This is a genomic window from Neobacillus vireti (assembly GCF_036962465.1).
Lineage (GTDB): Bacteria > Bacillota > Bacilli > Bacillales > Cytobacillaceae > Neobacillus > Neobacillus vireti_B.
The window spans coordinates 57,672-113,623 of record NZ_JBALNF010000022.1 but is presented as its reverse complement, the minus strand read 5'-3'; the positions used below and the strand labels follow the sequence as shown (position 1 = coordinate 113,623).

The 55,952-nt window shown below is 39.4% G+C and carries 52 protein-coding genes and 1 pseudogene (1 of these 53 only partly in view); 44 read left to right on the top strand and 9 right to left on the bottom strand.

Annotated features, from left to right (window positions below; all coding sequences use genetic code 11):
• The first annotated feature begins 50 nt into the window (after positions 1 to 50).
• The 4 genes from V7077_RS09850 to V7077_RS09835 are packed head-to-tail and all read left to right on the top strand — an operon-like array spanning position 51 to position 3,686.
• Positions 51 to 386, top strand: coding sequence for a hypothetical protein (locus tag V7077_RS09850; RefSeq protein ID WP_335500900.1), 336 nt, complete (start codon positions 51 to 53; stop codon positions 384 to 386).
• Between the two features lie 49 nt (positions 387 to 435).
• Entirely contained in the window at positions 436 to 1,464 is a 1,029-nt protein-coding gene (locus tag V7077_RS09845; RefSeq protein WP_335500898.1) for a nuclease-related domain-containing protein, read from the top strand.
• 6 nt (positions 1,465 to 1,470) lie between these two features.
• Positions 1,471 to 2,958: a DEAD/DEAH box helicase gene (locus tag V7077_RS09840; protein WP_335500896.1), complete on the top strand. Its 1,488-nt coding sequence runs from the start codon at positions 1,471 to 1,473 to the stop codon at positions 2,956 to 2,958.
• Between the two features lie 11 nt (positions 2,959 to 2,969).
• Complete coding sequence (locus V7077_RS09835; protein WP_335500893.1) at positions 2,970 to 3,686, top strand: ComF family protein; 717 nt, start codon at positions 2,970 to 2,972, stop codon at positions 3,684 to 3,686.
• Between the two features lie 26 nt (positions 3,687 to 3,712).
• Here V7077_RS09835 and V7077_RS09830 read toward each other — a convergent pair whose 3' ends face one another.
• Positions 3,713 to 4,210, bottom strand: a complete 498-nt coding sequence (locus tag V7077_RS09830) for a spore coat protein (protein ID WP_335500890.1) — start codon at positions 4,208 to 4,210, stop codon at positions 3,713 to 3,715.
• Between the two features lie 274 nt (positions 4,211 to 4,484).
• On the opposite strand from V7077_RS09830, the gene hpf reads away from it, so the two are divergent.
• Together hpf and V7077_RS09820 are read left to right on the top strand one after the other, a co-directional pair.
• A complete protein-coding gene (hpf, locus tag V7077_RS09825) occupies positions 4,485 to 5,033 on the top strand; it encodes a ribosome hibernation-promoting factor, HPF/YfiA family (RefSeq protein WP_335500888.1) in 549 nt (182 codons plus the stop codon).
• Between the two features lie 73 nt (positions 5,034 to 5,106).
• The gene (locus V7077_RS09820; RefSeq protein WP_335500887.1) at positions 5,107 to 5,949 is read left to right on the top strand and encodes a DUF1028 domain-containing protein; all 843 of its coding nucleotides are present in this window, start codon (positions 5,107 to 5,109) and stop codon (positions 5,947 to 5,949) included.
• A 527-nt stretch (positions 5,950 to 6,476) separates the two neighbouring features.
• On the opposite strand, the gene secA is transcribed toward V7077_RS09820, so the two are convergent.
• Positions 6,477 to 8,987 carry a preprotein translocase subunit SecA gene (secA, locus tag V7077_RS09815; protein WP_335500885.1) on the bottom strand — a complete coding sequence of 837 codons (2,511 nt, stop codon included), beginning with the start codon at positions 8,985 to 8,987 and terminating at the stop codon, positions 6,477 to 6,479.
• Between the two features lie 524 nt (positions 8,988 to 9,511).
• On the opposite strand from secA, the gene V7077_RS09810 reads away from it, so the two are divergent.
• The 6 genes from V7077_RS09810 to V7077_RS09785 all read left to right on the top strand — a co-directional run bounded on the left by V7077_RS09810 (position 9,512) and on the right by V7077_RS09785 (position 18,117).
• Positions 9,512 to 10,918 carry a NapC/NirT family cytochrome c gene (locus V7077_RS09810; protein WP_335500883.1) on the top strand — a complete coding sequence of 469 codons (1,407 nt, stop codon included), beginning with the start codon at positions 9,512 to 9,514 and terminating at the stop codon, positions 10,916 to 10,918.
• Between the two features lie 30 nt (positions 10,919 to 10,948).
• On the top strand, positions 10,949 to 12,109 hold the full coding sequence (locus V7077_RS09805; protein ID WP_335500881.1) for a NapC/NirT family cytochrome c: 1,161 nt from the start codon (positions 10,949 to 10,951) through the stop codon (positions 12,107 to 12,109).
• Positions 12,110 to 12,143: 34 nt separating this feature from the next.
• On the top strand, positions 12,144 to 12,851 hold the full coding sequence (locus tag V7077_RS09800; protein ID WP_335500879.1) for a tetratricopeptide repeat protein: 708 nt from the start codon (positions 12,144 to 12,146) through the stop codon (positions 12,849 to 12,851).
• 20 nt (positions 12,852 to 12,871) lie between these two features.
• The gene (locus V7077_RS09795; RefSeq protein WP_335500877.1) at positions 12,872 to 13,837 is read left to right on the top strand and encodes a 6-bladed beta-propeller; all 966 of its coding nucleotides are present in this window, start codon (positions 12,872 to 12,874) and stop codon (positions 13,835 to 13,837) included.
• A gap of 146 nt (positions 13,838 to 13,983) precedes the next feature.
• Positions 13,984 to 15,810, top strand: coding sequence for a cytochrome c3 family protein (locus tag V7077_RS09790; protein ID WP_335500875.1), 1,827 nt, complete (start codon positions 13,984 to 13,986; stop codon positions 15,808 to 15,810).
• A gap of 315 nt (positions 15,811 to 16,125) precedes the next feature.
• Positions 16,126 to 18,117 (top strand): hypothetical protein, encoded by a 1,992-nt coding sequence (locus V7077_RS09785; protein WP_335500873.1) that lies wholly within the window; start codon positions 16,126 to 16,128, stop codon positions 18,115 to 18,117.
• A gap of 380 nt (positions 18,118 to 18,497) precedes the next feature.
• Here V7077_RS09785 and V7077_RS09780 read toward each other — a convergent pair whose 3' ends face one another.
• Positions 18,498 to 19,487 (bottom strand): lytic transglycosylase domain-containing protein, encoded by a 990-nt coding sequence (locus tag V7077_RS09780; RefSeq protein ID WP_335500871.1) that lies wholly within the window; start codon positions 19,485 to 19,487, stop codon positions 18,498 to 18,500.
• A gap of 361 nt (positions 19,488 to 19,848) precedes the next feature.
• Here V7077_RS09780 and V7077_RS09775 point away from each other — a divergent pair, with 361 nt between their 5' ends.
• On the top strand, positions 19,849 to 21,156 hold the full coding sequence (locus tag V7077_RS09775) for a cytochrome c3 family protein (RefSeq protein ID WP_335500936.1): 1,308 nt from the start codon (positions 19,849 to 19,851) through the stop codon (positions 21,154 to 21,156).
• Between the two features lie 413 nt (positions 21,157 to 21,569).
• Here V7077_RS09775 and V7077_RS09770 read toward each other — a convergent pair whose 3' ends face one another.
• Positions 21,570 to 23,510 carry an SEC-C metal-binding domain-containing protein gene (locus V7077_RS09770; RefSeq protein WP_335500869.1) on the bottom strand — a complete coding sequence of 647 codons (1,941 nt, stop codon included), beginning with the start codon at positions 23,508 to 23,510 and terminating at the stop codon, positions 21,570 to 21,572.
• Positions 23,511 to 23,809: 299 nt separating this feature from the next.
• On the opposite strand from V7077_RS09770, the gene prfB reads away from it, so the two are divergent.
• The 8 genes from prfB (at position 23,810) to V7077_RS09730 (ending at position 32,763) form a co-directional block, all read left to right on the top strand.
• Positions 23,810 to 24,911 (top strand): peptide chain release factor 2 gene (gene prfB / locus V7077_RS09765; protein ID WP_335500867.1). Its coding sequence is split into 2 segments (ribosomal slippage): positions 23,810 to 23,881 and positions 23,883 to 24,911, totalling 1,101 coding nucleotides; the frame shifts between segments, so codons are not numbered across the junction.
• A gap of 193 nt (positions 24,912 to 25,104) precedes the next feature.
• Positions 25,105 to 25,971 (top strand): YitT family protein, encoded by an 867-nt coding sequence (locus V7077_RS09760; RefSeq protein ID WP_335500865.1) that lies wholly within the window; start codon positions 25,105 to 25,107, stop codon positions 25,969 to 25,971.
• A gap of 55 nt (positions 25,972 to 26,026) precedes the next feature.
• The gene (gene cccB / locus V7077_RS09755) at positions 26,027 to 26,380 is read left to right on the top strand and encodes a cytochrome c551 (RefSeq protein ID WP_335500863.1); all 354 of its coding nucleotides are present in this window, start codon (positions 26,027 to 26,029) and stop codon (positions 26,378 to 26,380) included.
• A gap of 253 nt (positions 26,381 to 26,633) precedes the next feature.
• Positions 26,634 to 27,320 carry a cell division ATP-binding protein FtsE gene (ftsE, locus tag V7077_RS09750; RefSeq protein ID WP_335500861.1) on the top strand — a complete coding sequence of 229 codons (687 nt, stop codon included), beginning with the start codon at positions 26,634 to 26,636 and terminating at the stop codon, positions 27,318 to 27,320.
• Entirely contained in the window at positions 27,310 to 28,203 is an 894-nt protein-coding gene (gene ftsX, locus V7077_RS09745) for a permease-like cell division protein FtsX (RefSeq protein ID WP_335500859.1), read from the top strand. The genes ftsE and ftsX overlap by 11 nt, the downstream gene beginning before the upstream one ends.
• Positions 28,204 to 28,305: 102 nt before the next feature.
• Complete coding sequence (locus V7077_RS09740) at positions 28,306 to 29,619, top strand: murein hydrolase activator EnvC family protein (RefSeq protein WP_335500857.1); 1,314 nt, start codon at positions 28,306 to 28,308, stop codon at positions 29,617 to 29,619.
• Between the two features lie 178 nt (positions 29,620 to 29,797).
• On the top strand, positions 29,798 to 31,252 hold the full coding sequence (locus V7077_RS09735; RefSeq protein ID WP_335500855.1) for a S41 family peptidase: 1,455 nt from the start codon (positions 29,798 to 29,800) through the stop codon (positions 31,250 to 31,252).
• Positions 31,253 to 31,569: 317 nt separating this feature from the next.
• The gene (locus V7077_RS09730; protein ID WP_335500852.1) at positions 31,570 to 32,763 is read left to right on the top strand and encodes a PDZ domain-containing protein; all 1,194 of its coding nucleotides are present in this window, start codon (positions 31,570 to 31,572) and stop codon (positions 32,761 to 32,763) included.
• Positions 32,764 to 33,214: 451 nt separating this feature from the next.
• On the opposite strand, the gene V7077_RS09725 is transcribed toward V7077_RS09730, so the two are convergent.
• Together V7077_RS09725 and V7077_RS09720 are read right to left on the bottom strand one after the other, a co-directional pair.
• Positions 33,215 to 33,853, bottom strand: coding sequence for an HD domain-containing protein (locus tag V7077_RS09725; protein ID WP_335500850.1), 639 nt, complete (start codon positions 33,851 to 33,853; stop codon positions 33,215 to 33,217).
• 348 nt (positions 33,854 to 34,201) lie between these two features.
• Positions 34,202 to 35,386: an MFS transporter gene (locus V7077_RS09720; protein WP_335500848.1), complete on the bottom strand. Its 1,185-nt coding sequence runs from the start codon at positions 35,384 to 35,386 to the stop codon at positions 34,202 to 34,204.
• A gap of 114 nt (positions 35,387 to 35,500) precedes the next feature.
• On the opposite strand from V7077_RS09720, the gene V7077_RS09715 reads away from it, so the two are divergent.
• Positions 35,501 to 35,803 (top strand): ArsR/SmtB family transcription factor, encoded by a 303-nt coding sequence (locus V7077_RS09715; RefSeq protein ID WP_335500846.1) that lies wholly within the window; start codon positions 35,501 to 35,503, stop codon positions 35,801 to 35,803.
• 188 nt (positions 35,804 to 35,991) lie between these two features.
• Here the strand turns inward: V7077_RS09715 and V7077_RS09710 are convergent, their stop codons facing one another.
• Entirely contained in the window at positions 35,992 to 36,483 is a 492-nt protein-coding gene (locus V7077_RS09710) for an RrF2 family transcriptional regulator (protein ID WP_335500844.1), read from the bottom strand.
• Positions 36,484 to 36,686: 203 nt separating this feature from the next.
• Between V7077_RS09710 and V7077_RS09705 the strand changes: the two genes are divergently transcribed.
• From V7077_RS09705 to V7077_RS09665, 9 genes and pseudogenes are all read left to right on the top strand, one after another.
• Positions 36,687 to 37,340 (top strand): FMN-dependent NADH-azoreductase, encoded by a 654-nt coding sequence (locus tag V7077_RS09705; protein WP_335500842.1) that lies wholly within the window; start codon positions 36,687 to 36,689, stop codon positions 37,338 to 37,340.
• A gap of 31 nt (positions 37,341 to 37,371) precedes the next feature.
• The gene (locus V7077_RS09700) at positions 37,372 to 37,815 is read left to right on the top strand and encodes a carboxymuconolactone decarboxylase family protein (protein WP_335500840.1); all 444 of its coding nucleotides are present in this window, start codon (positions 37,372 to 37,374) and stop codon (positions 37,813 to 37,815) included.
• A gap of 124 nt (positions 37,816 to 37,939) precedes the next feature.
• Positions 37,940 to 38,044, top strand: a pseudogene (locus V7077_RS09695) (3-ketoacyl-ACP reductase); the annotation flags it as partial.
• Between the two features lie 489 nt (positions 38,045 to 38,533).
• Positions 38,534 to 39,124, top strand: coding sequence for a hypothetical protein (locus tag V7077_RS09690; protein ID WP_335500838.1), 591 nt, complete (start codon positions 38,534 to 38,536; stop codon positions 39,122 to 39,124).
• A gap of 376 nt (positions 39,125 to 39,500) precedes the next feature.
• A complete protein-coding gene (locus V7077_RS09685; RefSeq protein ID WP_335500837.1) occupies positions 39,501 to 40,079 on the top strand; it encodes a TetR/AcrR family transcriptional regulator in 579 nt (192 codons plus the stop codon).
• A gap of 69 nt (positions 40,080 to 40,148) precedes the next feature.
• Positions 40,149 to 41,327 (top strand): MFS transporter, encoded by a 1,179-nt coding sequence (locus tag V7077_RS09680; RefSeq protein ID WP_335500836.1) that lies wholly within the window; start codon positions 40,149 to 40,151, stop codon positions 41,325 to 41,327.
• Positions 41,328 to 41,503: 176 nt separating this feature from the next.
• Positions 41,504 to 42,064, top strand: a complete 561-nt coding sequence (locus V7077_RS09675) for a VanZ family protein (RefSeq protein WP_335500834.1) — start codon at positions 41,504 to 41,506, stop codon at positions 42,062 to 42,064.
• Between the two features lie 125 nt (positions 42,065 to 42,189).
• Positions 42,190 to 42,630, top strand: a complete 441-nt coding sequence (locus V7077_RS09670; protein ID WP_335500832.1) for a carboxymuconolactone decarboxylase family protein — start codon at positions 42,190 to 42,192, stop codon at positions 42,628 to 42,630.
• A gap of 178 nt (positions 42,631 to 42,808) precedes the next feature.
• Positions 42,809 to 43,405, top strand: coding sequence for a DUF6518 family protein (locus tag V7077_RS09665; RefSeq protein ID WP_335500830.1), 597 nt, complete (start codon positions 42,809 to 42,811; stop codon positions 43,403 to 43,405).
• 279 nt (positions 43,406 to 43,684) lie between these two features.
• On the opposite strand, the gene V7077_RS09660 is transcribed toward V7077_RS09665, so the two are convergent.
• Together V7077_RS09660 and V7077_RS09655 are read right to left on the bottom strand one after the other, a co-directional pair.
• Complete coding sequence (locus V7077_RS09660; RefSeq protein ID WP_335500828.1) at positions 43,685 to 43,831, bottom strand: GapR family DNA-binding domain-containing protein; 147 nt, start codon at positions 43,829 to 43,831, stop codon at positions 43,685 to 43,687.
• Between the two features lie 33 nt (positions 43,832 to 43,864).
• Positions 43,865 to 44,185, bottom strand: coding sequence for a cupin domain-containing protein (locus V7077_RS09655; protein WP_335500826.1), 321 nt, complete (start codon positions 44,183 to 44,185; stop codon positions 43,865 to 43,867).
• 331 nt (positions 44,186 to 44,516) lie between these two features.
• Here V7077_RS09655 and V7077_RS09650 point away from each other — a divergent pair, with 331 nt between their 5' ends.
• The 13 genes from V7077_RS09650 to V7077_RS09590 form a co-directional block, all read left to right on the top strand.
• Positions 44,517 to 45,113: an NADPH-dependent FMN reductase gene (locus V7077_RS09650; RefSeq protein ID WP_335500823.1), complete on the top strand. Its 597-nt coding sequence runs from the start codon at positions 44,517 to 44,519 to the stop codon at positions 45,111 to 45,113.
• 339 nt (positions 45,114 to 45,452) lie between these two features.
• On the top strand, positions 45,453 to 46,025 hold the full coding sequence (locus V7077_RS09645) for a putative ABC transporter permease (protein WP_335500821.1): 573 nt from the start codon (positions 45,453 to 45,455) through the stop codon (positions 46,023 to 46,025).
• Between the two features lie 196 nt (positions 46,026 to 46,221).
• Positions 46,222 to 46,995: a cytochrome c oxidase assembly protein gene (locus tag V7077_RS09640; RefSeq protein WP_335500819.1), complete on the top strand. Its 774-nt coding sequence runs from the start codon at positions 46,222 to 46,224 to the stop codon at positions 46,993 to 46,995.
• A 195-nt stretch (positions 46,996 to 47,190) separates the two neighbouring features.
• On the top strand, positions 47,191 to 47,892 hold the full coding sequence (locus V7077_RS09635) for a response regulator transcription factor (protein WP_335500817.1): 702 nt from the start codon (positions 47,191 to 47,193) through the stop codon (positions 47,890 to 47,892).
• A 4-nt stretch (positions 47,893 to 47,896) separates the two neighbouring features.
• Positions 47,897 to 49,258: a sensor histidine kinase gene (locus V7077_RS09630; protein ID WP_335500815.1), complete on the top strand. Its 1,362-nt coding sequence runs from the start codon at positions 47,897 to 47,899 to the stop codon at positions 49,256 to 49,258.
• 13 nt (positions 49,259 to 49,271) lie between these two features.
• Positions 49,272 to 49,964 (top strand): polysaccharide deacetylase family protein, encoded by a 693-nt coding sequence (locus tag V7077_RS09625; RefSeq protein WP_335500813.1) that lies wholly within the window; start codon positions 49,272 to 49,274, stop codon positions 49,962 to 49,964.
• Positions 49,965 to 49,976: 12 nt separating this feature from the next.
• Positions 49,977 to 50,570 carry a DedA family protein gene (locus V7077_RS09620; protein WP_335500811.1) on the top strand — a complete coding sequence of 198 codons (594 nt, stop codon included), beginning with the start codon at positions 49,977 to 49,979 and terminating at the stop codon, positions 50,568 to 50,570.
• A gap of 148 nt (positions 50,571 to 50,718) precedes the next feature.
• Positions 50,719 to 51,900, top strand: coding sequence for an MGDG synthase family glycosyltransferase (locus V7077_RS09615; RefSeq protein WP_335500808.1), 1,182 nt, complete (start codon positions 50,719 to 50,721; stop codon positions 51,898 to 51,900).
• Between the two features lie 22 nt (positions 51,901 to 51,922).
• Positions 51,923 to 52,525, top strand: a complete 603-nt coding sequence (locus tag V7077_RS09610) for an undecaprenyl-diphosphatase (RefSeq protein ID WP_335500807.1) — start codon at positions 51,923 to 51,925, stop codon at positions 52,523 to 52,525.
• Between the two features lie 51 nt (positions 52,526 to 52,576).
• Positions 52,577 to 54,256 carry a DUF6044 family protein gene (locus tag V7077_RS09605; RefSeq protein WP_335500806.1) on the top strand — a complete coding sequence of 560 codons (1,680 nt, stop codon included), beginning with the start codon at positions 52,577 to 52,579 and terminating at the stop codon, positions 54,254 to 54,256.
• Between the two features lie 15 nt (positions 54,257 to 54,271).
• Entirely contained in the window at positions 54,272 to 55,264 is a 993-nt protein-coding gene (locus tag V7077_RS09600; RefSeq protein ID WP_335500805.1) for a glycosyltransferase family 2 protein, read from the top strand.
• A 146-nt stretch (positions 55,265 to 55,410) separates the two neighbouring features.
• Positions 55,411 to 55,779, top strand: coding sequence for an ArsR/SmtB family transcription factor (locus tag V7077_RS09595; protein ID WP_335500935.1), 369 nt, complete (start codon positions 55,411 to 55,413; stop codon positions 55,777 to 55,779).
• Positions 55,772 to 55,952: the 5' end (the start) of a heavy metal translocating P-type ATPase gene (locus tag V7077_RS09590; protein ID WP_335500803.1), read on the top strand. Its footprint extends 1,889 nt past the window's final position; the window shows 181 of its 2,070 coding nt (coding positions 1-181); the start codon lies at positions 55,772 to 55,774; its stop codon lies off the right edge, out of view. Before V7077_RS09595 ends, V7077_RS09590 begins: the two co-directional genes overlap by 8 nt.

The window sequence follows — 55,952 nt, the reverse complement described above, 5'->3', positions numbered from 1 at the left end:
ATTTTAAAAATAGGTAATTGAAAAGAAGGGTTTACGGAAATAATGGAGATTTGTACGGAAAAAAGAGAGAAGTGTACGGAATTATAAAGAAAGTACACGGAAATAAATCGGAAACACGCAGAAATCCGTACCAAGTATGCGGAAATCCAGCTGGAGGGCAACGAGGTAACCGAGCTATTTTAAAAATGGTAATTGAAAAAGATGAGGTTTACGGAAATAATGGGGATTTGCACAGAAAAAGGGGAGAAGTGTACGGAATTATTAAAGAAGTGCGCGGAAATAAATCCAAAACCCACGGAATCTCAGACCAAATCCCCGGGAATCGCAACATGAGACACTCGATCACAGAGGAGGGAACCCTTAAAAAATTTTTCAAAAACAAGTAGGAATCTATCAAATTATGTAGAATTATAAAGAAAAAAGGAGTGATGTATATTGGTTATAAAAGAACTAACACTTCCTCAAAGACTTACACTAACCGTAACCCTAAAAAAATATCTAAATCGGAACCATCCAATGTATCCAGTAATAGAGAAAGACCTAGCCAAAAGATGGGCAGGCTACTGGGGCGAATGGGCGTTAGCGAACTACATGAATGAACTGCCGCAAGAAAAGTACCAAATCCTCCACGACCTTCAACTAAAACTCCACGATATCTATTTTCAAATTGATACCTTGCTATTCTCTCAAACCCATATCCTGATCATCGAAGCCAAAAGTATCATCGGAACATTGTATTTTGATAATGTCTTTAACCAGCTCATCCGAAAAAACCCGGACGGAACAGAAGAATCCTTTGAGGACCCTCGAATCCAATGCCGGAGACTGCAATCCCTTCTTAAAAGATGGCTAACACTTCATCATCTCCATTCCCTCCCAATCGATTACCTTATTTTTTTCAAAAGCACCAACAAAACCATATTAAAAACCAGCGGTACCGAAACAGACCTTACAAGAATTTGTAAAGGAAGAGACCTTTTTAGTAAAATTGAAGAATCCGAAAAACAATTCCAACAAGTTAAAATCCAAGCCTCAAAAAGAAATGAAATTGCCCAATTCCTGTTAAGCCAACATACCCCAAGACAAATAGATATTTTACAAGAGTATGGTCTCACCGTGGCAGACTTGCTCCAAGGTGTTCCATGCCCAAATTGTACCCACCTTCCAATGGATTACCAAACAGGGAAATGGATCTGTCCGAAATGCAGCTCAAGCTCCAAAGAAGCCCATATCGAAGCACTCATTGATTATTTCCTCTTGATTAAACCATCCATCACAAACCGTGAATGCCAGACTATTTTTCAACTCCCAACCCCGGACATCTCAAGAAATATATTACTCTCCCTTAACCTTCCAACATCAGGTCATACCAAAAAACGCTTGTATCATCAATGGCAGGACAATAAAGTTTACGCAATGGCAGCAGACAAAATCATCGCCCAACATCAAATTAATAGAAGGTGACTACACATGCGGTTTTTCCAAAAAGACAACCTACTAATTCCAAGCAAAGCAAAAGAGGATACCCTGCCCATCACACAAATCCCAACTATTCCAAACCCACCGATTAACCACGCATTCACTTACAATCCAGAACTGCAACAGTGGCTTACCGGTAAACAGCTCCTTCTCGATGACCTCCTATTCCCGCTCACTGACATTCAATCACATTATCAACATGGATACCTTACCTACCGAAAAGGAATCGAAAAGAACGGTAAACAATCAATCTGTGCCCGCTGTGGCAACAAGGACCCGCAATGGTTTGCCGCCTTTCCATGTGCTAGATGCAAAGAGACCTGTCTATATTGCCGCAACTGTCTGATGATGGGGAGAATCAGCGAATGCACACCGCTCATTGGCTGGAACGGCCCGGCCCCTGATTTTCAGCTCCCAGCCCAAATCATGGCCTGGCAAGGAACACTTTCTGAGGGGCAGAAAACAGCATCCGACCATGTTGTTGAGGCTATCCGTCAAAACCAAGAGCATCTCATCTGGGCCGTCTGCGGGGCAGGCAAAACCGAGGTCCTGTTTGCTGGAATCGAATCCGCACTAGCTGCGAAAAAAAGAATCTGTATTGCCACGCCAAGAACGGATGTCGTCTTAGAATTAACCCCTAGATTAAAAGCGGCTTTTCCCGATATCCCCGTTGCCTCTCTATACGGCGGGAGTGAGGACCGCCATCTTTATGCCCCCCTAACCATCGCGACCACCCATCAGCTCCTTCGTTTTTACCATGCCTTTGATGCCCTTATATTAGATGAAGTCGATGCTTTTCCGTATACAGTGGAAGATTCGCTTAAGTACGCTGCTGTTCAGGCCCGGAAACCAACTTCCGCGATGATTTACCTTACCGCGACTCCTAATTCCAAATGGCAAAGAGAATGCCGGACAGGCAAAAGGGCGTATACGACCATTCCGGCCCGATTTCACCGTAAACCGCTCCCTGTCCCGGAATTCATTTGGTGCGGCAACTGGCAAAAACAGCTTGAGAAAGGGAAGCTGCCACCCAATGTAGTTAAGTGGATCAAAACCAGAATCCTAGCAGAAAAACAAACTTTAGTCTTTTTTCCACATATCCCGTTGATGGAAAAAGCACTGGCCATCTTACGGAAAATTCATCCTGCAATCGAAGCGGTCCATGCCGAAGACCTGGACCGAAAAGGGAAGGTGCAAAAAATGCGCAACAAAGAAGTTCTAATGCTCCTCACCACCACCATCCTTGAGCGAGGGGTTACTTTTCCCAATATCGATGTAGCCGTAGTGGGAGCGGAGGATTCTATTTTCACCGAAAGTGCCCTCGTTCAAATTGCCGGCCGCGCAGGGCGAAGCAAGGATCAACCAACTGGAATTGTCACCTTTTTTCATTATGGAAAAACCGAAGACATGCTAAAAGCGAAAAGACAGATTATTACGATGAACCGAGAAGGGCGTAACAAAGGATTACTTGATAAATAGGGGGCTGTAAAATGAAGCTATTCCAGCAAGACCGTTGTCTGTATTGCCATAAAGAGATTACCCCACTTGTGAGTTGGGAAACACTCCTCTCGCCAGAAAAGGAACCCCTTCTATGCCCGACTTGTCAAGGCAGGCTGGAGAACATTACAGGGGAAACCTGCCGGATTTGCAGTCGGCCATTCCACCATTTAAATGAACAATTCCGTGACGGGGACTTGTGCCATGATTGCACACGCTGGGAGGAGGATCCTGACTGGCAGGGCTTTCTTGAAAAGAATCACTCACTTTATCTATACAACGATTTTTTAAAAGACTTGATTGCCATGTACAAATTTCGTGGTGATTATGTATTAGCCAAGATCTTTGCGGAACTTTTTAAAAAAGAAATTACTAAAATGACCCCAGATTTACTTGTTCCTATTCCGTTAAGTGAAGAGCGGCTGTATGAACGAGGCTTTAATCAGGCAACGGCAGTCCTAACCTTTGCAGGCTTTCAATCAGATGATATCCTTACACGAATCCATTCTGAAAAACAATCGAAAAAATCAAGGGAGGAGCGGATCCATATCCAGCAGGTCTTTAAAGTCGAGCCTGATGGTGAAATATATGGAAAAAGGGTTTTATTAATCGATGATATTTACACAACCGGCTCGACGCTAAGACATGCAGCAAAATTACTAAAAGAGGCGGGGGCCGCGAGCGTCCAATCATTGACGATCGCAAGATAGACTCCGGGCCTAGCGCCGTTTTGAAATCAGAAACGCATCTTAAGTGCCTTTTGGGCATTCTCAATATCATGACCGAGAAGAAGACCTAAATCATAGGAAGGATAGTAGCCATGTTTGTGCATATAGTTATAGACTCTCTCGTGACCTTGAATCGCTCCCATCAGCTGATTCGTAAAAGTTCTTCGTAAAGCGGGGGTGGCTGTTTCCGTAATCGCAACAGAAAGATTTCGCACCATTGTTTTTGAAAGTGCCAATAGATCACCGGCAAAGAAGCCTATATCTTCGCGGACTTCTTCATCTTCACGGGCTTGATAGCCTTGAGCGGAAGGATAATATTTCAGTAATTCGTTAAGGTTTTTTTCAAGATCCTGAATACATAAACGGTATAATTCTTTAAGATTGGAGTCAGTCACTTTATTGATCGACATTTTCAGTTTCATTAATCCTAAGGATTGAAAGGCTACCATCTCATGTAATTCCAGGGTCTCGTGCCAGGCCAGCTTTTTCCTATTTTCCTGTTCCATAACTCGTATCCTCCATTCATGTTCACATCAATGTAACGTATTCCCTAGGCTTATTAGTGGCAAATTGTCCTCCGAAATAATAAAATAAATATATGAATAACCATTCATTTTAGTAAAAATATCCCAGTAAAGTCAACGGTTGTTATCCCTATAGGCACTATTTCCCTATTGTTTTTGTCAAAAATTCGACAAAATTATTGTACTGTTTTAGCAGGAATCTCATAGGGTAAAATAGAATTGTATTTACATAGCCTTAACAAAAGGAGGAGTCCACATGAAATACAACGTACGTGGCGAAAACATTGAGGTTACTCCAGCAATTAGAGAGTATGTTGAAAAGAAAATTTCTAAATTAGAGCGTTATTTTACTGAGGCACCTGATGCAAAGGTAAACGTGAATCTTAGATTCAATCAAGATAAATCTTCAAAAGTAGAGGTCACTATTCCACTACCGCAATTAGTATTACGCGCTGAAGAAACAAACGTTGATATGTATGCAGCGATTGACTTGATTACTGACAAACTTGAGCGTCAAATCCGCAAGCACAAAACAAAAGTAAACCGTAAATTCCGTGAAAAAGGGGAACCTTCATTCACTTTTGTAACAACTGAAAGCCCTGAAGTTCACGATTATGATGAAGAAGATTTAGAATTAGTCCGTACTAAACGTTTTGATTTAAAACCAATGGACAGCGAAGAAGCGATTCTGCAAATGAACATGCTGGGTCACAGCTTCTATGTATTCACCAATTCTGATACTAATCGCACAAATGTTGTTTATAAGCGTAAAGATGGCCGTTATGGCTTAATTGAAGCACAGTAAACTTGATAACAGGAACGCTGCTCCTTTTTTGGAGCAGTGTTTTTTTATAAAACCGCAATGTGGAGGTTACGTCATGACATTTTCAATCGTTGGCTATGACCCAATTGAAAAAGAATGGGGAATTGCAGTACAGTCTAAGTTTTTAGGGGTAGGTTCAGTCGTTCCTTGGGCAAAAGCAGGTGTCGGTGCGGTTGCCACACAGTCATATGCCAATACGTCATATGGTCCAAAAGGACTTGAATTAATGGCTCAGGGAAAAACAGCGCAAGAGGTGCTTGAGCTATTAATTGCCGACGACCCTGAGCGAGAGATGCGCCAGTTCGGCATAATTGATGCGGCTGGAAACGCGGCCAGCTTTACTGGTAAGGAATGCTATGATTGGGCAGGCGGGCTCACAGGGGCCCATTTTGCCGCACAAGGAAATATTTTAGTGGACGAAAAGACTGTGAAGGCGATGGCGCGTGTGTTTGAAGAGACCGAAGGAACACTGGCAGCAAGATTGCTTGCGGCATTGGATGCGGGCCAAGAAGCCGGCGGGGACAGCAGAGGCATGCAGTCGGCTGCGCTATTCGTGGTAAAGGAAGCTGGCGGATACGGCGGCTTTAATGACCGCTATGTGGACCTCCGCGTGGATGACCATCGAGCCCCCATTAAGGAATTAATCCGCCTTTATCAGCTTCAGCAATTATATTTTGCTCCATCTAAACCAGAGAGGATTGTTACGGTGGAAGGGAAGGTAAAAGCAGAGTTAATGGTACAGTTGGAAAGATGGGGATATTTAACTGGTGATATTGTTGGGATAGAGGAAGTTTATCGTGCGCTAACCAACTTTATTCATACAGAAAACTTTGAAATGAGAGTACAGCAAACAGGATTAATCGATTTAGAGATCTTAGAATTTATGAAAAGGAACTAAAAAAAGAGTTGTCCCCATGTGGATAACTCTTTTTTTGTGTAATTATCCACAATTTTCTGAAAGTTATGCACACTAATCACAGGTGTTATATTAAAATTTGTGTATAAAGTCGATTGTTTATCCTGAGAGAAGGGGAATTCTATGGAAATTTCTCATATAGAACAAAGTTTAGGATTTCATTTGTTTATTGTCTAAAAGGATTAAGCCTATTAGACAAAATCGCTTAGTTTTTATAAAAAACTGTTCAATATAGAGCCCCTATAAGACAAAACTCTTGTGATTTATGACAAATTGTCCAATAGAGGCACTCTAATAGACAGAAACCTCGTGTTGCCATAGAATTTTGTCCAATAGATGCGCAGCTATCGGACAAAACTCTCGAGAATTCTAGAAAACTGTCCAATAGATGCATTCATTAAAAACCGGATAAAAAAATGGCCAGCGAAAAATCGCTGACCGAAAATACAAAATCTTTAAGAATTATCCAGCTCCAATGCCCTAGCAGCTAGTGTGCTGTCCTCTTTTTATTATTTCCCAGCCCCACAGCAGTTTTTATACTTCTTACCACTGCCGCAGATACATGGAGCATTACGGCCGACATCCAGCTGCTTCACTTTTGGCTTCTGCTTGACTGGTTCGCCGTCTTCCTTCGGATTCACCGCTTGGCCTTTCGCCACCTCTTGACGCTCAAGATTATTGCGAATTTCTGCCTTCATGATATACATGGCGGTTTCATCCTCGATGGATTGAATCATCGCCTCAAACATTGCGAACCCTTCATGCTGATATTCACGAAGCGGATCGATTTGTCCATAAGCGCGCAAGTGGATTCCTTGACGAAGCTGATCCATGGCATCAATATGGTCTGTCCACTTAGAGTCAACCGCTCTTAATGTGACAACCTTCTCGAATTCACGCATCTGCTCAGGGAACAGAATTTGTTCTTTCTCCTCGTAGCGCTCCTTGACTTTTGCAAAAATCGCCTCAACGATTTCTTCCGGCTCTTTGCCTTTTAAATCATCTACCGTGATATCACCTTCATGAAGAAGGGTGGCCTGAACATATTCGACAATCGCTTGCAGATCCCATGCTTCCTCATCCTCATGACGAGGGGCATGAACATCGACATTCCGCTCAATCGAGTTTAGAATCATCTTCTGAACGATGTCGCGCAGGTTTTCAGATTCCAATACCTCATCACGCTGAGAGTAAATAATCTCACGCTGCTGACGGAGGACATCGTCATATTGCAAGAGCTGTTTACGGGCATCAAAGTTATTGCCCTCCACTCGTTTTTGCGCCGATTCAACGGCACGGGAAACCATTTTACTCTGGATTGGCTGGCTGTCGTCCATACCAAGTCTTTGCATCATCGCTTTCATATTGTCAGAACCAAAGCGGCGCATCAATTCATCTTCCATCGACAAATAGAACTGGGTAACACCAGGATCCCCTTGACGTCCAGAGCGTCCACGAAGCTGGTTATCAATCCGTCGGCTTTCATGACGCTCGGTGCCAATTACCGCGAGACCGCCTAGTTCGATTACGCCCTCACCAAGCTTAATGTCTGTACCACGACCAGCCATGTTCGTCGCAATCGTAACCGAACCCTGATGACCTGCTTCAGCAATGATTTCCGCTTCCCGTTCATGGTTTTTCGCATTCAAGACATTATGTTGAATCCGTTTTTTAGATAAATAATTGGAAATTAATTCGGATGTCTCAATCGCGACCGTACCAACAAGAACTGGTTGTCCCTTTTGATGGCGTTCCGCAATATCTTCCACTACTGCACGGAATTTTCCGTCCATCGTTGCGTAAATTAAATCCGCACGGTCATCACGGGCAATGGGTCTATTTGTTGGAATGACTATAACATTCATATTATAGATATTCCGGAATTCCTCTTCTTCCGTTTTCGCTGTACCGGTCATACCGGCTAATTTTTCATACATACGGAAGTAGTTTTGGAACGTAATCGTTGCCATGGTCATGCTTTCATTTTGAACTTCAAGACCTTCTTTTGCTTCAATGGCCTGGTGCAGACCCTCGCTATAACGGCGGCCCTTCATCAAACGGCCAGTAAATTGGTCAACAATGACAATCTCGCCGTCTTGAACGACATAATCGATATCCAGGTGCATGCTGACATTGGCTTTTAATGCCTGGTTAATATGATGGTTTAAGGTAACATGGGCCATGTCAAAGAGGTTTTCAATTCCGAATGCTTTTTCAGCTTTACTAATTCCTTCTTCGGTGAGCATGACGCCCTTTGTTTTCTCGTCATAGGTGTAATCTACTTCTTTAGTCAGCGTCCGTACAAACGCATTTGCTTGGATATAAAGCACAGCTGATTTCTGGGCTGAACCAGAGATAATCAATGGTGTACGGGCTTCGTCAATTAAGATGGAGTCAACCTCGTCAATGACCGCATAAAAAAGCGGGCGCTGAACTTTTTGCTCTTTATAAAGGACCATATTGTCACGAAGGTAGTCGAAACCAAATTCGTTGTTTGTTCCATACGTAATATCTGCAGCATAGGCAGCCTGCTTTTCTTCACTATCCATACTGTTTAGGTTTAAACCTACAGTGAGTCCTAAAAATTCATACAATTGACCCATTTCAGTGGCGTCACGGCTTGCCAAGTATTCGTTAACGGTGACAACGTGAACACCCTTACCAGAAAGGGCATTTAAGTAAACCGGCATCGTCGCTGTTAATGTTTTACCTTCCCCGGTCTTCATTTCTGAAATGTTACCTTCATGCAGAGAAATACCACCCATTAATTGGACGTGGTATGGATATAATCCAAGCACACGGCGGGCACCTTCACGGACAACGGCAAATGCTTCCACGAGCAAATCATCAAGTGTCTCGCCTTTTTGATAGCGTGCTTTAAACTCTTCTGTTCTTTCGCGAAGCTGATCATCTGTTAATCTTTCGGTTTCGGCTGCAAGCTCATCAATCTTGGCTGCAAGCTTGTCTAACCGCTTCAACTCGCGTTTGTTCAAATCAAATACTTTATTTAAAATCCCCATACCTGATGAACGCTCCTTTATCTGAGACTAATTCACATTAAATATCCATGTCAAAAATGTTCGATAATTTCCCTTTTCATCTTACCATTTACTTTTTATAGTGACAACAATGTTAAAAACAGAGTAAAAAGGGTGATTCTACTATTATATAGTAACTACTCATCGAACTACCACTAAAGCGCAAACAAAAATTCGATTTTTCGACAATATTGACAGACTTAAGGCACTTTTGTGATCTAGGAGACCATGTCATTTTTAAATGAATAATAAATGTATAAAATATAAATTATCTGTATAAAAATTAGTGATTTCAGATGTTTGCACTATCGTAGTAGTGCTAACCAAACCCCTTGAAAACAACATTTATATGTTGTTATTGATTGAAACTCAGCACGAGAAAAGTATGAAGAAATATTCACAAATTGTACATTGGAATATACTCTTACAATGTTAGATACTACCTTTAGAGAGGTTAATATGGAAAATAAATAGAGAAAAAGTCCGAAATGGGAAGGGTGAGTTAAGTGGCCATTTGGGGGAAAAAGAAAAATAAAGAAACAGATCCCGATACTAGAGAAAATAGAAAAAAGGTTGGCCCAATCCGCAGACTCTGGCAAAAGTTCAGAGCCATTGACTGGAAGAACCCAGTTAATAGATGGAAGTTATTATTTGTTTCATTAATTGGCTGTATTGTTTTATTTGGCGGGGGTTATGGAGTTCTTTCCTTTACCAACTCGCCGTCCTTCTGTTCCAGCTGCCATGAAATGCAGCCGGAATATACGTCTTATACAGCAAGTGCCCACAACCAGATTTCCTGTGTTCAGTGTCATATTAAGCCAGGTACGGTAAATATGCTGACACACAAAATGAAGTCGTTGAAAGAAGTGTACTACCACGTTACAGGAGTACCAGAACAGATTGTTCAAACAGAAGAAGAAGCAGTTTCAAGTCAGAACTGTTTACAATGTCACTCGAAAAACCGGCTGGTTACAGCCTCAGGTGATTTAAAGGTAAACCACAAAGGACATATTGAACAAGGGATCCCTTGTATTACCTGTCACTCAGGTGTTGTTCACGCAAAAATGGCTTCTCGCGGTATTAATACAGAAGAGGTTCGCGGTGATTGGACAAAGGCCAGTGCTGAAAAGTTAATGGAAGAAAAATACTTGAGACCGAACATGGGTACCTGTATTGACTGTCACGACAAAGTAAATAATGGCGAAAAGCCTTGGTTAGAAGCTTCTTACAACGTTCCACCGAACCCTGAAGAAGCAGCGAAGAAACTAGAAGAAAGCAAAAAAGAAACAACTAGTGAAACAACCACAACTGCTGCTGCAACTGAAAGTGAAAATACAGCCACAACAAGTGAATCAGAAGCTGCAACGCTTGCAGCACATGATCAAAAAACACAAGATATCATTCTACAAGCAATAGGTAAGCAGCAGAAAGACGTAAAGCTTTCCATGGCCTGTGAAACTTGTCATAAAAAGGTGAAGGTGCCAAAGAGCCATAAAGTCGAAGGGTGGAGTGGAGCCCACGGCAGCACGGCCATTCAAAGCTTAGACAAGTGTGTAAACTGTCACCAAGATTCTAAATGGGCCAGAGCTATTCCAAAAGAAGATATTATCTCTCTCCTTAAGATGAAGACGAAAACACACTATGTACCAAACCTAACAGTTGTAAAAGAACAAACAAGAATCAATAAGTTCTGTAGTGCATGTCATGCGGACCGTCCATCAGGACACGGGAAAAGTGATGCATGGTTAACAGGACACGCGAAGAAGGCCTTAACAGCAGATCAAAAAGCAGAATGCTTTGTCTGCCACGACCGGGAAAAACCAGTGGCAGGTTCAACAACTCCAAAAGCACCAACAGATGTTTATTGCCAATACTGTCACAGAACTGGCTTTAAGTCTGATGTGAAGGACTAAGTAAACTAAACTGAATGGAGGGTCGCTTTTATGGAGGAAGAACACAAACAAGAGACGCCGGCCCCTCCAAAATTTCGCTATAAATTAATCAAAATAGCAACGTTAACTCTGTTGTTTCTAGTCCTTTTGTCCTTTGCGGGGTTCTTTGGACTAGAAACAACCTCAAGCTCAAAGGTTTGCACATCCTGCCATGAGATGAAACCAGAGTACTATACGTGGAAAGCCTCTACGCACAGCGAGGTTGCTTGTACCAGCTGTCATAAGGATGCAGTGTACAAGGATTTAGCGAAAGATAAGGCCCAAGAATTAGTGGCTCAATTAAAAAAACAATCTGAGGGTACTTCAGCAGCACCGATACGTATGCCAAATGAAATACCGAATAGTGCATGTGAATCTTGTCACAATGTTTTTACAAGAGAAGTAACTCCTTCAGGGGATATCATTATTCCCCACGACAAACATGAAAATAAAGGTGTCGAGTGTGTGCAATGTCATAGTGGGGTTGCACATGGAAAAGTAGCTGATCGAAAAATGACCTACACAACCGACTTGGATAAATGGGATAGTCAAGTTGGAACAGCGGCAATGTCAGACATTAAGTTTATCCGGCCCGATATGGATACATGTATTGAATGCCATAAGGCACGGAAAGTGACAACCGAATGCAGTGCCTGTCATAAAACGGGAATGGTTCCAAAAAGTCATAAGAAAGCAAACTTTGCAACCAAAACACATGGACTACAAGCTGCAACTAACTTACAAAAGTGCAATCAATGCCATAAGGATATGTCAACAGTCCCAATTGAGGGATACGAGGATGTTCCAGCAGTAACGAAGTATCTTCATAAGGATACCGGCACCATTCAAAAGAAGAACCAATACGATTATGCGAAGGATAATACCTTCTGTAAAGATTGCCACAGCAAGCGACCTGCCAGTCATTCAAGCAGTTGGATGAAGGACCATGGCAATGAAGCTTCAAAAAATAAGCAAGAATGTTTAGCGTGCCATAATTACCAACAAGCAGGTGGAGTTAGTACAACAATGGTTGCTTGTTCATCTTGTCATCCCGCTTTACACAAGGGATTTGATAAAGAAAGACATCCAATACCACTAGCAGAAAAGCAAAGTGTTACCGAAAAATGTTATACCTGTCATGTAAAAAATAAATGCATAGCCTGTCATAAATAATAAGCGAATACATTGCTAGATTAGGAGGGTTCGTATGGAAGCTCAAGAACATCCACTCAGTCAAGAACAAGAGACACGTACCAAACAGGAACCTGATAAGAAAAAAAAGAAGTCAAAAAATGAAAGATTTAAATGGTGGCAAACTCTTCTCTTATTAACACTAACTTTAGTTATTTCAGTTGGAGCAGGATATTATGTGAGCAGTAAATATTTGTGGTCAAGTTACGATCAAGACCAACTTAAGCAGCAATTACAAAGCGCAAAAGATACTGTTGATCAAAAGCCTAATGACCCCAAATCCTACGTAAGCCTGGGTTATGCTTATTTCTTAAATGGGGACAATGATGAAGCCATTACCCAATACAAGATAGCGCTGGATTTAGATAAAAATGATTTTGATGCTTACTTCAATCTTGGACTTGTCTATAACAAAGAAAATAGACTTAATGACTCAGTGAAAATGGCGCAAAAGGCAACAGAGATCTCACCAAAAGACTACAAAGGATTTTTGTTAAAAGGAATGTCTTACCGTCAACTCAAGATGTATAGCGACTCCATTGAGGCATTAAATGAAGCAAATAAGTTAATGCCAGGAAATACAGATATACTTTATGAAATTGGTCGTGTTGCGGAAGACCAAGGTGATAAAAAGAATGCGGAAGAAATCTACAAAGACGCACTAAATTACGACCCTATGTACAAACCAGCCTTAGAAGGGCTCAAGAGAATCGGCAAAAAATAGCTAACAAGGGGTGAAAACCAGTGAAGAAAAAAACCGTGTACATGTGGATGAGCGGAATAGTTATCTTAGTAATAGCAGCGTTTACCGCTATCTATTTTCTAAATATGGAGTCAACTGTAAAAAAGGCATCAAATGTGATTGACCCTAATTCACCTCCAACCTTTAGTCAACTTTTTTACGGTGATTTTGATAATGCACTAGACAAGCCAATGGATGTTGCTAAAATTGGAGAATTCATCTATGTATCAGATACAAACAATAAAAGAGTTCAAGTTTTTGACAGTTCAGGCTCACCTGTCTTTAAGTTTGGTAAAGAAGGCGAAGGTAAGGGTGAATTTAAATTTCCATACGGGATTGCTGGGGATAAAAAAGGCAATGTCTATGTAGCGGATTTATATAACGGTAAAATCTCAATATTTGATCCTAAAGGCAAATTCATTAAATACTTTGATGATAAAGAAAAACTAATAAAATCGCCTGCTGGATTAAGAATTTTTGATGAAAAGTTATATGTAACAGATGTTCAACAAAACAAAGTATTTGTATTAAACCTATCTGGTAAGAAGCTACAGGAAATTAGTACTGGAGCGACTAAGGATGACACATTTAAAGCACCGAATGCGATTGCCTTAGATAAAAAGACCGATGAACTGTTTATCTGTGATTCAGGAAATCAACGAGTGCTAGCTTATGATAAAAATGGAAAATACCTACGGACTATAAACGGTTCAAAAGATGGTAAAGGTTCTTCGGTATTTGTTAATCCACGTGGAATTGGTGTTGACTCAAGAGGTGTTCTCTATGTAGTCAACAATTTATCTCATACGATTTATGGATTTAATGAAAAAGGTGAGCAAATCTTTACTTTCGGTTCCATGGGAGACCAAAACGAACAGTTCTATCTTCCTAATGGATTATACGTTGATGATAATGACCGGGTTTATATTACCGATACGTTAAATCAACGTGTGGCGTTATACTATTAAGCTATCCTTATTTAAGGAGGTGGTGCCTGGAATTAGGGTAATGAGGTAATTTCATAGTTTACTTTAAAAAGAGAGAAACAGACAAAAAAAGAGAGAAACAGACAGAAAAAGAGAGAAAAAACAGATTCAATGGGAGGTTTTTTGGAATGAGTAAGATTAAATTAAGCTTTTCATTCCTGCTAACATTAATGTTAGTAGCAATGTTTAGCATTGTGGCTTCTGCTGCTGGTAACACTACTGGTACTTATAATCCAGCTTTGGTAGACAAAGACGGTAACACATTAAGTGGTACAGGCGTAGCAGACGGCAAACAAGCCGATGACAAAGGTCTAGACAACAGCTTCAACACTATCGACAAAAGCAACGCTAACAAAACAGGTTCTGGTGTTGGCGGACAAAATGAAAACTTTAGTAATGTTATTAAATCAGATGACATGGTGAAAGGTACAGACGGTTCACACGGAACACAACGTACTCACGGAGAATACATGAACAACACCAACTCTTGTGCTAGCTGTCACCAAACACACACTGGCGCATCTGAAGGCTTATTGTTCAAAGACGGTGAATATGCAACTTGTACTGCATGTCATGATGGTACATTAGGATTCTACAACGTAATGGGCACAGGCTCTAACTCTGCTGGTACTTTCGGCGGAACGCATGATGGCAACATGTCTGCTCACTTAGCGAACGGATCTGTTAAATTAAGTGCAGCACCTGGTGGTAACATGAAAGAAGTTGCTGGCCGTGGTGGCGAGTGGACTGAAGAATTCACTTGTGCTAACTGTCACGCACCACACGGTTCTTACTCTGACCGTTTATTACACGAAGATCCTAACGGCATGGGTAACACTTTAGTAAAAGACGGCGGTAAGAAATTAGAAGGAACTCCAGTTCTTGACAAAACTACTTTGCCTGACATGAAAGTTAAATATGCTGCTGCTGATATCGTAATCAAAGACGCATTAGACCAAGTGTCTTCTACTGCAAACTATATCGTTTACCGTTTCAATATTGGTGATGCTACTGATACTAACGCACCTACAAACGCTGACTATGCTGCAAAAGGTCTTCAAAATGGTGACGTTGTTCTTCAGTTAATGAAGTGGAATGGCACACAATATGTTATCGATACAGATCCATGGTTACATGAGTATGATTTCGACTCTACTCATACAAAACACTATTGGACCGCTTTCTATGATGGTACAAAGTATGCAGCTAACTATGCAGACCCTGCCTTTGCTGGTAAGTTAAAAGATATCATTCACACTGACAGCTTAAAAGCTGGTGAAAAATTAGGTGCAGGCTTCATTGGTGTTAGAAATGACACAACTACTTATCCTGGAGCTGATACACTAATAGCTAATGTTGGTAAAGTAACAACTGGTAACATCGCTCGTGGTTATGTTGTTAAGCTTGATGTTTCTACTGTAGATGCATCGAAAAATGTAACAGCAACAAAGGTTGCTTCATTATGGGCAGGCGGCGCTAATGCAGGTAAAGGTGTTGCAATGTCTACTTGGTGTGCATCTTGTCACACTGACTACCTAGCATCTTCTGGTAAAGAAACAGGCACATTCGACCATGCATACCGTCACACTACTAACTCTGACACATACACTTGCGTACGCTGTCACTATGCACACGGTACTGACGTAACTATCATGCGTGATGCTCGTGGTTTAACTTATGACCAAATCAATGCTGATACTACTAACTACTTCCCTGGTGTAACAGGTGACGCTCGTACAACAATGGTTAAAGATTATCTATTAGATAAAAACCCATCATCTGCATTAAAACGCTACACTAACATGGCTGTATGTTGGGGATGTCACACTTCTTCCCACTCTGGTGGTACAAGAAATGCAGACTCTTATAAATACGATACAACTCCTGGTGTAAATACAGATCGTAACGGTATTGATAATACTCAAACACCTAATACGCCAAATGCTGGTTATTAAAAAAGCCATCAAATAGCCCTACTATTTGATAGCCCTGAATGGAATATTTAAGTTATGGAAATGACAGCTCACTTCGGTGGGCTGTTATTTATTTTCATTAAACCATTTGTTCACAATATTGTCAATAAATAGGTTCACAATGTTGTCAATTTATCTTCACAGTTCTGTTACCCAATTAACTTTCTAATAAAAGTATAATAATAATGTAGATTACAAGAAAACGGTATTTGAATATTTCTTACCTTGTAAACTTTTTATACATCATAGAAATTAAATTTCAGCTTTTATGTCAAAGCAAAAAAGGAATGGCCATCCATGATCTCGAATAATCCAAGAAATAAAAAGCTAAATTTTTTTATTGTCCTTATATTTTTTCTTCTATCAACCAGCATACCCTCCATTGCATCTGCAGAAGAACAGATTCCTATTGGAGATTCTCCACAGGTTGATACAATAAATAATCCCCCCGCTACGGTTGATCAAACAACTCCTGTAACAGAACCAGCATTGGCTGTAACAACAACTGAAGTCAGCGATACAATTACGCCTTCTATATTTGTAAAAAGCATAACGTTGCAAAGTGATGGAATAAGCATTACTGGAACAGTTTCAGACAATCAGCCAACCACTGAACCATTAACTATGAATATTATTTATCCTGACGGTCATAAAGATGCTTTAGTTCCTAATTTGGGGGCTTGGACATTTAAAACAGCTGTCACAGCAAAACTTAACCGATATAAAATAGAGGCAATCGATGCGGCAAATAATACCACAGAAGTTTTTGTTCAACGCCCTTATATTAAATCTATTACTATGAATGTATTTAAATATAAGCAAAAGGATTATGAAGGCGCTGAGCCCTATAAACTAGAAGATGTAACTGCAAATGTTAATATATTAGATAAAGATGATATCACCCGAGTTTCTTTAAATCAAACCATTGTAATAGAATTAAGCGACACATTAACTAATCCGATTGATAACAATCATAATCCTTTTATCATTTATGATAAAAACAAACAAGAAGTTCCATTCGACATTGACTTTACACCTGCATCTAATAAAATCACACTTACCAACCAAACTGCGCTGGCTCCTGGTGAAACTTATTACTTAAGGTTTAACCCGAGCCTAATCAGTCTTAATTATAACGATGGTACAAGAAAACTAGTTGATGATTTGACTAACCCGTTTTATTCCATTACCAAACAATTTACAACGGTTAGTAATGCAGCAAAAAACTTCGCCGTTAACGGATATACTGTTCAGGAAATGAATAACCTCCAACAGCTGCCGCATGGGGAATACAACAATAATGTTAATAACTGTGCAATTTGCCATAATACTCACGAAGGTGCAAATAGTAGTTTGGAAGATAAAGATATTGCACAGGGATACTGTATGACCTGTCATGATGGAACAACAGGTCCTAGATTGGTAAACTTTGACTCATCAATTAAATCGAAGCATGAGACACAAAAAATCACCGAACACGATACGAAGTCTGGATCCTGCACAGCCTGTCATAATCCACATCTAACTTGGAGTGAAGACAACCCAAATCTGCTTATTGATCACTATGTATATGATCATAAAGCAGATGATACTTGGGAAGGGATTTCAGTTGGGAAAATTGACAGCAATGTTCAAATGTGTGAAGCCTGTCATGGCAGATTTACCTATTCCTATAAGTCCTTAGCAGAGAAAAGTGGTGGTTATAATGTCCTCCATTATCGACAAGAAACCACTGCAATTGGAAATATATCAGAAACTGACGAAGTAAAAAATGGTGCTACAAATAAGGTTTTACATGTAGATGATTACAACTTGTGTTTTACTTGTCATAATAGTGAAAAGGAAACTAAAGATGGGACAAAGGATATCCTAACCTATTATACTAATAATGATTCCAAACATATCATTTCAGCATTGGATGGAAGTAAACTTAATGGTCAGCTTCCTTGTTCAGAATGCCATGATACCCATGCATCACAAAATATACTTTTATTAAAAGATAAACTAGGTCAAGAAAATCAACAGTCATTTTCTTTAACCAACATAGGTGATTGGACAATCAAAAAGAAACGTGATTATTGTTTAACCTGTCATAATGGCAAAACAGTCCTTTTCGGAGTAACAGGAAAAGCCATCTATGATGAAACGGGTCAATCACTCATTACAACGAACGATGAGGTAAAAGCAGCACATGCAAGAGATAGTATAGATGTGGATTGCTCTACTTGCCATAGCACTAGTAAGTCATTTACCGAAGCTGTGCATGCGCCAATAATATCAACACCATAAAATCGATGGGGCTAAGCTGACTAACCTAATAAAATGAGACACGATAAAACACCTTCGAAATGGTACACTGAAATAAGTACTGAAATCGGAGGTGTTTTTGCATGGGTTATTGAGACGTTTCACTCAAACAGAAAAATTAGGCTACCAAACCCCAATCGTATTTGAGATCATGGCAGCCTAAAAGGGTGTTTTATCTCTGTCTCAAATGACATGGACAGTCTAATCTTCTCGATTTTGTTATTTTTTGATGGCCACACTAAGGTAAACACTAATAATTCTTTTTATCTATAAAAGGGTAACTGAAAACCTTGAATTGGTCGAGTCCATCATATTTCACCAGTAACGGAATTCGTTAATTTTTACTAGGAGTTTCAGAAAATTTACTTCTGTGTAAATTGGCGATGATATTTTATAGCTAAAGCAGGTACATTTCGAATATAGTTTTGGGTCTCTGAGATATACAAATACCTTGAATTGAGCACATTTCCTGGTCCTGCATTGTAAGCAGCCAGTGCCAATTCCAGGCTTCCAAATCGTTGAAGCTGAATGGCTATATATTTTGTGCCACCTTCGATGTTCTGAACTGCGTCGTAAGGATTAACACCTAAGCCTCTAGCTGTTTCAGGCATTAACTGCATCAATCCGATTGCTCCTGCCGGACTTAAGGCATTTGGATTACCCCCGGATTCCTGTTCAATGATAGCGGCTATTACAGCAGCGTCGATACCATATTTTCTGGAGGCGCTTTGAATTTCCTTACCCCATCTCATTACTTTATCAGATGAATCATATTCAACAACTAATGGTTGGTCATCAACAACCTTAACAATCATTGGTTTGCCATCCTCAGTAACAATCCTTACCGTTACCATGTCAAACAGAGCAGAAAAACCACTGTCCAGGTTATTTTTTATAATATCCCAATCAGATAAGGCACTCATTGGGTCCTCTGCCTGGTTATCCTCGAATTCTTTATTTTTGCTTTTAATATAAATCTTCTTTTTAACACGTGTTTTGCTGTCACCAGGGGGAATAGGATGAAACCCGACCTTAGAAGCTAACAACTGTATGCTATTTTTCATGTTGGTCTTAAAAATTAAATACTGTTCCTTTTTATAAGCTTTTGTATCTGTGATACTAACCTTTACATTATCCTGAAATGGGAGATGTGGCTTCGTGCCGATTGGTTCCACTCGGGCCAACTTGTCAATAGCCCAATTTTCCACAGGCGCCCAATTAACTTTTCCGGCAACATAAATCAACACTAAAAAAATTGCTATTAGAATTAAGACACGGCGAAAAAAAGGCCAAATCCAGCGCTTTATAACAGACTTTATATATTTTTTTATTTTCTCAGAACATTTATCCAAGAGAGATTCCTCGCTTTTGATCTATTTTACACTTTAGTTTTTGAATGGAAACAAATATATTTTCCTTCATGAGCTTGTATCTGTTTCCAATTATAGCTTGAGTTCAATTGACATGGCCTTTGTTCTTGTGAATCTTTAAGGAATCTTGTTTTGAGATGTAATTGAAGTTTAAGTTTCACATAATGATAAGTGGAAATTTTACTATTATTCAAGTTGTATCCTATCCGGGATAGTAGTATAATTTACCTAAAAATAATATATTGGTATATTTTTACATTTATTAATATTGATACAATTAAAATAGTAGAAACGTTGAATGAAAGCTATTAGTTTTAGTAAAAAGGGGATTTCCGTGGATTTAATGAAAATGAATCAAGATATTAAACTAGAGCAGGAGCTTGCTGGGGAAAATTCCGAGCCTGCAGGCAGAAGAGAAAGAAAAGTCAAAAACCCAGCCAAACGTTGGAAGCTGCTCGTAGCCGCATTAACAACGTTTTTTGTGATACTTGTTTTCCTATATGGATCGATTAGCTATACCTCCACTCCGTCCTTCTGTTCTAGTTGTCATGAAATGGCGCCGGAACATGTTACTTTTCAGGCAAGTGCTCACAATCAAATAAAGTGTATACAATGCCATGTTAAACTTGGTTCTAAAAATGTAATCCTAAGTAAAGTAGAATTAATGAAAAATGTTTATTCTCATATTGCGAGGCAACCTGATAATATAGTTCCTTCCGTTGCTGTGTCTAATGAGAACTGTGAGCAGTGTCACTCGAGAAATCGCCTAGTTACTGCAACTGGTGATTTAATTGTCAATCATAAAGGCCATGTTGAAAAAGGAATTCCTTGTATCACCTGTCACAGAGGTGTAACACATGCGAAGGTTGTTGAGCGGGGAATCAATGATTCATCCACTTATGTTTATTGGAATAAGGAAAATGCTAAAAAGCTGATAGGTGAAAAATATGTTAAACCGAATATGGGCACCTGTATTGACTGTCACAATCAAGTCAACCAGGGCAAACAGCCATGGAAGGAAATAGCTTATAGTCTTCCCATAAATCAGGAAGAGAAAGAAGCTGACGTGACCTACAAGGAAACACCTGAAATGAAGGCGGGGATATGGGAAAGGAAAATACCCGAAATTAAGCAAAAGACCGTTCTCGAAGCGATTGGTAAACAGCAAACCGATGTAAAGATTTCAATGGATTGCTTTACATGCCATCGAAAAATCAAAACACCTAAAAATCATGATATTCAAACCTGGACAAATCGCCATGGTGAATTCGCAGTAAAAGAATTAGATAAATGTCTCAATTGTCATCAGGACTCATTATGGATAAAAGAGCTTGAAAAACAAGATATAAAATCATTATTAACGGATACCAAAAAGAAAATAACCTATAAACAAGACTTGATTACAGTTGCTAGAGAATCTCGCAGCAATTTTTTCTGCAGCACTTGTCATGCTTATAGCCCGGCAAACCATCAGGATCGACACACATGGTTATTTGATGCTCACCGACAGAATTCAGGGTCACCAGAAGAAAGAAGAAGCTGTTTTGTCTGTCATGATAATGAAAAACCGGACGATAAGGGAGGAAATGCTCCTTCAGATGTATACTGTGAGTTCTGCCATAAAGGTGAATTCACAGGTGAACCAAGGTAGTCCACTCTGCCCCCGAGGAACTGCCGAATGAATGGTTTGTTTGGTAATAAATTTATACAAAATACAGAAGCGATGGTAGCTTTCACTATGTTTTGGGAAGATCTGCGGACAAAAACAGAGCTCCAAAATATGGAGCCGTTTCTTCTGTGTTTTTTCATCCAGAAAATGTTAATTTCCCGTCTGCACTTTTCTATATTCCCAATCAGTTTTAACTAGCCACCTTATCTTGGTTGATGGTCATGTCCCCGAGGAGGGCACCTTTAATATGTGGTGTGATTTTTCGCTTTATCGTTGTAAAACAACAATCTTTATAAAAACAGTACAAAAAATCCCGAAAACTCCGAATGGTGCCTTCGAGGACTTAAACTTGCTGAAATGATATCTTTTATCTTGATTGCTCGAATATCCCTCAATTATTTCCCCTTCAACCATTCCCCTAACCCATCAATCTTCCTCCACAAATGCAAATGCATATCCGCATACACAATCGCTTCATTCTCATCTCCAAACCCAAAATAATCAGGAGGATAAGCAGGCAGTCTTTTTTTACCAATTAAATACGGAATCACATACTTATTTTCCTTTTTGGCACCCTTCAAAAGCATCCCGGCTTTAGCCGAAAAACCATGTTCAGATAGCTCCAATAAAAGCCGGTTATAGAAGAATTGGGCAGTGGGCTCCTCATATTGTTCCAGAATCGCCTGAGCCTTTGCTAAGTCTCCCAAATCCATATAAGCAACAAACAAGGAATAACGGACACCTTGGTTATCCATTGGATTTAATTCAAGCAACTCTTCATACTGCCGAGCCGCTTCGCCTATTTTTCCCAAAAGCGAAAGGGCTTCGGCATAATGGAGTTTGGCGCGCATAAAAGGTCTTGTTTCGACCAATCCCCAAAAATAACCCTTGTTTTCTTTGAAAAAGTCCTTGCCCAGATCCTGTTCACCCGCTTGGATCCCTTTTTCAAATAATAGAATCGCTTCTTCTAGGCTCTTTGTTTTTTCAGCAAGAATAACATAGGCATCGACACAGTTTGGATTTAGTTTTAATGCTTCCTCCGCAAATTTATAACGCTGCGTCCCGTCTGATTGCAGGGCGTCATAAATCAAGTTACGAGCCCGCTCTTCATCACGCTTGGAAACCTTTCGTATGGAGGTTTTCTTTCCGTGCCTATCCGCTCCAGTTGGGAAAGTTGTCACATTCGGACCCGCTGCAGTGTTTTTCTCAGGTTGAGAACCTTTAATTTTAGGAAACTCAATAACAGGCGCTAATTGAGCCTTAGGGAGCACAAAAGTATCCTCCTGACCCAGATTGGATAACCCGAAAAACTCGCCAATATCTTCTTCTAATTCAAACTCCAAATCAGATACAACTGAGGAAATACTGCGGGCAGAAACGCCGTATTGCTGGGCCAGCTCCTTTTGCGTAACGGGTTCAACCAATGGAGCGAGCGTGGACATTAAGTAATGCAGGGCGGCTACATAAATATTGGGATTTTGGATTCGCTTTTGTTTCTTTAGGCAGAAATTATACCAGAGAACAATGCCCACATCTAAGACATGAGTGGGCAGCTGCATTTCAAGCTGCTCCTTAAAAAGATCAGCTACTTCCTTGTAAATAGGAGCAGGCCAATCCATCTCGTCTATTTCCATTAAACCGCCAGCCATCGGGAGCTCACTTACAACGTCCACAAAGTAGTCGGTCAGATACTCCTGGGGTGAATCATAATCGGCATTAAGACTGTTTTCCTCGATGTAGGAAATCGCAAGGTCTGAGTCGAGGCCTGGCAGTTCAAATGGTGCCGGTAAGAAGGCATATTGTTGTTCGAATGGCACCAGGATTCCAACAACAAACGCTCCTTCGTCTACCCGAAGGGACTTGGTTAAATTAATCGTCTCAAGGTGTTCCAAAGTGAAGCCATCTTCGATTGTCAACTTGTTTTCATCTACAGCAATTACTTTGCCGGCAATGGTTCTGGCGTTCGCCCATGTTTGTAATATATGTTTTAATTTAGGTAATTTTATTTTTCCTGCTTCGGCATGAATAAATTTTTCCATGATCGTTTCACCATCATCCAACCCTTCAAACAGGGAGAACCAGATGGAGTGAATCATTTCATAGAATTCCTGCTCCTCGTCATTCATGATTTCGAGACTTGCTTCTAATACCTCAAAATCATCCGCTATTTCATGACCAAAGTGATGGTATGCGAAAAGGAGGAATTGTTTCTGCAGTTCATCTATTTCATGTTCAAGGACTTCGGTGATGGAAATAGCATCAGTTGCTCCGCAGCACTTTTTATACTTTTTCCCACTTCCGCAAGGACAAGGTTCATTACGGTTTATTTTCTCCATTCCTTTGCTCCTTTTCTTTAGTTTACGCTCGTCCTGTTGCAACTTCTTATGTATAAATTTTGATGATAACCCTAGTTTGTTCGTATATAATAGTACCATCTTTGACATATCGAAATATATAAATACTAAGGATATTTAATGGATTTTTACTGTTTATTTTAGCGGATGTATGGGGGGATTTTAAAAAAAATACAGTCGAAATTGTCTAATTTTGAATTTAATCCGGTTCTCACGCTATAATGGTTAGGGACTAACTAATACAAAACGTTATTAATAAAATTTTTATAGAGGTGAACAAAATGGAATTAGCAGAAATTCGGAATGAACTTGAGAAAACAGCTAAAACATTAGCGGACTTTAGGGGGTCTCTTTGACCTTGAAAATAAAGAAGCCAGAATCGCAGAGCTAGATGATGAAATGCTTCATCCTGACTTTTGGAATGACCAAGAGAAGGCGCAGGCCGTGATCAGCGAAGCGAATGGTTTAAAAGATCAAGTGAATGAGTTCATGGAGCTAAATGACTCCTATGAGAATCTTGAGCTGACGTATGAACTTGTCAAAGAAGAAAATGATGAAGAATTAAGGGCTGAACTTGAAGAAGAGTTGGAAGAACTAACCGCTCGTTTAAGCCAATTTGAGCTCCAGCTTCTTTTGAGTGAGGAATATGATAAAAATAATGCTATTCTAGAGCTCCACCCGGGTGCAGGCGGGACTGAATCGCAGGACTGGGGTTCGATGCTTCTTCGAATGTATACCCGCTGGGCTGAAAAGAAGGGTTTTAAGGTGGAAACGCTCGACTATCTTCCTGGTGATGAGGCTGGAATAAAGAGTGTAACCTTGTCGATTAAAGGGCATAATGCCTATGGCTATCTAAAAGCAGAAAAAGGGGTTCACCGCCTTGTCCGGATTTCTCCGTTTGATGCCTCAGGACGCCGTCATACTTCGTTCGTTTCCTGTGAAGTCATGCCTGAGTTCAATGAAGAAATTCAGGTCGAAATACGCACCGAGGATTTAAAAATTGATACGTACCGTGCTACAGGTGCAGGTGGACAGCATATCAATACAACCGATTCGGCTGTGCGGATTACCCACTTGCCGACCGGAGTGGTCGTAACCTGCCAATCAGAACGTTCACAAATTAAAAACCGTGAGTCCGCGATGAAAATGTTAAAAGCGAAGCTGTATCAGCGGGAAATTGAGCGCCAGGAACAAGAGCTGTTGGAAATCCGTGGTGAACAAAAGGAAATTGGCTGGGGAAGCCAAATCCGTTCCTATGTCTTCCATCCTTATTCCATGGTAAAAGACCACCGGACGAGTACGGAAAGTGGAAATGTGCAAGCCGTTATGGACGGAGATTTAGATCAGTTTATTAATGCCTATTTGCGTTCAAGAATTTCATAATCATCAAGCCTTTGCCGTGATGTTTTGGCAAAGGCTTTTCTTTTTTTATGAAACAATGAAGAAAGGCACATGCTAATGAGGAATTACTAGTAACACTTTATCACGTTAACTCGATGCCATTTACACCCCTAATTATCAAATGCTATACTCACTTTCGGTTAATTTATCTGGATTGAAGTAGAGGAGAATTTGTATGAATGTATTAAGCAATTTAACACACAAGTATCCGAAATGGAGTATAACAGTTGATTATATTTACGTGTTAGTGGGAGCGGCAATCATTGCGTTAACCTTTAATGTGTTTTTACTGCCTAACCAAGTAGCTTCAGGAGGAGTCAGTGGGATTAGTACGATTTTTAAAGCTGTGTTTGGATGGGAACCGGCCTTTGTGCAATGGGCTTTTAATATCCCGTTATTTATTGCCGGGGTTATTTTTTTAGGAAAGCACTTCGGTGTCAAAACGCTTGTTGGCACGATTTTTCTGCCGTTTGTCGTTTATCTGACGAAACACTTAGAACCATGGACTCACGATGCCCTGCTAGCGGCATTATTCGGGGGGATTGGCGTAGGCTTGGGGCTGGGGATTGTCTTCCGCGGAAATGCTTCGACTGGCGGTACCGACTTGGCGGCTCAAATTATCAATAAATATACGGGCTTTACCCTCGGGAGATGTGTGGTGCTCATTGACGGGTTAATTGTACTGACAGCTGCGGTTGTATTTGATATTGAAAAAGGCTTGTATGCGTTAATAGCTCTTTATGTGACAAGCAAAACGATTGACCTGGTTCAGGTTGGCTTTGGCCGTTCGAAAATGGCAATGATTATTACGAATAACCAAGATGAAGTTAGAGAGGGAATCTTGAATAAAATTGACCGTGGCGTGACAAAACTATCAGCATATGGTGGTTTTACAGACCATGAACGGCCAGTGCTTATGTGTGTGGTAGACCAAACGGAGTTCACAAAATTGAAACATTTAGTTCAATCCGTTGATCCATCTGCTTTTGTTATTGTGATGGATGCAGCTGAAGTACTCGGTGAAGGTTTCAAACGCGCATAAGATTGGTATAATAGTACATTGATGGGAACTTTTTCTCTAAAAAGGGGGTAATGTGATGAAGCAAAAACTGTTAGCCCTATTACTTGGAACCTCTCTTGTAATGGGACTTGCTGCCTGTGGCGGCGGCAACGATAACAAGAAGGACACGTCTAAAGACAATGGCGGCGGCACAACGGAAACTTCGAATGCCAGTGATGCCCAAAAAATTTATGACCAAAAGTGTTCGAGCTGTCACGGCGGTGATATGAAGGGTGCAATGGGTCCAAACTTAACCAAGGTTGGATCAAAGTATTCAAAAGCTGAAATTCTAGACATCCTTAAAAACGGTAAAGCAGGCGGAATGCCGGCAGGTTTGGTAACTGGCGACGATGCGAATACCATGGCTACATGGCTTGCAGGAAAGAAATAAGAAATGAAGGAAAACGTTCTGTTGCAATTAAACAGGGCGTTTTTTTATTTGTATAATTGATTTAGAATAGTGAGAAATTTGTCAAGATATGAGTCTCTTGAAAAGAAACTGTAATATTTTTACCGTTTTATTAGCAGATTATGATGTTATAATAAAAATATGCAAGATTATGCACATATTATTTGTTTTTTTGGCCCAATTTGTAAAAATACGAAGGTTAATGTCGAATAATCTTCGATAATAGGTGATAAAAATGATAGAACTACAAGATGTATATAAGAAGTATCCGAATGGTGTAACAGCCATTAATGGTATAGATGTCCGAATTAATCAGGGCGAATTTGTTTATGTAGTTGGCCCAAGTGGTGCCGGAAAATCAACTTTCATTAAAATGATGTACCGTGAAGAAGTTCCTTCTACTGGTACAATTACGATGAATGGCGTCAACCTTGCCAAATTGAAAATGAAAAAGGTACCGCTATTTAGAAGGAATTTAGGCGTCGTGTTCCAAGACTTTAAACTCCTCCCGTCCTTAACGGTTTATGAAAATGTGGCCTTTGCCCTTGAGGTTATTGAGGCACAGCCAAAATTTATCCGCAAACGGGTAATGGAAGTACTCGATCTTGTGGGCTTAAAGCATAAAATTAAAATGCTGCCAACAGAGCTATCCGGCGGGGAACAACAGCGTGTATCAATTGCCCGTTCCATCGTCAACTCGCCCAAAGTTGTGATTGCCGATGAGCCAACGGGTAACCTGGATCCGGACACATCATGGGAAATTATGAAAATCTTTGAAGAAATCAATAACAGAGGAACCACTGTTGTGATGGCAACCCATAACAGAGAGATCGTTAATACATTAAAACATCGCGTTATTGCTATTGAAGGCGGTAAGATTGTTCGTGATGAGCAAAGAGGTGAATACGGTTATGAAAATTAGAACAGTTGGCCGTCACGCCCGAGAAAGTTTAAAAAGTATTAAAAGAAACGGCTGGATGACTTTTGCGTCTGTGGGTGCCGTTACCGTTACCTTAATCCTAGTGGGTGTATTTTTTGCCATTATGATGAATCTTAACAGGGTAGCGCAAACAATTGAACAGGATGTAGAAATTCGTGTGCACATAGACGTTGCCGCTTCTAAACAAGATCAGCAAACGTTGAAAAACGAGATTGATAGTATACCTGAAGTAAAAAGTATTCAATTCTCACCGAAAACGAAAGAACTAGATAACCTTGTTAAGAGTCTTGGTGAGGATGGTAAAGCGTTCAAGCTGTTTGAACAAGATAATCCATTAAATGATGTCTTTATCGTCAAAACAAAAGATCCGGCCGATACGATGAAAGTGGCGAAGTTGATTGAAAAAGACAACTTTGTCGCAAAGGTTAAATACGGTCAGGGCAAGGTTGAAAAATTATTTAAATTTATCAATGCAGCCCGTAACGTGGGAATTGTCCTCGTGATTGGCTTGTTCTTTACGGCTATTTTCTTAATCTCCAATACGATTAAAATTACGATTATTGCCAGACGAAGAGAAATTAAGATTATGAGGTTAGTAGGAGCAACGAATACATTTATTCGCTGGCCGTTCTTTTTAGAAGGTTTATGGCTCGGCATTATTGGCTCGATTTTACCGATTGTCCTGATATCGATTGCTTACTATCGTGCGTATGATTATATCGGTCCTAAGCTTGCTGGAACCTTTATTAAAATCTTGCCGTTTAACCCATTTATGTACCAAGTTTCAGGCATTTTGATTTTAATGGGTGCACTGATTGGTGTATGGGGCAGTGTCATGTCCGTACGTAAGTTCTTAAGGGTGTAATTTTTAAGGAAGGACGACTCATTTGTCCTTCCTTCAATCATGATGAAAGCAGGACCAGCAACGATCTACCTGTGTATAGAGAGATGGAGGGAACAATCGGTTATGAGGAAATCAATAGTTACCCTTGCCGTGACGGCAACGGTGGGGTTTGGAACCATTTTTGGAGGAACATCTGTTAGAACAGAGGCTGCTTCTATTTCCAGCTTAAAAGGTGAGCAGAATAAAATTCAAGAACAGCGCTCCGATATCAATTCCACTATTAATCAGAAAAGCAATCAGATTACTGATCTACAGAATCAGCAGGCAGATGTAAAAGATGAAATTACTAGACTAGATAAGGCAATTGCTGACTCAACCAATAAAATTAATGAAACAAACGCTAAATTAGAAAGTACCAAAGCTGAAATTCTGAAACTTCAAGGGGAAATGGAAGTCATTAAAGATCGGATTGAGAAACGTAATATCCTCTTAAAAGACAGAGCCCGCAGCTATCAGGAAACAGGCGGAATGGTTAACTATCTCGATGTTTTAATGGGGGCCACAAGTTTTAGTGACTTTGTCGATCGTGCCAATGCCGTCGTGACGATTATGCAGGCTGACCAGGCTATATTAAAAGAACACGAGGCAGATAAACAGGCATTAGAAACAAAACAAAAGCAAGTTCAAGCCAATCTTGCCAGCATCGAAAAAATGGTGGAAGACTTACAAACCTTAAAACAGCAATTAAATGTGCAAAAAGCAGATAAAGATAAATTATTAGCGAGCTTGAAGGATCAAGAAAATGAAGTCCACGAAGGTTTAATGGATTTACAAGAGCAGGATGCCCTTCTTGCCGCTCAACAATCAGCTATTCAGACAGCCATCAAGATGGAGCAGGAAGCCCAAGCGAAAGCGGCTGCCGAAGCAGCAAAGGCAGCAGAGGCTGCTAAGCGTCAGGCGGCAAGCAGCAACAGCAGTACAAGTTCTAGCAGCAGTTCTGGCCGTGTAAGTTCCGGAGCAACTCCTGGTGTATCCAGCGGTTATTGGACACAGCCAGCTGTCGGCTATTTAAGCTCTGGTTTTGGAGGGCGAGGCAGTGAAATGCACTTCGGTGTAGACATTGCCAACCATACAGCGGTGCCGATAGTGGCGGCAGCTGATGGGGTCGTCATTCGTTCCTATTTATCTAGCACATATGGAAATTGTATCTTTGTCTCCCATTCTATTAATGGACAAGTTTATACCACTGTCTATGCTCATATGACCACCCGTTTGGTCGGCGGTGGAGCCGTTGTGAAAAAAGGCCAGCAAATCGGTGTGATGGGTAACACCGGTGCATCTCATGGCCAGCACTTACACTTTGAACTTCATAAAGGCCCGTGGACACAGGATAAGCGCTTTGCGATTAATCCCGTCGGCATTGTGCCATTACCATAGCAAAAAAGGAAGGAACCAACTGGTTTCTTCCTTTTTACTTTTTTACGATTCTTGTGTCCCTCCCGCTTTTCTAATCATAACACGTCCATTTCTTACATATAAGTTAATAATCGGGCAGGGGTTCGGTTGAATTTGACTATCTGAAGGACAGGCATTTTTTACTTGAGGAGGATTCAGGATGAATCGTAGATGGATGGCCCTGTTAATGACAGGTTCACTGCTGACAGGAGCAGGGGGCACTTATGCGGGAATGACTTATTTTAATAAAACAGAAGCTGCAGCAAAATTGGAGCAAGCAGTCAGTCCTAAAGAAAAAGCAGCCTCCTCCGAGGCAAATACAGATAATCTTGTTAAGGTTGAGCAGGCTTATGAGCTTATTTCCAGCCGTTATGTCGAAAAGGTAGACCATGACCAATTAGTTGAAGGGGCCATTCAGGGGATGCTGTCTGTTTTAAAGGACCCATATTCGGTTTATATGGACAAGGACACAGCGAAGCAATTTACCCAAACTTTGTCCTCATCTTTTGAAGGAATTGGTGCCGAGGTCGGCATGGTGGATGGGAAAATTGTTATAGTGTCGCCTTTTAAAAACTCGCCTGCCGAAAAAGCCGGCATCAAGCCAAATGACCAAATCTTAAAGGTAAATGGAAAAAGTATCGAGGGGCTTGATTTAAATAAAGCTACCCTCAAAATCCGTGGAAAAAAAGGTACGACTGTTGAACTTGAAATCGCTAGAAAAGGCTTAAAAGAACCGTTGAGTATTGATGTGAAACGTGATGAAATCCCGCTTGAGACCGTTCATTCTTCAATCAAGAAACAAGATGGCAAAAAGATTGGCTATATTGAAATCACCTCGTTCTCCGAAGATACCGCTGCCGATTTTAAGAAAGACCTAAAGGCGCTTGAGAATGATCATATTAAGGGACTGGTCCTTGATGTACGCGGTAATCCGGGCGGCTTATTAGATAGTGTTGGCGAAATCTTAAAAGAGTTCGTTCCAAAAAATAAACCATATGTGCAAATTGAGCAGCGCAACGGCGAGAAACAACGCTTCTTTTCAACCCTTTCTAAGAAAAAGAATTATCCAGTCTTAGTCCTAGTTAACAAAGGCAGTGCGTCTGCATCTGAAATTTTGGCAGGTTCTCTCCAGGAGGCGGACGGTTATAAGCTTGTGGGCGAAACGACGTTTGGCAAAGGGACGGTCCAGCAGGCGATTCCAATGGGAGATGGCAGTAATATTAAGCTGACATTGGCTAAGTGGCTGACACCGGATGGTAACTGGATTCATAAGAAAGGAATCAAACCGGATGTTGCCATTAAGCAGCCAGCCATCTTTAATACCCATCCTATTCAAGTAAGTAAGCCACTGGTGGAAGATATGAACAATGAGCAAGTCAAGAATGCTCAAGAAATATTAGACGGATTGGGATTTGAACCGGGCCGGAAAGATGGTTATTTTAGTGAGGAAACCAAGGTGGCAGTGAAGGGCTTCCAGCAGGAGCATAATCTGCCGTCTACCGGAAAAATTGATGAAAAGACAGCGGCTAAGCTGGAGGAGGCGGCAGTAAAGGAAATGAAAAAAGAGAAAAATGATTTACAACTGAAAATGGCATTAAAATTAATAGCGGAATAAACTCGGCAGGGGCTTTAAGCCTCTGTTTTTTTGTGGTCGAATGATCGTCGGGTTCATTTATGGGATGTGGGAAGAAGTGACTAACTTCGCAGAATTATCAAGAATTTCCACGGAAATAGTCGCAGATTTCGCCGAAATCCTCCAGAAGTTGACGGAATACCTCTCAAAATGGGCAGAATCGGCACCGTACGAGGACAAAATTTTGCTTACTTCTAAAAACTAGCAATATGTTTTATGTTATTAATTTGGTAAAATAAAGTTTAAGAGATTTTTATTTCACATTTTTAGAAATTTTTAATAGAGGCAGGTGGCAGGAAATGGTAGAAACGTGGCTTGTGGAATTATTAAAAGGGGCAGGCAGATTCTTTCTTCATCCTGTTTTATACTATCTCGTTTTCCTTGCCGGGATATTAGGTGTTAAAAGGGTAAAACGTGAGCGGAAAAATTTTCATATACGGGCGGAAGATGCCTATTTTGAACTGCGGCAGCTATTTCCATTGGGAATTTTTATTGGACTCATTTTGTCGATTATCACGATTGCTGCAGGTATCGCAGTACCATTTGCTGCAATCTTACTGATTGCCGGTTTCACGCTGATCTGGTCATTAACGACCCATATACGGTTGATGTCACCAGCGTATACAATTGGCGCTGCATTTTTCGCGATCATTATGATTGCGCAAAATAATTGGTCGATTCCACTCTTTTCAAAGGCGTTTTCTTCGATTGATGATAAAGTCTATCCATCATTGGTGGTTATCCTTGGATTATTATTACTTGCCGAAGGTATCCTGATTTTTAAAAATGCCAGCAAGGGTTCTTCCCCTAAGCTTGCGAAGAGTAAGCGCGGACAAGTGGTTGGAGTTCATGAAGTGAAGCGGCTATGGATGGTGCCCTTGTTCCTGCTGATTCCTGGGAATGCCTTGCATCTCCCTTTTGAATGGTGGCCGGTCTTTCATTTGGGGGCAAAGGAGTATTCATTGATTTTTGTACCGTTCGCGATTGGCTTCCATCAGCAAATTAAAGGCATGCTCCCAAAAGAGTCGATTCAGCTCCATGGGCGCCGGGTCATCGTTCTGGGGGTGGTGATTTCACTGCTTTCGCTTGCAGGGTATTGGTTTCCGTTGTTGTCGATTGTTGTCGCGGCAGTGGCAGTCATTGGCCGGGAATTACTAGTATTAATCGCCTATTTGAAGGATGACAGCAGGGCATCGTATTTTTCTAAGAAGAATAACGGTGTGATGATTATCGGGATTATTCCGGAATCTCCGGCAAGTAAAATGGGCCTTCAGGTTGGGGAAATTATTTCGAAGACCAACGGGGTTTTAGTCCGCGATGAACAAACCTTTTATGAAGCGTTGCAAAAAAACCGCGCCCACTGTAAGCTTGAAGTTTTCGACACAAACGGCGAAATCCGCTTTGTGCAGCGTGCTCTTTATGAAGGAGACCATCACGAGCTCGGCGTCTTGTTTGTGCAGGGTGACCGGAAGTTTGATGAGAAGATTGGATAGTGTAATTTTTCATAAACAAACGGAATTCGTTAAAAAATCTCCGGAATGTTTTTTCAAAATCTGCTGGAAATTTGTCACTTTTTATAGGAATGAAATATCTTTATTTCGCGCAATAATCACCAAAGAAAAGCTCGACTATATGTCGAGCTTTTCTAATATACTGTTATACCACTTTAGTTGTTAAGAGGTGATATTTTATGGAAAAAATTGCAGTGTTCTTTGGAACCGCCAACATTCGGTTAAAATTGTATTTTCTACCATATCCAATTCTATTTAATATCTAGGGAAAAATCATTAAACCCCTTAATCCACTTATATGTACTCTTCTTAAAGCAGGCTTTGGGTATTGAGTTACTCCCATCTATCAAGAAATCATCTTTCAATATCATTCTCCCGTGGATAAAAATTGGTGATATAAACCTAGATCAAACAATTGTGTTTTATTGCTTGATTAATCTTTCCAGGGTGAGTGTAATAACAATTCACAGTAATTTTTTTGTTTATAGTTCGGTTCAAAGAATTTAATAACATCATAATTCATATTACCATAGGTAGTTTCTGGTTTGTGCTTAAAACCTTCATAGAAAGCAGGAATCATATCTTGTTTGAAATTATTACGTGGGAATGCTTTTATAATTTCTTCTCTCAAATCAACTGGAAATTGTTCAAAACCTTTTCCAACAACATCTAAAGATACACCTGAGTTCAGTAATGATACTTCAGATTCTTTATGTTCTGCTATACCAACTGTTGTATGCAATGCCACTGCATCCCAGACAAGACGGATTGACTCATCTGGAACTTGATAATGTTGCAAAAAGCTTCTTGCAGCATTTGCACCATCTACTTCAAATCGTAAATCTGGACTACTATACTCCTTTGTTAACCCTAAATCATGGAATAATGCACTGATATATAGTAACTCTAAATCAAATTTCTTATTAGCCTTTTTCCCCGTAATGGCACCAAATAGAAATGCACGATTTGAATGGTTCCATAATAAATCACCTCCGTGTTCTCTTAAAATATCTTGTGCATCCCTTGCTAATATAGAATCCGGAATTTTAATACCTGCTACTTCAATAAGCATAATCTAAAACACCTTTCTAATTAAATAGTCTCTTCTAAAGAAGGAAATTCTGTTTCCTGCATATCTGCGAAGACAATATGTCCAGTTCTTGAAAGTGATCGAGCGGTAAAAGCACCAATCCACTTGAAGCTCCTGTTATAACTTATATCTGTTTTTCTCCACTACTCATTATCATCCCTCCTTATTTAAATTATGCAAACTCACATTTAAAACTCTTCCATTTAACAATAATGGTGTTGCTTTTGGACATGAAGATACTGCATTAACGATGATTTCCTTTACGACTCAATTCGTGAGCCAATACCATTGTCATGATACAACCGCCGCTTTAATACCAGTAAATCGATATTAAGCAGTGGTATTTGCTGCATCAATTTGCGGATTAGAAGGTAAAACCCCACTTTTTATGAAAAAGATCAAGGAAAAAATAAAACAAAGTCCTGTAAAAAAACTAACAGAAATAAAACCGCCGATATTTGAGTAGAGCATTCCAGCTACAAAAGATCCTACAGTTGTTCCCAAATACATTGATGCATTTGCAAGTGATGCGATCGTTCCACGTGCTGAAATAGAAAGTGTTTGTAACAAGCTCATCATAAGTGGGAAAGCCATTCCCACGACGAGAAAAATTAAAAAATATGTAACTTTTACGTATATTATATTTTGTAAAAATGGTAGTACCAGATAAAGCAAAACCAGCAGCAATACTCCAAAAATCAGTGAGGGTTTTATGCCCATCTGTTTAACCCAGCCACTTCCAAAAAAACTGCTTATTGTATTACCTAAGCCAAGAAATAAAAACACGGTTCCAATACTCGCAATGTTGAGTTGAAATTTGTCAGAAAGCCATGTACCGATAAACGAGAATGCTGCAAAATTTCCTAATTGAAAGATAAAATATGCAAGAAAAGCTAATTTTGATCCCGATTCACCGAGTAGAGTATGATATCGTTCTAAAATAGAAGGTGATTTTTCCTGTGATAGAACTGATGGCATGTCTGGTAATAAAAAGGCAATAAAAATGACTAATAGGAAAGAACAGACTCCGATAACAATAAATGGAGTTGGCCAACCCAAAGTAGCTAGATAACTACCGATTGGCACACCTAACATCTGAGAAACAGCTAGTCCTGCAGTGGCTATGCCCATAGCTTTTAATATTTTATTTGATGGGACTAACTGCGGAATAGCAGCCCAAACCTGAGGTGAAGTAAACGCAGCACTAACTCCTGCTAAAAAACGAAATACAAACATAATCCAAAAGCCAGTAGAATACCCACATAGGAAGGTGGATATACCAAAACTAGTCATCCCAACGAGCATCACTTTTTTACGATTCCAACCATCCGACAGAGGTCCAGAAATTAAAGCAAACAAAGCATATCCTAAAGCATAGGCAGAAACAATCCACCCGGACCTTTCAATAGAAATATTAAAAACATCACGAAGTGTTGGTAAAAGTGGTGAAACAATAAACGTGTCAGTTCCGATGATAAACATGATAAAGAAAAATAAAGTTAATATTTTTTTCATGTTGGTCCTCCTTATTTCTATTGTTCGAATATAATCGAACAATAGAAATATATCACCAACTATGATATAATGCAATTATTATTTTATTTAATAATTTTTATGTAGGTGACTAAATTGAGAACACTTTACCATCCTAGTTATAATGAAATTAATTTATCAACCGTACTTTATGCCCTTAGTGACCAAATAAGGCTCAACATAATTAAGAGTTTAGCTGAAAATGGCGAACAATCGTGTAGTAATCTGGAAATTCCTGTTGCAAAATCGACCCTCTCTCATCACTTTAAGGTGCTTAGAGAGTCAGGTGTTATTTACACAAGATTAGAAGGTACTCAACGGTTTATATCTCTCCGAGATGATGTTTTAAATACGCGTTTTCCTGGTTTACTAACGGCTATTTTACAAGGATTAGGATAAACGTATCTTTTAAAAACTGTTCTTATGAGGGAGTTTAGTTAAAAGGAAAATATTGAAGAGTTTAAAGGAATTAAAGCGGCTGCAGTCAGGGTAAGCTATAATTGCAAGGATTGTTTACGTACACACATTGATATAAAAAACCTCCCATGAAATTGCTACAAAAATAGCAATTTCATGAGAGGTTTTTTTTATGTGTTTCTCTTCGAAAAATATTTCCGAGTATCTTCACGTATTTGTTTGGATAAAACACTACCAAGTTCTTCATTTAACCATGCAAGTGATTTACTGCGTAAGTCATCACGCATCTTTTCCTCTGCAGAGAGCATAACTGAATTGATGGTGCAAAAGGAGGGAGCTACACAGCAATTCTCTCTATAGAGATACCCATTAGCTTTAATATTTTTACATTGAAAAATAGGCTTACGACCTTCAACCGCTTCAACTACATCCCAAAAGGATATATCTTCCGGAGATCTAGATAATCTATATCCTCCTTTTACCCCAGGCACAGAACTTACAATTCCAGCCTTAGATAATTTACCGAAAACTTTTGAAAGAAATGTCTCAGGAAGACCTTGGAATTCTGCCAAATCCTTTATCCCAATACTATCGTTGGAAGGAACATCAATTAAATAAACCAGACAATGTAAAGCATATTCAACTCCGACACTATACTGCATATAAACTCACCTGCCTTTGATTTTAAGGGTTATCAAATTGTATCTTAGGTGTATTTAGAGTTTTAGTCAAATAAAAGAATCCCTTTTGGGTAATTCATATTCATTTGACAAAAATAATTATAGTGTTATTATGGACTTAGTTAATCGACGATTAACTAAGTCCACAATAGGAACTTAAAATTTATTTTAGAGGGGAAATAAAAATGAACAAAACACTTATCATTAACGCACATCCAAAAGTAGATGATACATCTTCAGTAAGCTTGCAGGTTTTTAACCACTTTTTGAAAGCATATAAAAATTTAATTCCTGACAGCGAAGCAATTGAACAGATTAATTTGTATAGTGATGTAGTGCCTATGATAGATCAAACAGTTTTAACAGCATGGGAAAAACAACAAAAAGGACAGGGGCTAACTCGCCAAGAACAACAAGTAATGGAGCGCATGACCGAGATCTTACAACAATTTAAAAGTGCAAATACGTACGTCATCGTTTTACCTTTGCATAATTTTAATATCCCATCGAAGTTAAAAGATTATATGGACAATATCATGATTGCACGTGAAACTTTTAAATACACTGAAAATGGCTCAGTGGGTCTCCTTACAGACGGGCGGAGAATACTTATCATACAAGCAAGTGGAGCAATCTATACCAATAATGATTGGTATACAGAAGTTGATTACTCTAACAAATACTTGAAGTCGATGTTTAATTTCCTTGGTATTGAAGATTATCAAATTATTCGTGCACAAGGAACTGCTTTATTAGATCAAAATGAAGTATTACAAAAAGCATATAAAGAAGCTGAAGAAGCTGCTTCAAAATTAGCATCTGAATTAACACGATCTTAAATATAGAAAGAAATATAAGGAGGAAATAATAATGGAACCACGAGTTGATTATTACAATGTAGTACCAGAAGCAATGAAGATCATGATGGAAATGGAGAAGTATACGAAAACGACTAATATAGACCGTAAACTACGTGAGCTTATTAAAATTCGTGCTTCTCAAATCAACGGCTGTGCATTTTGTTTAAATATGCACACAGCGGATGCTCGAAAAATGGGTGAAACAGAACAACGAATATATTGTATTAGTGCATGGGAAGAGTGTGAATTCTATACAGAAGCTGAAAAAGTAGCTTTAGAGTTGACAGAGTATGTGACTTTGGTTTCGACAAAACGTGTTCCAGATGAGCTTTATCAAAGAGTACGTGAACATTATGACGAAAGACAATATGTTGACCTTATACTAATAATCAATCAAATAAACAATTGGAATAGACTTTCTATTTCAATGGGTAATATAGCAACCGAAAAATAAATAACCTCAACATCATAGTTTTATAGTTAAACAGGAGGCGGGGGTGGTTTCCCCCGAATCCTTATAACACCACCAAACCTCGAGTAATAGGAATGGACTAGGTTAGCAATTACCCATTGATTATAAACGCCTAGGAACACCTGAAGATATTGCCGATACAGTATTATATTTAGCGACAATAGGACATTGGATTAATGGTCAAATATTTTCAAATGGGGGCCTTGCATAATATTTAGGAGCAGCTCGGAGAAAATCCAATGTAAGAGGTTGTTTCCACAGCGAATGCAACTAACTTCTTGGCATCATTAAACCGATCTATTTCCCATTCGAAGGCTTGAGCTCTTGGCTCTATGTGAGATAAGTGGATTCACGCAAAAATCATTAACCTTCTATGGCTTAATGATTTTTGAAGACCAGTGATAGGAATAATTACATTCTTTTAGAAAAAGAAAGAAGTACAAAAGTATATTACAGTTTTTATTTCGCGTATGTGAAGGGGTTGCTGAAGCAGTTTAGTTTAAATAACTGGTTTTAGTCTTTTTGTTTTATTCACTCATAATTCCTATCCTTCTATAGGACAATAATAGTATTGAATATTTTTTGTGGGTAATGAAAAATGCCTGTAGCAAATCAAGTAAACCATTCTTACATTGAGCTAAACCGTGCAATCCACTTTGAAAAGTCGAACTATATATGAAGTGAAAAGTAAGGGAGAAAGATGACGTCGAAAATATGGTGGTATTACTTATTGGTTATCATTGGTGCAATCATGATAATCTTCATAGGTTTCAAAAAAAAAAAGATTCTCGACATTTTTTCGTTTTTTGTTTTCGTAACAGCGATCTCATGGATATTGGAATTATTTATACTTTTGATGTTAAATGCTTATGACTATAAACCTGGACTTTTCGAAGATCCTGCTGCGGAAAATATTGCAGGTCATTTGATAGCGAATACAGCTTTATGGAGCTCAACCGCGATTTTAGTCATGTACTTACAGCTTTCGGTGCCATGGCTTTGCTTTATATCAGTTTCATTTATGTTTATTGAAGAACTATTTCTTAAAGTTGATGCCTATGAGCACAATTGGTGGAAGACATGCATGACTGGAATCGGGGTTTTTCTGTTTATGTGGGCTATGAAAAAATGGTACTCAAAATTCTATAGGAATTGGTACAAATTAATGCGGCTTATCACTATTTGGATGATAGCATGGGTCCTGATAACAACTACATCATCGACACTTATCCTATTGGGAATCTCTTTTATGATGTTAACTGGGGCGAAAATATCTATCGGACGAGTGTAGCATTTAGCGGATTATTTTACAATGTGTTTATGGCGTCCGATTTTACAATGTGTTTATGGCGTCCGATTTTACCTTATTTGTTAGTGTTATTAAAAAACGTTATTGGTGCGTGGTACCATTATTCCTAATTATTTCAGGGGACCTACTCTTTAATTACCTTCACATTTTAAGTCTTTACCATGGCTGGAATGTAATCGATCTAGCTATTCTTCGTACACTTTCCTTAGGAGTGTTTATTATATGTGAAATATATACATTGAAACAAGAAGGAACTAACAAACTGTTGGCTTGACTTTAGTAACACTTGACATAAACAGTTTTAAAGGTTTTAATAAAAAAGAACAATCGGTCTTTTTTTAGAGGGAGGGTTGATAAAATGAATAAAGGCGAAAGAACGAAAAAATATATTATCGAACGCTCATCCACTTTATTTAACACAATTGGCTATAAATCCACTTCTATCGCTGAAATAATGAAGGCCACTGGATTGAAAAAAGGAGGGATATTCTACCATTTTGATAGTAAAGAGGATTTAGCTAAAGCTTCATTTTCCTACTCGTTGATGACATTAAAAGAAAGTTATTTACAAGCAATTATGTCTAAAGAGACTGCAAAAGAACAATTTCAAGCTTTTACGTCTATTTTTATGACTCTATTGAATAATGACATCTTAGTCGGGGGATGTCCTTTAATGAATGCAGCTATTGAAGCTGACGATTCCAACATTTTAATTGAAGATTCCGTTAAGGAAGGCTTTTCTGGTTTAATAAATATTATTAAATCAATAATTGAGTTTGGAAAGAATAAAAATGAAATTGACGAACATGTTGATTCTGAACAGATGGCTGTGTTCATTCTTTCCTCTATGGAAGGTGCATTGGCCCTCAGCAGATTATATAAAGATAAGCGATATTTAGACATGGTTATCGTGCAGATAAAATCACTGCTTTTCTAATTCTATAAAATTATTCTTTTTTTTGAATAAAAAAAGACCAAACGGTCCTTTTTAGAAAGTTGGCTGAAAATGAAAAAAATGCTATGGGTTGTCCTTATGATGTCGTGTGGAGCTACGTTTATTTCATCAATATTTCCTTTATACAGTGAATATTATCGGCTAAGTAGTCTGGAAATCACCATTTTGTTTGCCGTTTATGCCTGTATCCTGCTTCCGACATTGTTTGTTGTAGGAGCCAGAGGGAGTGTCTGGGGATTAAAAAGGGTTCTGCGCTGGAGTATAGGAATTTCAATCGTATCTACATTGCTCTTTTTGGTAAGTTTCAATATCTGGATGCTCTATGTGGCAAGAATTTTGGAAGGCATTGCATATGGTGCTTTCACAGGTACTGCTAGTGCTTTCCTATTAAAACAAACCTCTCACAATAAAGTGAGTACGGCAATCAAGTTATCAGGTGTAACTGTAAACTTTGGTTTTGGTCTAGGCCCAGCAATTTCCGGTTTAATCTTGCAATATGTTCATTTCCAACCGCTTCGATTACCATATTGGATTCTGCTCGGCATGTTATTGAGCTCCCTGGTATTCCTGGAAATGTTACCGAAGGATGAAGATTTCCAAACGCAAAGACCGGCTAAAACTAAAATCTCACTCGGTGTTCCCAATAACATTCGTTCCCATTTTTTGTGTTTTATCGGATTACCTATCTTTACTGTTTTTACATTAGGCGGAATTGTATTTTCTCTTATTCCTACATTCACCAAGAACGTAATGCATACCGCCAATCTCTCTATTCCAGGTTTATTAATATTATTGCTTTTAGGCGGGGGAGCCTTGATGCAGTTTTTTCCTCGGCCGTATAACTCCATTACACGGATGCGTATGGGAATCCTATTTCTTTCAATTGGATCATGGGTTATTGTTTTTTCTGGTCAGACAGAGAATTTATTTTTGCTTTGGGCCGGATTTTTTATTCAAGGTATTGGTGCCGGATGGACGTTTCAAGCTTCATTATGGTTTGCCAGCCAATTGCCGAAGCAGGAAGATCGCCCGCGAGTAATTTCAGCATTTTATTTATGCGCATATTCAGGTTTCATTGTTCCAGTTATTGGCGTCGGACTGCTGACTCAAATTTTTAGTTTGAACGTATCGTTGATTCTATTAAATTTGTTTGCATCACTAATTGTGATCTATGTGTTGATTTATTCTGTGGAATTTAATCGGTTTTATTCTAAAGGTATAGCCCAGTAACTATTTAATACTATTAGCATTAAAGAAGCATTATAACTAACACTCTTAATATGTAAATATTGACAGCGTTTGGCCTTGTTTAGGGGCAGATGGGAAGTTAATTACGTTCTTCCGTAGTTCGAAAAATATATTTAATGGCTTAAGTGTACCCATACTAATAAGGAGACATAAAGATTATGATTACAATAAATTCATGGTATATTTTACTTCCTGTATTTATTCTCTTTTTACTATCTCTTATCATTGGAACTAGAAAAAAGATCTATAGGGCAGGGCAATACTTTTTATTAATAACGTTGGCTATATACCTTTTAGCACTGATTCATTTAGTTTTCTTTCCCTTAGAGGTTTATTTAGGACAATATAAATCCACACAACCATTATGGCAACAGTTTTTGCATGAATTTAATTTTATTCCTGTCTTAACAATTGACCTATCAAGTTTTGTATTAAACGTCATTCTGTTCATCCCTTTTGGAGTTTATTTACCGCTTCTAAGCAGTAACATAGTTTCTGTAAAAAAAGCAGCAAAGTATGGTTTCTTCCTTAGTTTATCAATTGAAATATTACAGTTTATAATTGAATTCACATTAGGGAGCGGCCGAATCGAAGATATTAACGACATTATTGCTAATACGCTCGGGGCTGCAGTTGGATTTATAATAGTGAGGAAATTGGTAAAAATAAAACCCGTCAAGGAATTGATTTCTAAATTTTCATTATCAAAAACTGCATAACACCATTTTGGAATGGTTTGAATTCCTTCTAAGTATACAAGTATTTAATTGGCGATTTGTGATTTTAGTTATCCTTAAGGATAAAATTATGTATTTAGCGAATGAATTTTTTGGAGGTTATAAAATTGGAAAATCGAATCGATTATTATAATGTAGCAACAGAAGCCCTTAAAATAATGATGGAAATGGAGAAGTATACGAAAACCACTAATATAGACCGTAAACTACGTGAGCTTATTAAAATTCGTGCTTCTCAAATCAACGGCTGTGCATTTTGTTTAAATATGCACACAGCGGATGCTCGAAAAATGGGTGAAACAGAACAACGAATATATTGTATTAGTGCATGGGAAGAGTGTGAATTCTATACAGAAGCTGAAAAAGTAGCTTTAGAGTTGACAGAGTATGTGACTTTGGTGTCGACAAAACGTGTTCCAGAAGAGCTTTATCAACGAGTACGTAAGCACTATGATGAGAAACAGTATGTTGACCTTATTCTGATCATTAATCAAATTAACAACTGGAATAGAATTTCTATTTCAATGGGAAATACAGCAACAAAATAATTTATTCCAAACACACTCATGACTCTTCGTCAGTTAACAGGGCTTACTTCAATAAAAAAGGAGATTAATCCCCTTTGTTAATGAAGTAAGCTGACAGTTTAGTCTAAGTATACTTCTAAAAAAGTAACTTAGATAAATGGGATTTGTATTTCTCCAAAACTTTAGCAGGTGAAAAATCTTGAAACTTTGGAATGGTGTTTTTATATCATTTTTCATAGGAATTATAGTAGGAATACTGACAGTTTTAGGGCAAGGAGTCCTTCCAGGAAGCTGGAACTTGCTCGCTAACTCTCGAGTATCTTGGCTTTTACCTTCCTTTTTTATAGGTGCAATGGGTTCAACAAAAACAAAATCAGCATCATTTAGCATGATAAGCCTTCTTGGAATGTTTATTGGCTACTATGGGTATGCAATGCAGATACAAAATGTACCTCATTCACTTTACTTTATATTGATTTGGACTGGAGCAGCAATTGTGGGTGGCACCATTTTTGGAATTGCTGGTTTTTTATGGAGAAGGGACAATGGGGTTAAACATAAATTTGGAAGTGCCCTAATTGGTGGAGTGTTTATTAGTGAAGGATTGGATAAATTTATTCATATTAATGACTATCGCCATATGTTGAATGTAGGTTTAGTTCAAATCGTAATAGGTTTTACATTGTTTTTAGTTTTGGAACGTACAAACAAAGGACGTATTTTTTCCCTAATTATGGCGTTGCCAATTCTTATTTTAGGTATTATTGGGTTTCAAATTTTGCATTTTTTAACCTAGGGTTTGAAAGCCGTACTTGTCCAAAATCCTCACGATAAATGTTCGTTTGTGATACATTCTCCTTTAACAAATGGGGAGTGATTTGAGATATTAAAAGGTAGGCTGGTTTAAAGGTCGCTATACGATTTGTTTATAGTCTAAACCTAAGAGGTACGAAAATAGGACTTCTTAGGTTTTCTAAGATTCATAAGGTATAAAAATGACTTTGAAAATTTTCCAGCTCCAGCGCCCAAGCGGCTAGTGTCCTTCACACTCCGCCATATGATAGTCAACATCGAATTACTGATTTTTGAGCATCTTTATAAGTTCTCTTTGTTCTTCTGTTAACGAGGCTATTTCTGCTTCTAACTTCTCTATTTTCTGTATAAACGGTGTCAATGCCTCTTGAAGCATTGAACGCAGACGATCACTTTTTTCTGTGTCCATGTTGTCCTCCTACTGTTTTTTAATTAACTTTTCTTATTTGGAAAACTTAGTTAACACTACATACAAACTAACGGGTTCACAACTTGTATTAATAAATGAAAGTTCCTCACTATCACTTGTATGGATGACATCCTGTTCTGTTACTTCATTTTCATGGCCGTCAATGATAATCGTGCCATTTCCAGATACCACTAGCAGATAGACGTCCGCACCAGGGTGCTTATGAGCAGGCAGTTTTTGTCCGGGCAGAAAATTCAAAATAAAAGCAGTACTGCTGCCATTATTAAAAATTATTCGTTTTGTAAATTTTTCCTCACTGAATTCCTGATAGGTCTTAATCGATTGCTTATCCATAATCTACCTCCTTATTTTCTCTATCTACAGTATAAATGAAAATTATTATCATTTAAGTGAACTGAATCACTCATATGATATTTTTGTCTGGAATATAGTCACTATGTAAACTAAGTTCTAAGATGCCGAATAAGCTAATTAGAATCAAGAGGCCATAAAAGCCCACCATATGTATTCCAGCTTGTTTGCTTTTTACCATTACCATTCTGAATGTATTGAAAAAAACTGTTGACATCAAAAGACCTTTTATTATATGATTATCTCGAATTAAAAATAAACAACTTTGAGATACTCACATCTAAGATATCACACCAAGAAGGCGGTGCAAGCAATGGGTTTTTTAAATCGATTATTTGGTAACACACCAAAGGAGGAAAAAACAATGACAAAATTAAATATCGGGATTATTTTAGGAAGTACACGTCAAGGACGCGTTAGTCCACAAGTAGGAGAATGGGTAAAAGGAATTGCCGACAAACGCGGCGATGCAAATTACGAAATCGTTGATATCGCAGACTTCAACCTGCCATTCTTAGGAACTACTGATGGTACAGAACCAGGGATTGCTGCATGGAATCAAAAATTAGCTAGCCTAGATGGCTTCGTATTCGTTGTTCAAGAATACAACCACAGTATCACAGGAGCTTTGAAAAATGCTCTTGATTTTGCTCGTGAAGCTTGGAATGACAAAGCAGCTGGAATCGTAAGCTATGGATCCACTGGCGGTGCTCGTGCGGCTGAACATTTACGCGGTATCTTAGGTGAATTAAAAGTGGCAGACGTTCGTACACATCCAACCTTGTCATTATTCACTGATTTTGAAAACGGCAGTGTTTTCAAACCAGCTGAATTACACCTAACAAATGTAACAGCAATGCTTAACGAAGTAGTCCAGTGGAGCGGAGCATTAAAAACAATTAGAAACTAAGTTTCTTCCTATTGAAACTGCTACAAAGGTGTCTGATACCTAAATGGTGTCAGGCACCTTTTTTTATCTCTTGGGAAGTTATAGTATTTTCGTTTGTAGTTAACTGTTAATAAAAGGACTATCGACGTCTAGCTCCAGCGCCTAGCCCCTCGATGGTCTACAGCCACTCTGGGAATGAAGGCAAAGAGCGCCTTCTTTCCCAGAGCGTCTTATGCTTGTCGGGGCTGTTCAAGGCGCTTGCGCTTTTGGTCCAATTTAGTCAGAAATTAATGGAATAATTTCCTTCTTCACGGGTAATCATAAAATGGGAAATTCGTATCCGTGAAAGGTGGTTTAGCCATGGCACATAATTGGTTAAGAGGCTTGGAACTTCAACTTGTAGAAGTTCTTACAATGGAGGGAGCCGCCGCCATGCTATTTTATTTCACGCTTTACTCATTGATTGGCTGGCTGCTGGAAAATAGTTATAACTATGTTACTAAACGAGAGTTTCTTAAGGAGAATTTTTTATTTGGTCCCTTTAAACCGATGTATGGGATTGCCCCGATACTGCTGATCTATCTTACTCCGCCGGGTTCACATTGGGCTTACATACTATTTTTGTGTTTCCTTATCCCCACCCTGGTTGAGTATGCCAGCGGGGCACTGCTGCAGAAACTATTCCAACGGCAATGGTGGGATTACTCCACTGCCCGATTCCAGCTGCACGGACATATATGTCTGCCGTTTTCCATCTGCTGGGGCCTTTTATCGCTTCTTTGTTTAAAATGGATTCATCCAGTCATTGCCTTGATGTATGGAGGAATTGAGCCGGTTTGGGCTTGGATTTGGTCAGCCGTCGGACTCTACTTTCTCGCCGACCTCGCACTCGCGGTCCGCAAACACACCTTGCAGGAAATCATCGGTGCCTGACACCATTTTCAATTTAAACACTCCTTCTATGCTGAAATGGAAGGAGTGTTTCCCATTACATACTTTATGGCTCTTCCTGAATTTTGGGTATATTTCGATACAGAAATCATATAATTTATAGTTCCAAACAAGATTGGAAAGTAGCGGCTTTCTCCATGTGTGCACCACAGGATTGATTCAGAGGGGAGAAAGAGGTATGTTAGACATTTTTTTATTTGAAGATCCATTAGTGTGGAATTTCCCATTATTGGCTGGACTTATTGGTGTTTACGCCTTCTATATCGTTCTATTACACACGTATACAGAAATCAAAATTTATGACAAGCAGCCATTGCTTTTCTTCCTCTCGTTAACCTTACTCTATCTTACGATCGGCAGTCCCTTATCGAGCCTTAATCATTTATCATTCAGTTTGCACATGATTCAGATGAGTTTGTTATTTTTTGTCATCCCCCCGCTGTTTTTATTAGGCATTCCAGAAGCCTCTCTTCTAATGATAAAACGACTAAACATCCCCTTCTTAGCGGCTTTAGTTACCTTTGCTATCCTGTTTTTCTTCTATCATTTTCAAGCCGTTCTAAGCTATCTTTCCTTACATTCTTCTATCCATAATAGCTATTTGCTCCTGCTCATGCTTTTATCCTTGCTGGTTTGGCGGCCAATTGTAACCGAACAGAATAAACGATTCGCTTTCCTGAGCGGGATCGTTCTGCTGCCAGCATGCAGTTTACTTATTTTGAGCGGTCTTTTTGGGAGCGGGACAAATCCACTCCTAAGCGGAATGATGGCGAGTCTGTGCATGACACCAACTGCCCAAAATTCACTTAGTATCCTCCCCCCGCCTTTCAACACAAGGGCTGATTTGATCATAGCTGGACTATTGATGATGATCATTCATAAATTCGCGATCGTGCTAACCGTTCGATTGAAAAATAAGGTCCTTGTGCGGGATTTACCAGGGAATGGCTGATGCTATTCCTATTTTGATGCAAAAATGTTTTCATTCGAAACACTCAGCCCTGAACATGCTAAAAGGGAGCACTTTATTTCCGTGAAAAAAAGATTAAAATTTAATTAAATCAAGTAAAATAAAGAAAAATAGTGCTAAATTGTAGATGATATAGTAAATAGAGTTTCTGCCTTGATCAAAAGGGGGACTGATGATATGGAAAAGTTGCGAATTTTGGTTGTCGAGGATGAACGGCATATCGCAAAAATTTTAAAAATAGAGCTCGAATACGAAGGCTACGAAGTATTAGTTGCTTATGACGGGAAAGCCGGTTTGCAGTCTGCACTGGCCGAAAAACTAGATTTAATCCTACTAGATGTCATGCTTCCTGAGATGAATGGGATTGAAGTGTTAAGAAGAATAAGAAAAGAAAACAACCTCATCCCGATTATTTTGTTAACGGCGAGAAATCTGACAATGGACAAGGTGACTGGTCTGGACCAAGGGGCCAATGATTATATAACCAAACCGTTTGAAATGGAGGAATTATTAGCGCGAGTGCGTTCTTGTCTGCGGCAGAATGCTCTAGCATTCAAGGCTATGCAGCCAGAGGAATCGATCTTGTCGTTTCAGGACTTAACGGTGAATCCTGAAACACGGGAAGTTACCAGGGGAAATACCTCCATTTCCTTAACTCCGAAGGAATTTGATTTGCTGGTTTATTTGTTAGTGAATAAAAATAAAATTGTCACCAGAGAAAATATCCTCTTTCATGTCTGGGGTTATGAATATGAGGGAGAAACAAATGTCATTGATGTGTTTATCCGACACTTAAGAAAAAAAATCGAAGAAGGGTTCACCGACCCAACTATTATTCAAACAGTGAGGGGAATTGGTTATACCATAAAGGAGAATTAAGCAAATGAAGATAACAACCAAAATAAACATCATGACAACTGCTTGGATTCTCTGTGTTTTAGTGGCTGTGAATGCGATTGTCTTTTTTTCATTTATGAAAATTACCATCAACATGGAAGATCAGGAGCTCTACCAAAGAGCTAATAGTCTGATTAAGGATATGAAACTCGATTCTTCCTCTGTCCTCATAAAAGATCAATTAACACCTTATTTAACAGGGCATTCTTTTATTAGGATGGTTCAACCCGGTTCAAAAGTGAAAAATGAAGTAACTAATGATAAGCATATGGCAGCCAAAATTAAGCCGAAATTCGTTAGAAAAAAAGAAGCAGAAAGAAAAACCATTATGCAAAAGAATGGTGAAGAACAAATACTGATTGTCCGGATTCCCATTCATTCAAATGGTGGAATGAGTACGGTGCTGGAGATGGGGGAAAAATTATCCGGTCTCGAACTGGCAAAGGATGTATTACTCTCGATTCAAATCTCAAGTACCATTTTAGGAGCCTTATTGGCTTTGCTTGGCGGCAGGTGGTTATCCAATCTGATCATAAGGCCGATTTCTAACATGATTAACACAATGGAAGAGATCGAGCAGAGCGGGATTCCCAAAAAAATTGTGATTCAGCACGAAACAAAGGATGAACTGCAAAAAATGGCGGTAACCTTCAATCAGATGATTGGCAGGTTAGAAGAGAATCTCGATAAACAACGACAATTTATTTCCGATGCTTCCCATGAATTAAAAACGCCACTTACGGTTATTAAGAGTTTCGCTGACCATTTATTAAGGCGGGGAATTCGAAATGAAGCCGATGCATTGGACGCGATAGAAACGATTCATTCCGAAGCAACTAGGATTCAAAAAATGACCGAAAGATTTCTCGATTTAGCGGATACCGAATCAGGGAATCATTTGGACACGAAGTCGCTGGATTTGGTCGCATTATGTCAAAGTATCATCAAACAACTGAAAAGTGCTTATAAACGGGACATTGATCTGCACTTTGCTGCTCCCGCCATAACAGTTAAAGCGGATGAATTAAAGCTTAAACAAGCCATCATTATTTTAATCGATAATGCCATTAAATATAGTACAGACAAAATTGAAGTCTACCTAATTGTAAACGAACTAAATACGGTCATTAAGGTAAAAGATTACGGAATTGGGATACCTGAATATGAAATTAAAAATATCTTTGAACGTTTTTACCGAGTGGACAAGGCTAGAAGCCGTGAAACCGGAGGAACAGGCCTGGGACTGGCCATTGCGAAGAATATCATGAAACAGCATCACGGAGAAATTAAAATAAGCAGTACAGAAGGTGAAGGGACAGAGGCTGAATTATTTTTACCGAAAAGCTGAGAAAGGACCAGCCATGAAACTTTTATTGATAGGTATTGTAATCATGATCGTGTTCTTACTAGTTTATGCGATCGTCCCAACGATCCTGATTCGCATGAATAGATGGGGCATTTTAAAAAGGACGCAATCAGATGCGATTGCGATTACCTTTGATGATGGCCCCAATCCAATCTATACCCCGCAATTGTTAGACCTATTAAAAAAGTATAAGGTGAAAGCAACATTTTTTGTGGTGGGCAGTAAGGTAAAACGGTATCCGGAGATTATTAAACGGATGAGTGAGGAAGGACATACGGTTGGAATTCATCATTTTCATCATGTCTCAAGCTGGATCATCACACCGTTTCGTTTAAAAAGGCAGTTACAATTAACGGAGCAAGCGATAGCGGAATGTACACAGGAAAAGGTCATATTTTACCGGCCGCCATGGGGCCATTTCAATCTTTTTAGCTTGTTCATTAGTAAATCTTATAAAAAGATTATGTGGTCGCATATTTTTGGAGATTGGAAGGTTGAGAAGGGCAAAAATGGCCTGCTGGAAGAACTGCGGGAAGCTGCAGAACCAGGTTCAATTCTCTTGCTGCATGACTGCGGGGAAACACTGGGGGCGGATCCGGAAGCCCCGAGTTACATGATTAAGAATCTAGAAATCTATTTAAGGGAAGCCATCGATCATGGGACAAGATTTATACCCTTAAAGGAATAAAGAGGGCTATTTATGAATATAGAATCGATCCTTCATTATATTAATCTATATGGTTATGCGGTTATCTTCGTTTGTCTTTTTTTTGGAATTGTTGGGATTCCTGCTCCGGAGGAATCTCTGCTGTTTTTGATAGGGGTACTGTGTGGAAGGCACAAACTCTCCTTTGAGTATGGACTAGCCGCCTCCATTCTCGGCGTGTTTACCGGCATGCTCTCAGCCTACGCCTGTGGAAAATATCTTGGCTACCCCTTTATTAAAAAGTTTGGAAAGTATGTAGGGATTACCGATGAGAGATGGCAAAAAGCGGTTAGGTTTTATTCGAAAAATGTGCAGAAAACGATCCTATTTGGATTCTATCTGCCAGGACTAAGGCAAATCAGTCCATACTTTGCCGGAATTACCCAAATTTCGTTTCGTAAATTTGGGCTGCTCTCTCTATTGGGTACACTGGCCTGGACAATTCCGGTGATGTCGGCCGGATTTTTTGCCGGGAAGGTCTTTTCGATTAATCCAGCATACATTCCCTGTGCCGGTATCATTTCTTTTCTATTATTCTTGAGCTTTGTTTGGCTCCGCAACAAGCGGCGTGCCCGTTTAACCTCATAGTGACAAACAAAAACTCGATGCTTCGAGTTTTTTTAATTCTTCCTGAAGGGTTGATTAAAAATCAATTAAAAACCGGGTTTTCAAAAAAATGAGTGGTACAGTAAATGGGACAAATATACAAGCTTATCAAAACAGGAGCTGGTCGATAATGAAAAAAATCTTGTTTTTACCACTCTTACAAATGCAATCAGGCCATCATCAGGTAGCTGAGGCCATAATGGATCTTTTAAAAAATCATACTGACCATCTAATCTTAAAGAAAGTCGACTTATTAAGTTATACCAATAAATCATTAGAAAAAATGATTTCCAATGGCTATCTGAATTGGATCCGCTATGCACCTGAAACCTATAACTTGGCTTATAAAAGCTTTTTTTACATGCCGGACACGAAAAAGCAGTCCTTTAATTGGTATCAGCCGTTATTTTTAAAGAAAATGGAACAATTACTGCTGGAGGAAAAACCAGACCTGCTTGTTTGTACCCATGGGTTTCCTTCCCGTCTGCTTAGCGTCTTAAAGAAAAAAGGTAAATGTACGATTCCGGTTATTAATGTTTACACTGACTTTTTTGTTAATAGTGTTTGGGGAAAAGAGGGGATCGATGCCCATTATGTTCCGAGTCAACAAGTTAAAGAAATGCTGGTTGAGCGGTTTCACATTCCTAAGCATCGGATAATCGTTACAGGTATTCCTGTTCATGAGGAAATGACGAAGAGCTCTAAGGCCTACCAACCGCCACAAGAGCGTCCGAAACTATTAATTGCCGGGGGAAACAGTGGCCTAGGTGGAATTGGCAAGCTTCTAGAAGAGTTGAAAAATTCGAGTGGGTTGGACTTTTTCGTTTTATGCGGCAAAAATAAAAGATTGTATGAGGAGATTCGTTCTTGGCAGCTTGAGCATATTATGCCATTGTCCTACCTTTCCTCAAGGTCAGCCATGAATCAGCTATATGAAGAGGTTGATGCGATTCTGACAAAGCCTGGCGGCGTGACAGTTAGTGAAGCATTGCACAAAAGATTGCCGATCTTTGTTCATTCTATGCTGCCAGGACAAGAAAAAATCAACTTGCGTTTTTTAAAGGATCACAAGCTGGCCTTTGTTCTTGACCAGAGCCGTTCAATCGAACAGCAATTATTAATGGTGTTGAATAATAGTCAGCAAATGAAAGAATGGGAAAAAGCCATTGATTCCTATCAACAAGGAATGGAATTGACTAGCAAGGAAACACTCATCGAAGCCATTCTCGATGTAGTAAACCAACAACCCAAAATCGTTCCGGCGGGAGCGGCGCTGTCATCGGCAGTTCTGCACGCTAGCAGCGCACAATAATGAACCAAGGAGGAACAAAAAGATGTCACATTTAGATTATAGTGTCTTTCAGCTGATTAATCATCTGGCGGTAAGTGATCGCTTTTTGAATCCATTGATGATTTTTTTAGCCGAAAAAGCACAGTATTTATTCTTTGCCGCGATTATTTTTTATTGGTTTTATCCAAAAGCCAATAATCGAAAAATGGTCGTGGAGGCGATCCTTGCTGCCTGTGCAGCGCTTAGTATCAACGGCGGGATTGGTCACTTTTTTTACCGGGCCCGGCCATTTGTGGCCCATCATGTCAACTTTTTAATTTCACATGCGAAAAACGCTTCGTTCCCAAGTGACCATGCGACCGCGGCATTTGTGATTGCAACAGCGATTTGGATTTGGATTAAGCGGGATGGCTGGATTTGGTTGATTCTAGCTGCCGGAATTGCCTTGGCCCGCGTGTGGACGGGGGTTCATTATCCGTTGGATGTGACCGCGGGAATGGTTATAGGGGTTAGCATTGCGTTTGCAGTTCACTGCCTATTTAGCCGATTTGAAAAAATGAACAAAGTTAGCGAAGCCATAATTGGGGTATATGAGAGTGTGGAAGGGAAAATCCTCGAAAAATCAAATATGCTTAGAAAAAGATAGGCATCAGGAGGTAAAGTTCTCTTAGCCATGAAAGAGCTTTGCAGAAAGATAATGTTATTATTGGATTCAGAAAACAAGTCGATCAAACTTGCTCTCTGTCTCATCCTTTTGTATCTGTCGCCATTGTTCATCTTAGGCGAAAATGCTCATATAAGGGTCCATGATAACCTGGATTCGAATATAGCGTGGTACAAAGTCTTGAAAAATAGCGGTCAGTTATTCGGTGGAATTGATTCGGTCATACCACAAGTCATCAATGGTCTGCCGCGAAATACATTTGGAACAGAATTCAGCGGAATTGAGTGGCTGCATCATCTCTTTCCTTCCATGCTTGCCTATGCATTAAGTCAAACCATTACAAGGCTATTTGCTTTTCTTGGTATGTATTTATTGCTGAAGCGGCATTTTGTGAAAAAAGATGTGGCCTACCCCATTCGTGTTTGGGTATCGCTGGCGTTTGCCCTAACTCCTTTCTGGCCCTCAGGAATGTTAAGTACACTGGGAATGCCGCTTGCTCTGTGGGCATTTATGAATATCAGGGAAGGACGCTATTCCTGGAAAGAATGGCTGACACTGATTTTGCTGCCCCTGTATTCCAGCTTTGTGTTAGGCTTTTTCTTCTTTTTATTTGCCATGGGACTTCTTTGGCTGAGAGACCTGCTCGTAAAGCGGAAACCGAACGGGGTGTTTTTTAGCAGTATTGTGTTAATGACGGTTATTTACCTTTTAATAGAGTACCGCCTTGTCTATTCCTTAGTATTTCCGGAAGCGCCAACGAGCCGAAATGAGTTTGTCAGCTCAACACTGGGCTTTTGGCATACAATTGGACTTGCATGTAAAAATTACTTCCTTGGTCATACCCATGTGTTAACCTTGCATACGCTGGTAATTGTGCCGCTATCCTTCCTTGTCATCGGTATGCTTTGGAAAAAGAAGGACCGAAATGAGACAGACAAACGTTATATGTACTTATTTGTTATTAATATTCTCCTTTCTGTCTGGTATGCTTTTTGGTTCAATAAAGGCTGGCAGCCTCTTAAAGAGAGAATCTCTTTATTAAATACCTTTAATTTTGCCCGATTCCATTTCCTAAGACCGTTAATCATTTATTTGATGTATGCGGTCGGGGCCTTTATCCTGTGGCAAAAAGGCAAGCACTGGAAGTCTTTCGTTAAAATATGCCTTATTGTTCAACTGATTGTCTTATTCTGTGCAAACGATGAAATTATCTACCGTGTCGCTGGAAAGCCATCGGTTAAACAGTTTTATGCAACTGAGCAGTTTAAAGAAATTTCCGATTATATTGGAAAGCCAAAGAGCAGCTACCGGGTCGCAAGTATCGGAATTCACCCAGTGATCGCCCAGTATAATGGCTTTTATACGTTGGATTCGTACAATAACTTTTATCCGCTAACCTACAAACATGAGTTTAGAAAAATTATTGCAGGAGAGCTGGACAAGAGTCCGACATTAAAGAAGTACTTTGATCAGTGGGGCGGCAGGTGTTACCTATTTGTCGCTGAACTAGGGAAACACTATGAGTTTAAAAAAGATTCGAAAGTGAAAATACATCATTTGCAGCTAAATACCAATGTTTTTAAACAAATGGGCGGAGAGTATATCTTTTCGGCCGTGCCGATTATGAATGCCAATGAAAATAATCTAGAACTTCAAAAGACCTTCATTCAAAAGGATTCAGCCTGGAAAATTTACCTTTATCACGTAAAGTAAGGAGGAAAATTTCAGATGAATAGACCAATCTTAACCATTGTCGTTCCATGTTATAACGAAGAAGCTGTCTTAAGTGAAACGATTTTACAACTGACTAAAATAATGGACCATTTAATGGAGGATTCGCTTGTTTCGAAGAATAGTAAGCTATTATTTGTCGATGATGGCAGCAAGGATCAAACCTGGAAGATGATTGAGAGCGAATGCGAGAAAAACAGTTTTGTAACCGGGCTGAAGTTAGCAGGCAATGTCGGTCATCAGAACGCTCTCATTGCTGGACTTGAAACAGCTAATCAGTACTCCGATTGCGTGATTTCGATTGATGCGGATCTCCAGGATGATATCAATGTCATTGTGACCTTTGTAGAGAAATACTGGGAAGGGGTCGATATTGTTTATGGCGTGAGAGACAGCCGCGAGACCGATACCTTCTTTAAGCGGAACACAGCCCTATTCTTTTACCGTTTCATGGAGCGGATCGGAATTAAACTAGTCCCGAATCATGCCGATTTCCGGCTGATGAGCAAACGGGCGTTGGACGTGCTCTTAAAATATAAGGAGACCAATTTGTTTTTACGCGGTCTTGTGCCTCTAGTAGGCTTTTCCTCTACGAAAGTTTATTATGATCGAAAAGAAAGGCTTGCCGGCGAATCGAAATACCCATTGAAAAAAATGCTTGCCTTCGCTTTTGATGGAATGACCTCCTTCAGTGTAGCACCTATCCGCTTCGTCACCTTCTTAGGTTTTCTCTCTGTGTTCGTTAGTGCATTGGTTGGCGGTTATGCCATTGTTCAAGAAATCTTGGGGCATACAGAGTCTGGCTGGACATCGTTAGTGATCTCGATTTGGTTCGTTGGCGGACTGCAATTAATGGGCATTGGCATAATTGGTGAATATATCGGTAAGATTTACCGGGAAGTGAAACGGCGCCCAAGGTATGCGATTGAAGTGGACCGTTTCTCAACACAGGTTGTGAAGGAGAATGACAGAGAGCTTGTGTTAAAATAGTTACTAGAGGGACCCGTATTGGGTTCTTTTTTTTGCTCTTTTATCTAATATTACTTTATAAAAAATTCTTAAATATGTTTGACATTCAAATGCCCATTTGAATATGATATAATCAAACGAATATTTGAATGAAGAAGGTGACGATGTTGAAAGAACAGGATGTTTGCGAGATTACCTGTGTCGATAGCGAGAAAACAACTCGGGTCAAACAGCAAATCACGAACGGAAATATCGTTGATGTGACCAAGCTTTTTAAGGCTTTATCAGACGAAACACGTTTGAAAGTCGCCTATGCTTTAACACTGGAAGAAGAACTGTGTGTTTGTGATGTTGCCCATATTGTCGGCGCAACCACCGCAACCGCTTCCCACCATTTACGTCACTTAAAGGGCCTTGGTCTGGCGAAATACCGCAAAGAGGGTAAGCTAGTTTATTATTCCCTTGATGATGAGCATGTGAAACAATTAATCCATATTGCAATTGCGCACCAGAAAGAGGTGGCCGGCCGTGAGTGAAGCATCGACAGAAAAACAAGTCTATCGAGTCCAAGGCTTTTCCTGAACTAGCTGTGCCGCTAAGTTCGAAAAGAACGTACAGCACCTGGATGGTGTTGTTGATGCCAAAGTTAATTTCGGAGCTTCAAAGCTCACTGTCTATGGAAACACAAGTCTTGAAGAGCTGCATAAAG

What these genes read in the sequence shown, in the direction of transcription:
- V7077_RS09685 (WP_335500837.1), top strand. Translation starts at nt 39,501, where the DNA reads ATGAATAAAGGCGAAAGAACGAAAAAATATATTATCGAACGCTCATCC.
- V7077_RS09625 (WP_335500813.1), top strand. Translation starts at nt 49,272, where the DNA reads ATGAAACTTTTATTGATAGGTATTGTAATCATGATCGTGTTCTTACTA.
- V7077_RS09710 (WP_335500844.1), bottom strand. Translation starts at nt 36,483, where the DNA reads ATGCAGTATAGTGTCGGAGTTGAATATGCTTTACATTGTCTGGTTTAT.
- cccB (WP_335500863.1), top strand. Translation starts at nt 26,027, where the DNA reads ATGAAGCAAAAACTGTTAGCCCTATTACTTGGAACCTCTCTTGTAATG.
- V7077_RS09600 (WP_335500805.1), top strand. Translation starts at nt 54,272, where the DNA reads ATGAATAGACCAATCTTAACCATTGTCGTTCCATGTTATAACGAAGAA.
- V7077_RS09620 (WP_335500811.1), top strand. Translation starts at nt 49,977, where the DNA reads ATGAATATAGAATCGATCCTTCATTATATTAATCTATATGGTTATGCG.
- V7077_RS09680 (WP_335500836.1), top strand. Translation starts at nt 40,149, where the DNA reads ATGAAAAAAATGCTATGGGTTGTCCTTATGATGTCGTGTGGAGCTACG.
- V7077_RS09700 (WP_335500840.1), top strand. Translation starts at nt 37,372, where the DNA reads ATGGAACCACGAGTTGATTATTACAATGTAGTACCAGAAGCAATGAAG.
- V7077_RS09630 (WP_335500815.1), top strand. Translation starts at nt 47,897, where the DNA reads ATGAAGATAACAACCAAAATAAACATCATGACAACTGCTTGGATTCTC.
- V7077_RS09615 (WP_335500808.1), top strand. Translation starts at nt 50,719, where the DNA reads ATGAAAAAAATCTTGTTTTTACCACTCTTACAAATGCAATCAGGCCAT.
- V7077_RS09830 (WP_335500890.1), bottom strand. Translation starts at nt 4,210, where the DNA reads ATGGAACAGGAAAATAGGAAAAAGCTGGCCTGGCACGAGACCCTGGAA.
- V7077_RS09785 (WP_335500873.1), top strand. Translation starts at nt 16,126, where the DNA reads ATGATCTCGAATAATCCAAGAAATAAAAAGCTAAATTTTTTTATTGTC.
- V7077_RS09690 (WP_335500838.1), top strand. Translation starts at nt 38,534, where the DNA reads ATGACGTCGAAAATATGGTGGTATTACTTATTGGTTATCATTGGTGCA.
- V7077_RS09770 (WP_335500869.1), bottom strand. Translation starts at nt 23,510, where the DNA reads ATGGAGAAAATAAACCGTAATGAACCTTGTCCTTGCGGAAGTGGGAAA.
- V7077_RS09760 (WP_335500865.1), top strand. Translation starts at nt 25,105, where the DNA reads ATGAATGTATTAAGCAATTTAACACACAAGTATCCGAAATGGAGTATA.
- V7077_RS09645 (WP_335500821.1), top strand. Translation starts at nt 45,453, where the DNA reads ATGGCACATAATTGGTTAAGAGGCTTGGAACTTCAACTTGTAGAAGTT.
- ftsX (WP_335500859.1), top strand. Translation starts at nt 27,310, where the DNA reads ATGAAAATTAGAACAGTTGGCCGTCACGCCCGAGAAAGTTTAAAAAGT.
- V7077_RS09650 (WP_335500823.1), top strand. Translation starts at nt 44,517, where the DNA reads ATGGGTTTTTTAAATCGATTATTTGGTAACACACCAAAGGAGGAAAAA.
- V7077_RS09640 (WP_335500819.1), top strand. Translation starts at nt 46,222, where the DNA reads ATGTTAGACATTTTTTTATTTGAAGATCCATTAGTGTGGAATTTCCCA.
- V7077_RS09725 (WP_335500850.1), bottom strand. Translation starts at nt 33,853, where the DNA reads ATGCTTATTGAAGTAGCAGGTATTAAAATTCCGGATTCTATATTAGCA.
- V7077_RS09655 (WP_335500826.1), bottom strand. Translation starts at nt 44,185, where the DNA reads ATGGATAAGCAATCGATTAAGACCTATCAGGAATTCAGTGAGGAAAAA.
- V7077_RS09775 (WP_335500936.1), top strand. Translation starts at nt 19,849, where the DNA reads ATGAAAATGAATCAAGATATTAAACTAGAGCAGGAGCTTGCTGGGGAA.
- V7077_RS09675 (WP_335500834.1), top strand. Translation starts at nt 41,504, where the DNA reads ATGATTACAATAAATTCATGGTATATTTTACTTCCTGTATTTATTCTC.
- V7077_RS09660 (WP_335500828.1), bottom strand. Translation starts at nt 43,831, where the DNA reads ATGGACACAGAAAAAAGTGATCGTCTGCGTTCAATGCTTCAAGAGGCA.
- hpf (WP_335500888.1), top strand. Translation starts at nt 4,485, where the DNA reads ATGAAATACAACGTACGTGGCGAAAACATTGAGGTTACTCCAGCAATT.
- V7077_RS09840 (WP_335500896.1), top strand. Translation starts at nt 1,471, where the DNA reads ATGCGGTTTTTCCAAAAAGACAACCTACTAATTCCAAGCAAAGCAAAA.
- V7077_RS09790 (WP_335500875.1), top strand. Translation starts at nt 13,984, where the DNA reads ATGAGTAAGATTAAATTAAGCTTTTCATTCCTGCTAACATTAATGTTA.
- secA (WP_335500885.1), bottom strand. Translation starts at nt 8,987, where the DNA reads ATGGGGATTTTAAATAAAGTATTTGATTTGAACAAACGCGAGTTGAAG.
- V7077_RS09805 (WP_335500881.1), top strand. Translation starts at nt 10,949, where the DNA reads ATGGAGGAAGAACACAAACAAGAGACGCCGGCCCCTCCAAAATTTCGC.
- V7077_RS09720 (WP_335500848.1), bottom strand. Translation starts at nt 35,386, where the DNA reads ATGAAAAAAATATTAACTTTATTTTTCTTTATCATGTTTATCATCGGA.
- V7077_RS09735 (WP_335500855.1), top strand. Translation starts at nt 29,798, where the DNA reads ATGAATCGTAGATGGATGGCCCTGTTAATGACAGGTTCACTGCTGACA.
- V7077_RS09835 (WP_335500893.1), top strand. Translation starts at nt 2,970, where the DNA reads ATGAAGCTATTCCAGCAAGACCGTTGTCTGTATTGCCATAAAGAGATT.
- V7077_RS09740 (WP_335500857.1), top strand. Translation starts at nt 28,306, where the DNA reads ATGAGGAAATCAATAGTTACCCTTGCCGTGACGGCAACGGTGGGGTTT.
- V7077_RS09800 (WP_335500879.1), top strand. Translation starts at nt 12,144, where the DNA reads ATGGAAGCTCAAGAACATCCACTCAGTCAAGAACAAGAGACACGTACC.
- V7077_RS09820 (WP_335500887.1), top strand. Translation starts at nt 5,107, where the DNA reads ATGACATTTTCAATCGTTGGCTATGACCCAATTGAAAAAGAATGGGGA.
- V7077_RS09705 (WP_335500842.1), top strand. Translation starts at nt 36,687, where the DNA reads ATGAACAAAACACTTATCATTAACGCACATCCAAAAGTAGATGATACA.
- V7077_RS09605 (WP_335500806.1), top strand. Translation starts at nt 52,577, where the DNA reads ATGTTATTATTGGATTCAGAAAACAAGTCGATCAAACTTGCTCTCTGT.
- V7077_RS09610 (WP_335500807.1), top strand. Translation starts at nt 51,923, where the DNA reads ATGTCACATTTAGATTATAGTGTCTTTCAGCTGATTAATCATCTGGCG.
- V7077_RS09635 (WP_335500817.1), top strand. Translation starts at nt 47,191, where the DNA reads ATGGAAAAGTTGCGAATTTTGGTTGTCGAGGATGAACGGCATATCGCA.
- V7077_RS09730 (WP_335500852.1), top strand. Translation starts at nt 31,570, where the DNA reads ATGGTAGAAACGTGGCTTGTGGAATTATTAAAAGGGGCAGGCAGATTC.
- ftsE (WP_335500861.1), top strand. Translation starts at nt 26,634, where the DNA reads ATGATAGAACTACAAGATGTATATAAGAAGTATCCGAATGGTGTAACA.